The following is a 55,291-nucleotide window of genomic DNA, read 5'->3' as shown; positions in this document are numbered from 1 at the left end:
TAGGTTGCGGACCCATCAGGCCCAACTTGTATTTCACCCGCAAGTTCCGCCGAACCGCGTCGTCAAGACGGGCGGCAGGGATGCGACCATCGCGAACCGCGGCAAGGGTGTTATTGTACAACCCCTTCCAACTATCGGGCGCCATATACAGGTCGAGCCCGGCATTGATCGCAGCGGGGCAATCGGTGGCGGTGCAGCCTTCAACCTGGCCATGGCCATTCCAGTCACCAACGACCAGCCCTTTAAAGCCCATTCGATCTTTCAGAACATCGGTGAGGAGCGATTTGTTGCCGTGATGCTTCACACCGTTCCAGCTTGAAAAACTGGCCATCACCGTCAGCGCACCGGCATTGATCGCGGGCGGATATCCTTGCGCATGAGTGGCGACGAGTTCCGCCTCCGAAATACGCGCATCGCCCTGGTCCCGGCCTTCAAACGTGCCACCATCAGCAAGGTAGTGTTTTGCGGTCGCTGCGACCCGATCGGCGGGCAATGGCGTGCCTTCCACAAGAGCGCCCTGCAGCCCCAGCGTCATCGCGCTCGAATAGCGCGCGATCAGTGCCGGGTCTGATGAATAACCCTCATAGGTGCGCCCCCAGCGAACATCCTGCGGTGCAGCCAATGTTGGGGCAAAAGTCCATTCTATACCGCTGGCGGCAATTTCCGCGGCTGTCGCAGCGCCGATCCGCTGGATCAGATCGGGGTCGCGCGCGGCACCCAGGCCGATATTATGCGGGAATATTGTCGCGCCGGGCAGGTTCGAATGGCCATGCACGGCATCCACGCCGAACAGGATCGGGATGCCAGCCCCGCTTTCGCGCGATGCAGCCCGGAATTCATCGACCAACTGTTTCCATTTTTGCGCGGTTGCACGCTCATCACCATAAGGGCCAGAATTGCCGCCCGCCAGAATCGAACCCAAGGGATATTGCTTCAAATCCTTGGGCGAAATTGCGCTGATATCTGCCTGAATGACTTGCCCGACTTTTTGCTCGAGGGTCATTTCTGCGATGGTTCGGCTGATCGCCTCTTCGGTGGCAGGATCGGTGATGCTTTGCGGGCTGGCAGCCGATGGCCAAACAGAGGGGGTGGCCAGCGCCGCTTCATTCTGGGCAGATGCCGCAACAGATGGTGAGAGGGGAGCAACCGATGCCAGCAAAGTGACAAATAAGGCTCCTGATTTCCTCCGCAACATCCCGATTCTCCGCTTGATTATGTGAACGTTCTCAATTTGGTGCCACATAACAGGCTGACAATCAAGTTCGAACAATGCTCAACAGCATTGCCGAACAGGATTGCGACAGCTGTTCGTCGGATGTCGAAGCGGTAAAATGCGGCTATTTGCTGGTTCTACGCCAATGTGCCGACAATCTGCAGCACACGACTTGCCCATTCAGGACGGCATATCAAAAGGTCGGGCATGTAGACATCGGACTGGTTGTACAAAAGGGGGCTGCCGTCGATGCGGCTGACATGCAACCCGTGCGCCGCAGCCACTGCAGCGGGGGCGCAACTGTCCCATTCATATTGCCCGCCTGTATGGAGGTAAATTTCGGCTTCTCCGCGGACTACCGCCATCGCCTTGGCGCCAGCGCTTCCCATGGGGACGAGTTCGGCGCCGATATGTTCGGCAACCGCAACAGCTTCTTTTGCAGGCCGGGTGCGGCTGACAACCATGCGCGGTTTTGCCGCTGCGGCGGGCAGGGCAGATGGCTGGTCCGAACGCAATACGATGCCGAGGCCCGGCAAGCCGACAGCGCCGATTTCGGGCTTGCCATCGATGGCGAGCGCGACGTGCACCGCCCAGTCGGTGCGCGCTTCGCCATATTCCCGCGTCCCGTCGACCGGATCGACGATCCAAACGCGCGATTTCGAGAGCCTTTCTGCGCTGTCTTTTTCTTCTTCCGAGAGCAAGCCGTCATCAGGCCGCTGCTCGCGAAGGGCATGACAGAGAAACTGGTTGGCGGTTTTGTCGCCTGCATCGCCCAGGGCTTTTCCGCTGATCAGCCCGGAATCGCGTACCTCAAGGAGGATACGACCTGCGACATGGGCAAGATGGGCGGCGAGTTCAGCGTCAGTCATCTTGCTCACTTTAGCGGCAGCAGCTTGCGGATGATATGCTCGGCTGCTTCGGCAGCCGTCATTTCCACGGTGTTGACACGAATTTCCGGATTTTCGGGCGCTTCATAGGGGCTATCAATGCCCGTAAAGTTCTTGAGCTGTCCTGAGCGCGCCTTCTTGTAGAGGCCTTTTACGTCCCGCGCTTCGGCAACCTCCAGCGGGGTATCAACAAATATCTCGATAAACTCGCCTTCGGGAAGCATCTTGCGGACCATATCGCGCTCTGCACGGAAGGGCGAAATGAAGGCGGTGAGGACGATCAGTCCCGCATCGGCCATCAGCTTGGCGACTTCGCCAACGCGGCGAATGTTTTCGATGCGGTCGGCCTCGGTGAAGCCCAGGTCACGGTTCAGGCCATGACGGACATTGTCTCCATCGAGCAGGAAGGTGTGCCGGTTCATCAGATGAAGCTGCTTTTCCACCTCATTGGCGATGGTGGATTTACCCGAACCCGAAAGCCCGGTGAACCAAAGCACGCGGGGTTTCTGGTTCTTGAGTGCGGCATGCTCTTCCCGCCCGATGTCGGTCGGTTGCCAGTGAACATTTTGTGCGCGCCGCAGCGAGAAGTGCAACATCCCCGCACCCACAGTGCGGTTAGTGATCTTGTCGATCAGGATGAAGCCGCCGAGCGTCCGGCTATCCTCATAGGCTTCGAACACCAACGGCTTGTCGGTTGCCAGTTCCGCAACGCCGATCGCATTCAGTTCAAGCGTTTTAGCAGCAAGGTGCTCCATCGTGTTGACATTTATGGTATATTTCGGTTGCTGTACCGTTGCAGATACCATTTGGGTGCCAAGCTTCAGCCAATAAGAGCGACCGACGTGCAAGGCATCGTCATCCATCCATACGATAGTGGCTTCGAATTGGTCCGATACTTCCGGCGGGCTGTCAGCCGCTGCAATCACATTGCCGCGCGAACAGTCCACCTCATCGGCAAAGCAAACCGTTACCGACTGGCCCGCAACGGCTTCGTCCAGTTCGCCATCGAGCGTGACGATTTTGGTGACGACCGAAGTCTTCCCACTTGGGAGCACGCGCACAGCATCGCCGGGTTTGACCGAGCCACCTGAAATCAGGCCTGAAAAGCCGCGAAAGTCCAGATTGGGGCGATTGACCCATTGGACGGGCAGTCGGAACGGCTTGGACTGGTCAGCTGTGTTGTCAATCTCAACCGTTTCCAGATGTTCGATAAGCGGCTTGCCTGTGTACCAGGGCATGTTCGCGCTGTTGGTGGTGATGTTGTCGCCTTTGAAGCCCGAGATCGGCATGGCAGTGAAAGCCTTGATACCGATTTCTTCGGCGAACGCGGCATAGTCCGCGACGATGGCGTCATATTTGGCCTGGTCATAATCGATCAGGTCCATCTTGTTGACGGCGAGGACGATGTTCTTGATGCCAATAAGATTGCACAAATAGCTGTGCCTGCGAGTCTGGACGAGCACCCCTTTGCGTGCATCGATCAGGATGACAGCAAGGTCTGCGGTCGACGCGCCGGTAAACATGTTGCGCGTATATTGCTCATGCCCCGGGCAATCGGCGACGATGAACTTGCGCTTTTCAGTGGTGAAAAAGCGATACGCTACGTCGATGGTGATACCTTGCTCGCGTTCGGCAGCCAGTCCGTCGACCAAAAGCGCGAAGTCGATTTCCTGCCCTTGCGTACCGACCCGTTTGCTGTCGCTCTGCAACGCTTCGAGCTGGTCTTCGAAGATCATCTTGGAATCGTAGAGCAATCGGCCAATCAGCGTTGATTTGCCGTCATCGACCGATCCGCAGGTGATGAAGCGCAGCAGGCTCTTATGCTGGTGCTGCTCGAGATATGCGTCGATATCTTCGGCAATCAACGCGTCAGTTTTATAGATGGGGTCCATCAGAAATACCCCTCCTGCTTCTTTTTCTCCATCGAAGCATCACCGCCATCCTTGTCGATAACGCGTCCTTGCCGTTCGCTGGTGGTGGTCAGCAGCATTTCCTGGATGACTTCGGGAAGGGTCTTCGCGTCGCTTTCGACAGCGCCGGTTAGCGGGAAGCATCCCAGTGTGCGGAAGCGGATATTCCGCGTGGTGATTTCCGGCCGCCTACCCATAACCTTTTCCAGCCGGTCGATATCATCGGCCATGAATAGACCTCCCTGATATTCGAACGTCGGGCGCGGTGCGGAGAAGTATAGCGGCACGATCGGAATATCGTTGAGGTGGATATATTGCCAAATGTCGAGCTCGGTCCAGTTCGAGATCGGGAAGATGCGGATGCTCTCGCCCTTCATTTTCCGGGCATTATAGAGGTTCCACAGCTCCGGCCGCTGGTTCTTCGGATCCCATCCGTGCGAAGCGGTGCGGAAAGAGAAAATGCGTTCCTTCGCACGGCTTTTTTCTTCGTCGCGGCGCGCGCCACCAAAGGCTGCGTCAAAGCCGTAAAGGTCCAACGCCTGTTTCAGACCTTCGGTCTTCCACATGTCGGTGTGCAAAGGCCCATGGTCGAACGGATTGATGCCACGTTCGATAGCTTCGGGATTCTGGTAGACCAGCAACTCCATCCCGCTTTCTTCGGCCATCCGGTTGCGCAAGGCATACATGTCCTGGAATTTCCAGGTCGTATCGACGTGCAGCAGGGGGAAGGGCGGCGGCGAGGGGTAGAATGCCTTGCGGGCGAGGTGCAGCATGACCGCGCTATCCTTGCCGACGGAGTATAGCATCACTGGCTTTTCCGCCTCGGCCACCACCTCGCGCATGATGTGGATGCTCTCAGCCTCAAGTCTTTCGAGATGCGTCAGATTTCGGGTCATAGGGAAGCTATATTCCTGTATTTTGTTTTGCGTTCCCTACACGGAATTTCGGAACGCTCTAGGAAGAATCGGTTGTTGAATTGTTAGTTGTAGTTTCCATCAGGACTAACCTTCTGCTGTTCACTGCAGTCATCCCATAAGCACTATACTTGCTATGCCGATGAACTGGGTGTTAGGGGCCAGAGACGGTTCAGCACCTTATAGGGACGCGGAGTGGCAAATATGAAAATGCGGTCTTGGCTTTTCGCCCCGGGTGACAGCGAACGCAAAATGGCAAAGGCGCTTGAAGGTCCGGCAGATATCGTACTGCTCGATCTTGAAGATGCGGTTGCGACCGAGAACAAGCCATCGGCGCGCAAGCTGGTACATGAATTCCTGGACGTCAATGCTGCATCCCGCGCACGAATTTGGGTTCGGGTAAATCCGCTCGATGGTCCGCATACACTCGACGATCTGGTCGCGATCATGCCAGCCAATCCGGGCGGCATCATGCTTCCCAAAGCCAATGGCCGGCAGGATGTCGATCTGCTTGACCACTACCTGACGGCTTTTGAGGCAGCGCACGGGCTCGAACGGGGCGCGACACCTGTCATCGTTCTAGCAACCGAAACGGCAGAAGCGATGTTTCACACCGGTGATTACAAAGGGGCGCCGCGTCTGGCAGCACTCACTTGGGGAGCCGAAGACCTCGCGGACTCGGTCGGTGCGAATTCAAACCGCAATGCCGATGGCAGTTATAGCTTCACCTATGAAATGGCGCGCAGCCTGACTTTGCTGGGCGCGGCGACGGCAGGTGTTCCCGCCATCGAGACGATTTGTGCGGATTTCAAGGATCTGGATGCGCTGCGCGTGCGCGCCGAAAAGGTGCGACGCGATGGTTATCGCGGCATGCTGGCGATACATCCGGCGCAGGTCGACGTGATCAACGCAGCCTTTACCCCGAGTGCCGAGGAAATTGCCGAAGCACGCGAAATTGTTGCGCTGTTCGCCGCCAATCCAGGTGTCGGCACCATCGGCTGGAAGGGTGGCATGCTCGATCGGCCCTTCCTGTCGCGCGCGCAGCAATTGCTGGCGCAGGTTGATGAATAGACGCGCCCGGTTTTTAGCACTGGCATAAACCGCCACTTTGTGGTTTCGGCGCAGCGAGAAGGGAGCCCGTTCCATGGCAGGACTTTGGTTCGACGAATTGAGCGTCGGTCAGACATTCGATCACCCTATCCGGCGCACGGTGACCGAGGCGGACAATCTGTTGTTCAGCGCGATGACCCACAATCCGGCGCAGCTCCACCTCGACGAAGAATATATGAAAGGCACCGAATATGGGCAGCGGATCGTCAACAGCTGCTTTACATTGGGTCTGATGGTCGGGATTTCGGTTGGCGACACCACATTGGGTACAGCGGTCGCCAATCTGGGCTGGGACGAGGTTCGCTTTCCCAAGCCGGTCTTCATAGGCGACACGCTGAACATCAAGACGACGGTCATCGAGTTGCGGGAATCGCGTTCACGTCCTGATGCGGGGATCGTCACGTTCCTGCACGAAGCGTTTAACCAGCGGGGGGACATCGTCGCCACCTGCAAACGATCCGGACTGCAGCGCAAAAAGCCGGAATAATTCCAGATTTCAAATGAGGGTAAAATGACGGGGCAGGATGCAGGCGTAATCATAGTTGGTGGCGGCCATGGCGGTGCACAAGCGGCCATCGCTTTGCGGCAAAATGGCTATTCCGGGCCCGTGACGATCATCGGGCGTGAGGATGAGCCGCCTTATGAACGCCCGCCGCTTTCCAAGGAATATATGGCGGGCGAGAAGGAGTTTGAGCGCATCTACATCCGCCCGCGCGCCTTTTGGGAAGAAAAGCAGGTTGAACTGTTGCTTGGCCATTCGGTCGAGGCTGTCGATCCTGCGGCGAAGTCGGTCACGCTCGATGACGGTTCAACGCGTTCCTATGCATCCTTGATTTGGGCTGCGGGCGGCGATCCACGGCGATTGCCGCTGCCGGGCGGTGATCTCAAAGGCGTTCATTGCGTGCGCAACCGTGCTGACGCCGACGCCATAATGGCCGAACTGGGCGACGTTGATCAGGTCGCGGTGATTGGTGGCGGATATATCGGACTGGAAGCTGCGGCGGTGCTCACCAAGCTCGGCAAAAAGGTGGTGCTCCTTGAAGCCCTGCCACGTGTGCTCGCGCGCGTAGCTGGCCCCGAACTATCGGCCTTTTACGAAGCCGAGCATCGCGCGCATGGCGTCGATTTGCGCACCAATGTGGCGATTGAGGCCTTGGAAGGCGCAAATGAGAAAGTGAGCGGCGTGCGGCTTGCCGATGGCAGCGTCATTCCTGCGCAGATGGTGATTGTCGGTATCGGCATCATCCCTGCGGTCGAACCATTGCTCGCGGCGGGGGCTAAGGGCGGCAATGGTGTTGAAGTTGACGAATTTTGCCGCACCAGTCTGCCCGATATTTACGCGATCGGTGATTGCGCTGCGCATGCGAACGCCTTTGCGGGTGGCGCGACAATCCGGCTGGAATCGGTGCAAAATGCCAATGACCAGGCAACTGTCGCCGCGAAGACGATTTGCGGCGCAGACGCTCAGCCCTACAAGGCGACGCCATGGTTCTGGTCGAACCAATATGACCTGAAATTGCAGACTGTCGGCCTGTCGAGCGGACATGACGCAACCGTGCTTCGTGGTGATCCGGCAACGCGCAGTTTTTCGGTGATTTACCTGAAGGATGGCAAAGTCATCGCGCTCGATTGCGTGAACATGATCAAAGATTATGTCCAAGGACGCAAGCTGGTCGAAGCCGGTGCCGCCATTCTCGCCCAACAACTGGCCGACGCGACGGTGCCGTTGAAAGACCTTGTGACGGCATAATTGATACTACCGCTTTGGCGCCAAGGGCAATTGCACTAAGGCGGCTGCAACGAGTCTAATGAGAAGAGAGACGATATGCGTCAGATAGATCATTTCCTGGTGGGCGGTGCGCCTGCGGCTTCGCGGTTCAGCGATATCATGGACCCCAATAATGGCGGTGTGCAGGGGCGTGTAGCGCTAGGCGACAAGGCAGTGCTCGACCAGGCGGTTGCGGCTGCGCAGGCGGCACAGCCGGCATGGGCAGCGATGAACCCGCAGCGCCGGTCGCGCGTGATGTTCGATTTCAAGGCGCTGATCGAAAAGCATATGGACGAGCTCGCGCACCTGCTCTCGGCCGAGCATGGCAAGGTGATTGCCGACAGCAAGGGCGATATCCAGCGCGGGCTGGAGGTTGTCGAATTCTGCTGCGGCCTGCCGCATGTGCTGAAGGGCGAATATACGCAGGGCGCGGGTCCGGGCATCGACGTCTATTCAATGCGCCAGCCATTGGGGATTGGTGCGGGCATCACGCCGTTCAACTTCCCGGCGATGATCCCGCTCTGGATGGGCGCGGTCGCCACCAGCGTCGGCAATGCCTTCATCCTCAAGCCATCGGAGCGCGATCCCAGCGTACCCAATCGCATTGCACAGCTGTTCCTCGAAGCCGGAATGCCCGAGGGGATTTTCCAGGTCGTCCATGGCGACAAGGAAATGGTCGACGCGATTTTGGATCATCCCGCGATCAGCGCGGTCAGCTTTGTCGGCTCGTCCGACATCGCCCATTATGTCTACAACCGCGGTGTTGCTGCGGGCAAACGCGTGCAGGCGATGGGCGGGGCGAAGAACCATGGGATCGTGATGCCCGATGCCGATCTCGACCAGGTTGTGAATGATCTGACCGGCGCGGCCTTTGGCTCGGCGGGTGAACGCTGCATGGCGCTTCCGGTCGTCGTTCCGGTGGGTAATGATACCGCCGAGCGGCTGAAGGAAAAGCTGATCCCGGCGATCCACGCGCTGAAGATCGGCATCTCGACCGACAATGAGGCACATTATGGCCCGGTCGTCACCGCGCAGCACAAGGCGAAGGTTGAAGGCTGGATCCAGAAATGCGCCGATGAAGGTGCAGAGCTTGTCATCGACGGGCGCGGCTTCAAGCTGCAAGGGCATGAAGAAGGCTATTTTATCGGCCCAACCCTGTTCGACCATGTCACCACCGACATGGAAAGCTATAAGGAAGAGATCTTCGGACCCGTGCTGCAGATGGTACGCGCCAAGGATTTTGAGGAGGCATTGAGCCTTCCCAGCAAGCACCAATATGGAAATGGCGTCGCGATCTTCACCCGCAACGGCCACGCCGCGCGCGAATTTGCGTCGCGCGTCAATGTCGGCATGGTCGGCATCAACGTGCCAATCCCGGTACCGGTTGCCTATCACAGCTTTGGCGGCTGGAAGCGCTCGGGCTTTGGCGACACCGACCAATATGGCATGGAAGGGATCAAGTTCTGGACCAAGGTGAAGAAAGTCACCGCTCGCTGGCCCGATGGCGGCGGCGATGGGTCGAACGCCTTCATCATTCCAACCATGGGGTAAGCGATGACCACCCAGTTTGACCTTACAGAGGACCAGCTAGCCATCCAGGATATGGCGCGCAAGTTCACCGCCGATCGCATCACGCCCTTTGCGAGCGAATGGGACGAGAAAAGCCATTATCCGGTCGATGTCTGGAAGGCTGCTGGCGAGCTTGGCTTTGGCGCAATCTATATCTCGGAAGAAAATGGCGGGATTGGCCTTGGACGCCTAGAAGCCGCACTGATCATGGAGGCGATGGCCTATGGCTGTCCGGCGACCAGCGCTTTCATTTCGATTCATAATATGTCGGCCTGGATGATCGACAGCTTCGGCTCGGCAGAGCTTAAGGCGCGCTACCTTCCCGATCTGGTCAGCATGGAGAAGATCGCCAGCTATTGTTTGACCGAACCCGGTTCGGGTTCGGATGCAGCCGCGCTCAAGACCAGCGCGCGGCTGGATGGTGACCATTATGTCTTGAACGGCACCAAGCAGTTCATTTCGGGCGCGGGCTATAATGACATTTATGTCGTGATGGTGCGCACCGGCGATGAGAAGGCGAAGGGCATCACTTGCCTTGTCGTTGACAAGGATACGCCGGGCCTCAGCTTTGGCGCGCCGGAGAAGAAGCTCGGCTGGAATGCATCGCCCACCGCGCAGGTGATCTTCGAGGATTGCCGCGTGCCCGTTGCCAACCGTGTTGGCGCAGAGGGTGATGGCTTCCGCTTTGCAATGGCGGGGCTTGATGGCGGGCGTTTGAATATCGGCGCCTGCTCATTGGGCGGCGCGCAGCGTTGCCTCGACGAGGCGGTCAAATATACCAAGGAACGCCAGCAATTTGGCCAGCCGGTGGCCGATTTCCAGAACACCCAGTTCATGCTCGCTGATATGGCGACCGACCTCGAGGCGGCGCGCGCGCTGCTCTATATGGCGGCGTGCAAGGTGAACGCCAATGCGCCCGACAAGAGCCGCTTCTCCGCCATGGCCAAACGCCTTGCGACCGACAATGGCAGCGAGGTGGTGAACAAGGCGCTGCAGCTCTTTGGCGGCTATGGCTATTTGCGCGACTATCCGATCGAGCGTTTCTGGCGCGACCTGCGCGTCCACTCGATCCTCGAAGGTACCAACCAGGTAATGCGGATGATCGTCGGAAGGGATTTGTTACGCCAATGAAAATAGCCTTTATCGGTCTCGGCAATATGGGCGGCGGGATGGCCGCGAACCTTGTGAAAGCAGGACATCAGGTCAACGCGTTCGACCTGTCGGCCGAGGCACTGGCGCGCGCCAAGGACAATGGCTGCGCGACCTTTACCAACGTGCGCGATGCGGTGGCCGATGCCGAGGCCGTTGTCTCGATGCTGCCCAATGGCAAGATCGTCGATACCGTCTATGAAGGCGATGTCATCGGTCATGCACCCAAGGGCGCGATCCTGCTTGATTGTTCGACCATCGATGTTGCCACCGCACGCAAGGTAACCGCAGATGCGACTGCAGCCGGCTATGAAATGGTCGATGCGCCGGTATCGGGCGGCATTGCTGCGGCCAATGGCGGCACACTGACCTTCATGGTCGGCGGCAGCGACAGCGCCTTTGCGCGCGCTGAGCCGATCCTTGCCGCGATGGGCAAGGCGGTGATCCATGCGGGCGCATCAGGCGCAGGGCAGGCGGCGAAGATCTGCAACAATATGCTGCTTGGCGCATCGATGATCGCGACCTGTGAGGCGTTCATGCTTGCCGACAAACTCGGCCTCGACCTCCAGACCTTTTACGACATCTCGTCCAAGGCATCGGGCCAGAACTGGTCGATGACGAGCTATTGCCCCGTCCCGGGCGTCGGCCCGCAATCGCCTGCAGACAATGGCTATCAGGGCGGCTTTGCCACCGCATTGATGCTGAAGGATCTGAAACTGGCGATGGAGGCTGCGGCCTCGGTCGATGCCGATGTACCCATGGGTGCGAAAGCGGCTGCGCTCTACGAAGCCTTTGAAAAGGCCGGACAGGGCGGTCTCGACTTCTCGGCGATCATCAAGACGCTGTAAAAAGGGCGGCCAATGAATGGCCGCCCCCTTTTTAAGACTTAGATCCGTTCGATGATAACCGCCGGGGCCATGCCGCCCGCGGCGCACATGGTGATCAGACCATAACGGCCGCCCGAACGCTCAAGTTCGTCAAGCGCCGTCCCGATCAGGATCGAACCGGTGGCGCCGATCGGGTGACCGAGTGCGCAAGCGCCGCCATTGATGTTCACCTTGTCGCGATCGAGATTGAGGTCGCGGATGAACTTTTCAGCGACGACGGCAAAAGCTTCGTTGATTTCCCAGACGTCGATATCGTCCTTCTTAAGGCCAGCCTTTTCGAGCACCTTCTTTGCAGCCGGAACCGGGGCGTTGAGCATCAGTGTCGGGCAATCGCCGATATTGGCATAGGCGACGATGCGACCGCGCGGTTTCAGACCGTTCTTGTCTGCATATTCCTTCGAAGTGATCAGCAGTGCAGCCGCGCCATCGACCACGCCCGAGCTGTTGCCGGCATGGTGGAAATGCTCGATCTTCAGATCGGGGTAGCGGCGGTTGATCTGCTTGCGGAAAGTGTTGCCGCCACCGAGGTCGAAATCGGCCATGCCTGCAAAGCTCGGCTTCAATGAAGCGAGGCCTTCAGCGGTGGTTTCGGGGCGCGGGAATTCTTCATGGTCGAGCGCGACGGTGCCATCTTCGTTGTAAACGGTGACGACCGAACGGTCGAAACGGCCTTCGCGAATGGCGCGGGCTGCCTTTTCCTGGCTCGAAAGCGCAAGCGCGTCGAGCTCTTCGCGGGTGATGCCTTCCATGCTGGCGATGGCATCGCCGCAGACGCCCTGGTGGCTCTGCGGGTGCATGGCATCGAGCGCGGCATTACCCGAACCCATGCCAAGCGGCTTGATGCCGGCATTGGCAAGTTCGGCACCATAGGCCGCGGTGAAGCTCATCATTTCGGTGCCGCCCGCGATCACGCAATCTTCCATGCCCGACATCACGGTTGCCGCCGCAAGGTTCACCGAAGTGATGCCGCCGCCGCAGAAACGGTCAAGCGTGGTGCCCGATGCCGAAATGTCATAGCCGGCAGCCAGGGCCGCCATGCGGCCCATGTCGCCGCCCTGCTTGCCATTCTGGCTGGATGTCGACCAGATGATGTCATCGACGGTAGAGGTGTCGAGATTGTTGCGATCCTTGATCGCCTTGAGCACGGTTGCAGCGAGATGCTGCGGATGCAGGTGCGACAAGGCACCCTTGCCGGGCTTACCAACCCCGCGCGGGGTGCGGACGGCGTCAATGATATAGGCTTCTGCCATGGGATTATCCTTTCAGTGTAAATTAGCGGGGGGCCATCCGAATTGCCCCGTCGAGGCGTAGGCACTGGCCGTTGAAATAGGTGTTACGATTGAGTTCGAGCACTAGGCTGCCAAATTCCTCCGGCTTGCCGAGGCGCTTGGGGAAGGGCACTGATGCGGCGAGGCTGTCGAGCACATTTTGCGGCGCACCGAGCATCAGTGGCGTTGCGAAAATGCCGGGCATGATCGAGTTGCAACGGATGCCAAGGTCCATCAAGTCACGCGCCAGCGGCAGGACGAGGCCATTCACACCGGCCTTCGCCGAGCCGTAGATGACCTGGCCGATCTGCGCATCCTGCGCCGCGACCGATGCGGTCAAAGTGATGCAGCCGCGCTCGCCATCTTCCATCGGTTCGAGTTCGCTCATGCCGAGTGCCGACAAGGAGGCGAGGCGATAGGAGGCGACAAGGATGCCTTCGACGCCAAAGGCATAATCCTCGGTCGGGGTGCGCTTATATTTTCCGGTAGTCTTGTCGAAGGACAGCGTCTTGCCGCGCTTGGATGTCATCGCGCAGTGGACGAGGATGCGTTCCTGCCCATGTGCAGCGCGCGCCTTTTCAAAGCCTGCGACAACACTCTCTTCGCTGGTGATATCCACCTTGCAGAAAATGCCGCCAATTTTGGCCGCGATCTCTTCGCCTTGTGCCTCGTTGATGTCGAAAATGGCAACCTTTGCGCCCGCCGCGGCAAGTGCCTCTGCGCTGGCTCGACCAAGGCCCGATGCGCCGCCGGTAACGACCGCGGCGATACTGCTATCGATCTTCACGTCCTTCTCCCGTTATCCTGTCTGCTTTCGTGATAGCGCCAGAATAGCCATGAAATTTAATCGCGCAATTAAATTGAGTCTACACGCGTAAGTTTTTCGGCAACGCTTGTTGCCCGCAAGGCGGGTGCACTGAAGGCAAAATCGGGAAGGAAGGTGGTGAGCCCTGCTGGATTCGAACCAGCGACCTACTGATTAAAAGTCAGTTGCTCTACCGACTGAGCTAAGGGCCCATCGCGGCGCGGACAGTCCGGCGCACTCAGGAGCGCTCCCCCTAATGTGCTGCTTGGCGGCGGTCAAGCGGCTTGGGGCGGTTCAGGCGATGAAAAAGTTGGTGCAAAGTCTGGTTGCTGATCGGATCGCGCCAATGCCCGGCGATTTCGACTGCTGGGCCAAGCACGAATGCCCGTTCCCGAAATGAAATATGCGGAATGGCCAAAGGCGGGATTGCCGATTCCCATATCCCGCCAGACCACAGGATGATGTCGAGGTCGAGCGGCCGGGCCCGCCAACGCTGTCCCAATCGGTCACGTCCAAAATGCTGTTCGATCATGAGCAGGCGTTGCAACAGCTCGTCTGGTTCAAGTGCGGTTGCGATTATCGCCGCTGCATTGGCATATTTGCGGTGCGACGGGCCCAATGGCAGAGAATCGATGATCCGTGACTGTGCGAAGACATCGATATCTTCCATTTCCAGCGCTTCAATAGCCTGCTCAAGGATCGATCGCGGTCTTCCCGCCAGCGCGTGCGACTGGTTTGATCCCAGTGCAATCAGGTAGAGATGCTGGCTCAGAGGTCTTCCACCAATCGTCCGTAAAGTTGCGGCCGGCGATCGCGGAAGAAACCCATGCTGGCACGATGCAGGCGTGCCTGATCAAGGTCGAAACTGGCAACCAACGTTCCAGTTTCGCTGTCATCCAGGTCGCAGACGATATCGCCCCATTCATTGGCGATGAAACTGGTGCCATAGAAATTTTGGGCAGGGCCGCCATGGTCATCTTCGCTGCCGACGCGGTTCGCCGCGATAACAGGCATGCAGTTTGACACCGCATGGCCGACCATCGCCCGTCGCCACATATGACGGGTGTCAAGCGTGTCGTCCTGCGGCTCTGCACCTATTGCCGTTGGATAAAACAGCATCTCTGCGCCCATCAGGGCCATGGCCCGCGCGCATTCCGGATACCATTGATCCCAGCAGATGCCGACGCCTACGCGTGTGCCGAAAACATCCCAGACTTTGAAACCGCTATTCCCCGGGCGGAAATAATATTTCTCCTGATAGCCGGGGCCATCTGGAATGTGGCTTTTGCGGTAGGTGCCAAGGATTTCACCTTCGGCATTGATCATCGCCATCGTGTTATAGAAATGCGAGCCCTCGCGTTCGAAAAAGCTGGTCGGTATCGCGACTTTCAGCTTTTTGGCCAGCTTTGCCATCGCCTGTACCGAGGGATGCTCAAGCGTAGGGCGGGCAAGCGCAAAATGCGCTTCTTCCTGCGTCTTGCAGAAATAAGGGCCGGAAAACAGCTCAGGCGGAAGGATGATTTGCGCGCCATCATTCGCCGCCGCTTCAATCAATTCGGAAACAGCTTCGATATTCTCCGTCTCGCTGCCGCGGAGCGGCAATTGAAGTGCGGCGACGGTGATGGCGCGCGTGGTCATGCGTATTATGGCCGTTTCTTGAAGAGCAACGTCATGCGATCACTCTCGCCAATAGCCTCATACTTGGCTTTGTCGACCTCTTTCAGGCGCAACGCAGGCGGCAAAGTCCAGACACCATCGGGATAGTCTGCGGTGTCTTTCGGATTGGCGTTGATCTCGCTCTTGGCGACCAATTCGAAGCCGTTCACTTCCATGAACTTGATGACGTCGGCTTCGCGCAGATAGCCTTTGCTGCCGTCGGCATAGCTATAAGCCGCATCGGCTTTTGCACGGTGCTGTTCGATGCCTAGCAGGCCATCATCCTTCAGTAAGTCACGCAGACGCTTGATTTCCTGATCCGCCATGTTCCAGCGCATCAGATTGTGCATCATGCGCATCACGATAATGCGGTCAAAGGTGCCTTTTGAACCCTCTGGTGCTGCATCGAGGGTGAAGCCGCGATAATCGCTGGCTGGGCGTCCGGTTACTTTCGCCACATCGTCTGCGAATGAGGCTGCACCTGCCTTCACGCGTTCGCGTGTGGCATCGTCGGCGAAAACGGTTGTGCTGAAATAGATGCCGTTGAACTTGCCCGGCTCCATATAACGACCCAGAATGCGCGAAATCCATTCGCCTCCAGGGGCATATTCACCGACGACATTATCGGGATGAATGCGGAAAAACTGGAAGGTTTCGGCAGGATGGCGATACTTGTCGCGCTTGCTGTCTTCGGCGCGCGACGGATCGGCGAGTATCTTGGCCATCTTTTCGTTATGCTGTTTGTGCAGCGCTTCATGCGCTGCATCATGATGGCCATGATGTTGTGCGAAAGCAGGCATCGACGCAGCAGCGACGGCGAGCGAGAGAAAAAGCTTCATTTTCATCGGGGGGCTCTCCTGTTTTTATACTGAACGCCTTATGTGCCAGCTTTGTTTACAAGGGAATACAGTCAATTTGGCACTTGTTGGCTGGAGCAGTGGAAACTGCCGCCACCGGTAAGCACCGCATCGGCCAGAATGCCGACGATTTTGCGGCCCGGGAACAAGGGTTCCAGAGCTGCGAGCGCCTCGTCATCATAGCGAGATCCATAGATTGGAACCACAACGGCAGCGTTGCCGATGTAGAAGTTCATATAGCTCGCGGGGACAGCTTCCCCATCCTGCTCAAAGCGGCCGACCGAGGGTAGGGTGGTTACCCGACAACCAAATTCTTCTGCCCGGGCCCGCGCATCGGCATAAACTCCGGCATTGGGATCGTCTGCATCCCGTGCCTCCGGGATTACCAGATGGCCAGGCCCGACAAAGCGGGCGAGGTTGTCGACATGTCCATCGGTATGGTCGTTGGCAAGCCCATCGCCCAGCCACAACAGCCGTTCCACGCCGAGATCGCGGGCGAGGCGTTGCTCTATCGCGCTGCGGTCAAGGGCAGGGTTGCGATTGGGGTTGAGCAGGCAATCAACCGTCGTCACCGCAAGTCCTTCGCCATCGACATCGATTGAACCGCCTTCCAGCACCCAGTCGCAGTCGGAGACAGCAAAGCCGCTGGCTTCGGCAAGCTCACGCCCGATCGTCTGGTCGCCCTGATAATCAAAGCGGTTGCCCCATCCGTTGAACCCGAAATTGCGGGCGATGCGGGCAAGGCCACTGCCGACGATGATGCATCCGGTATCGCGCAGCCAGACATCCCCGATCAGCCGGTCTTCGACGATGACCGCCGCTTCGCAAAGATCGCGGGCGCGTGCTGCCGCCTCTGCGCCTTTGGCAATCAAGTGGACGGTTTCGCCCTGTCCACCATCATGAACGGCATTGGCGAATGCAGCAATCTGCTCCTGAGCTTTGGCCAAGGGTTCACCCCAAGCCTGCGCATCGGAGGGAAAGCCGATCCAGACGCGTTCGTGCGGTGCCCATTCGGGCAGCATTCGAATTGCCATGACCGGTTTACTTTGCAGCCCGGCTCTTGTCGCGAATGGCGCGGAACTCGTCACCCTCAACCCAGTTCGGCCAAGCCGTGGTCATCGCAAGCATCCGGCCAACGCGGTAATAGAGGCGTAGATCAGCCATGACACCTGACCAGTCCCAGCTTTCGTCAAATTCATCACCGGGCGCGTGATAGCGGTTTTCCTCATAATCTTTAGCTGCCTTTTCAGCTGCTTCCTTGCCGCCATTCACCAGATCGTCCCCACCTTCGAAGTAGACCATCGGTACGCCCAGCTTGGCAAAGCTGAAATGGTCAGAACGATAATAGAAGCCTTTTTCCGGAGTTGGCTCACGATCGGGGGTGCGGCCCTCAATCTTTGCGGCTGCGTTCAAATAGCTGTCGAGGTCAGACTTGCCCATTCCGATCACGGTGAGGTTCTTGGCCGGGCCAGTCATTGAAAAGGCATCCATGTTCACACCGCCAACGGTCTTGGCGAGTGGGTAGATCGGGTTTTCGGCGTAATATTTTGAACCTAGCAGGCCGGATTCCTCTGCGGTTACTGCAAGGAAAACGATGCTGCGGTCGGGCGCGCCGGCTTTCTTGTGCGCCTCTGCAAGTGCTACAAGGGCTGCCGTGCCAGTGGCGTTGTCGACTGCGCCATTGCAGATGTCGTCGCCGTCAACCGGTGTGCAGCGGCCCAGATGGTCCCAATGCGCGGTATAGAGGACATATTCGTCTGGCCGCTTGGCGCCTTTCAAAACGCCTACGATGTTGCGGCTATTCTTCTTCGAGATTGCATTTTCAAAGCTCACACCCGCTTTGAGGTTGAGCGGCAATGCCTTGAAGCCTTTCTTCTTTGCTGCGGCCATCGCCTTTGCAAGGTCTTGTCCGCCAGCAGCCATGATCTGCGCAGCAACGTCTTTCTGCACCCAGCCATTGGCTTTTGTCTGGTCAGCACCGCCATTTTTCGATTGGGCAAGGAATTGTGGGCCGGTCCAGCTTGAGTTTACCACATTCCAGCCATAGGCTGCGGGTGCGGTATCGTGGACGATGAGTGCAGCTGCTGCGCCCTGGCGGGCTGCCTCCTCAAACTTGTAGGTCCAGCGGCCATAATAGGTCATCGCCTTGCCGCCGAAGGGGCCTTCCAGACCCGGGGTGTCGAAATCGGGATCGTTGACGAGGATGAGGACCGTCTTGCCCTTCACATCCACGCCGGCATAATCGTTCCAGCCCTTTTCAGGGGCGTTGATACCGTAGCCGACAAACACGACGTCGCTATCCTTGATGTCTATCTTGGCTTGCTCCTGATAGGTGCCGGCGACAAACTGGTCGCCATAGGCAAAGCTCATGGCTTTGCCATCCTTGCCAGTGATGGTCAGCGGAGTGAAATTCTTCGCAGCGATTTCAACGAGGGGGACGTCCTGTGTCCAGCCGCCGTCTTTTGTGCTGGAGGGGTTGCCCGGTTCAAGGCCAGCCGCCTTGAATTTTTCGATCATCAGCGCGACGGTTTTCTCTTCGCCTGCCGATCCCGGCGCACGTCCTTCATATTCGTCGGAAGACAAAATGCGCGTGACATCTTTCATCGTTGCTTCCGAAAGGTCGGGCACGCTGACTTCGGGCATTTCAGCCACATCGGCTCCGTCGATTTTCTTGCAGCCCGAAAGGGCGAGCGCAGTAACAAGGGCAAGCGTCAACAGGCGCATGATATTCTCCAATATTGATTGACCGCGCTTCTGCCAGACAGCGCGCGGCGGCTCAAACGAAAAAGGGCGGCTCCCTATTCAGGAACCGCCCCCAATTTCATGCGCTATGGCGCTCAGAACTTCAGGCCGATACCGACGCCAGCAACATTGGCATCGGTGCCGTCGTAAAAGTAACGACGATATTCAACCTTGCCATAGACTTTGTCGGTGAAGCTGTGCTGATAGCCAGCACCAGCATTGAATTCATCGCCATCGGCGACGTCATAGGCTGCGGCGACATAGAGCTTGCCCTTTTCGCCAACTTTGGCGCCCAGGCGGCCGCCGACATTGACGAGGTCCGCGCCTTCGAAGTCGGTGTCGTACGAAACTTCAGGGCCGGCAAATACGGTTTCGCCAAGATCAAAGTCATATCCGGCAGCAACACCGCCGATAAAGTCTTCGGCACCGCCACCCCATGCAATACCCGCACGGCCTTCGACGCGGCCTTCACCGGCAGCCATGGCCGGGGTTGCGATAACGGCAGCAGCTGCTGCGGCGAGAACGATAAGCTTTTTCATTTTTTATGTCCTTGATTTAAGGGAGATAAACCACCTGAGTGGCTGCTCCTGATCTAGGAAGGCAAAGCTTGCTCGCAAATGAATGTTATGCGGAATTGTAATTAATAGACCAAAATATGTTGTAATATTACCACAGAATCGACGCTCTATTCGACGAACGACCATCGACGGGAGACAAAAAAAGAGCGGCCGAAGCCGCTCTTTCGAACATTTGCGATGGACCGCTGATTAACGCGAATAGAATTCGACGACCAGATTGGGCTCCATCTTCACCGGATAAGGCACTTCGTCCAGCGTCGGGACGCGGGTGAAGGTCACCTTGTCGTTGCCATCGGTGCTGACATAATCAGGGATGTCGCGCTCGGGCAGGCTCTGAGCTTCGATAACGAGCGCCATTTCCTTGGCCTTGTTGCCGAGGCTAACGACGTCACCGGGCTGGATCAGGCGGCTGGCGATGTTGCACTTCACGCCGTTGACGCGGATGTGGCCGTGGCTGACGATCTGGCGGGCAGCGAAGATGGTCGGTGCAAACTTGGCGCGATAAACGACCATGTCGAGACGACGCTCGAGCAGACCAATCAGGTTCTGCGAGGTATCGCCCTTCATGCGGTCAGCTTCCTGGTAGGCGCGCTTGAACTGCTTCTCGGTGATGTCGCCGTAATAGCCCTTCAGCTTCTGCTTTGCGCGGAGCTGCAGACCATAGTCGGAAAGCTTGCCCTTGCGGCGCTGGCCGTGCTGACCCGGGCCATATTCGCGGCGGTTTACCGGCGATTTCGGACGGCCCCAGATGTTTTCGCCAAGACGACGGTCAATTTTATACTTCGAATTCTGACGCTTCGACATGTGTCAAAGTCCTTTCAATTTGCTGTCATTTTTGGTCCCGGAACCGCACCAAACCGCCAATTTGCGGTTTGCGGCCACTGCTTCACCGGGGTGCAGGGCCAATTGCGAAGGCGCGCCTATGGCGGGGAGTGTGGATAAAGTCAAGTATCGGCTCGACAGAATGGCGCCGTAATCCTAATGGCGCGGGGCATGACACTAAAAAATTCTCCCAATGCTGTAAAAGATCCGGCTGATTGCGCCGATATGGCAGAAGTCCGCGCCGGTGTGGATGATGTTGACGCGCAGATTGTCCAGCTGCTTGCCCGGCGTTTTGGCTACATGGATGCCGCTGCCCGCATCAAACAGGATCGCGACACGGTGCGCGATGAAGTTCGCAAAGCGCAGGTCATTGCAAATGCACGCAAAGCAGCGCTTGAACTTCGGATCCCGCAGGACGTCGTTTCTGATATGTGGGAAACGCTGGTCGAAGGCTCGATTGCTTACGAGTTTGCCCGATGGGACGCTCTGCGCGGTTGATTAGCGTTTGCGTTCCTTGAACGCGCTCAACACGCCGCGAAGCGTACGAATTTCAAGGCTGTTCCAACCCGGCTTGGTCAAAAGGTTGCGCAAAGTGAGCTTCGTGGCCCCGGTGCGTTCCGGCGGGAAGAAATAGTCGCGCTCCTCCAACAGTCCGAAAAGCTGCCCAATCATTCCGTCGAGTTCCTCCTGCGGGGCGGGCGGATCAAGTTCAACTTTGGGCGGGCTTTCAAGACTCTGGTGTTTCGACCATTCATAAGCGCAGAGGATGACCGCCTGCGCAAGGTTGAGTGAACCGAATTCCGGATTGATGGGCACGGTGATGATGGTCCGCGCCACCGCTACTTCGTCGGTTTCCAGCCCGGAACGTTCAGCGCCGAACAAGATGGCGGATCGGCCCTGTGCCGACAGCATTCCGTTGGCTGCTTCTTCGGGGGTCAGCACCGGTTTGGTGACCCCACGCTTGCGGACAGTCGTCGCATAGATGTGGCTGATGTCTGCGGTTGCCTCTGCAAGCGTGTCGAACACTTCCGCCCGTTCAAGAACGATGTCCGCCCCGGATGCAGCAGGGCCAGCAGAAGGATTGGGCCAGCCGTCGCGCGGATTCACGATCCGCATCTCGGTAAGGCCAAAGTTCAGCATGGCGCGGGCCGCCTTGCCAATATTCTCGCCCAGTTGCGGGCGCACAAGGATGATAATGGGTGCGGAGGTCACTTCTTGGCGGCTTCGGCGACGTTGCTCGCGAAATCCTCAAAATCCTTCGCTTCTTCAAATTCCTTATAGACGCTGGCGAAGCGGATATAGGCGACGGTATCGAGGCCTTTGAGGCCATCCATCACATATTGGCCAATACGCGAAGATTCGATCTCGGTTTCGCCCAAGGTTTCCAGTTGGCGCTGGATGCCGGAGACGAGCTTGTCGATCCGGGTTTGGTCAATCGGGCGTTTGCGGCAGGCAACGGCCACCGAACGCTCCAGCTTTTCGCGCTCGAATGGCTCACGCCGTCCTTCGCTTTTCAGAACCGTCAATTCGCGGAGCTGGATACGCTCGAAAGTCGTGAAGCGCGCACCGCACCCTTCGCACTGACGCCGACGGCGAATGGCAGCTCCATCCTCGGTGGGGCGACTGTCTTTGACCTGGCTGTCATCATGTCCGCAAAAAGGGCAGCGCATTATTTCTCTTTTTCTTGGTTCTTTTTCTTGTTCACGTGCCGATAGGCCACGATGCCTGCACCGATAACTGCGCCGGTTGCAAGGCCGATCGGTGCCAGAATGCTGGCCGCAGCACCGATCGCCGCGCCGCCTGCAACTTTTTTCACCGTATCCTGATCGGCAAGATGCTTTCCGGTGTGATAGGCGTCCTTGGTCGCGCCCCACAGTTCGTCAGCGGCTTCGCCAACATAATGCTTCGCCTGGTTGGCGATGCTTTCCTCCGAGAGCTTCTCAGGAGTCTTCGCACCGCATTTCGGGCAAAACTTCATGCCTTCGGAGATTTCAGCCGAACATTCATTGCACATTTGGGACATCACTTGCCTCCCTTCATCTCTGTATTAGATGAGTAAGTCACTTGCCCGTTTCAAGTGCAATTATAGCTCAGGACGGATAAATCGGGAAGCGGGCACACAATGCCTCCGCTTCTTCCTTCACCCGTGCCTCGATCTGGCCGTCGCCAGCCTCTCCATTTTTACGAAGCCCTTCGACGACATCGGCAATCATGCGGCCAATTTCGCGGAACTCTGCCGGGCCAAATCCGCGCGTTGTTCCCGCCGGGGTACCAAGACGCAGGCCCGAGGTAACAAAAGGCTTTTCCGGATCGTAAGGAATGGCGTTCTTGTTGCACGTGATCGACGCACGGTCGAGCGCATGCTCGGCATGCTTGCCCTTGGCCTGCTTGGGTCGCAGGTCGACCAGCATCGAGTGGTTATCGGTGCCGCCGGATACGATATCGAGGCCCTGTTCCTGCAGGCTTGCAGCCAACGCCTTCGCATTCTCGACAACGCTGGCGGCGTAGGTCTTGAATTCGGGACGCATCGCTTCAGCAAAGCAAACGGCCTTGGCAGCAACGACATGCATCAGCGGGCCGCCTTGAAGGCCGGGGAAGATTGCCGAGTTCATCTTCTTCGCAATGGCTTCGTCGTTCGAAAGAATGATGCCCGATCGCGGACCGCGGAGCGACTTGTGCGTGGTCGACGTCACGATATGCGCGTGCGGTATCGGCGACGGATGCGCACCACCTGCGACAAGGCCGGAGATGTGCGACATATCGACCAGCAGGTACGCACCGACTTCATCGGCAATGGCACGGAAAGCAGCCCAGTCCCAGGTGCGCGAATAGGCCGTACCGCCTGCGATGATCAGTTTAGGTTTGTTTTCACGCGCAATGCGCGCAACTTCGTCCAGATCGATGCGGTGGCTTTCGCGATCTACGCCGTAGGAAACCGGGTTGAACCATTTGCCCGACATGTTGACCGGGCTGCCATGCGTCAAGTGTCCGCCTGCGGCAAGATCGAGGCCCATGAAGGTATCGCCCGGCTGCAGCAGCGCAAGGAACACCGCCTGGTTCATCTGGCTTCCGCTATTGGGTTGCACATTGGCGAAATTGCAACCGAACAGCTTCTTGGCGCGTTCGATGGCGATGGTTTCGATCTCATCGACATATTCGCATCCGCCATAATAGCGCTTGCCCGGATAGCCTTCGGCATATTTGTTGGTCAGCACTGAACCCGTTGCTTCGAGCACCGCGCGGGAGGTGATGTTTTCCGAAGCGATCAGTTCGATCTTGTCCTGCTGGCGCTTCAGCTCCTGCGCAATCCAGCCTGCGATTTCGGGATCGCGCTCAGCTAGGCTCTGGGTGAAGAAACCGTCCGGCTGGACGTCGTTGGCGGCAGAGGCGGTCATGCGGGATCCTTTGCGAAGTCGGGATTGGATAATTTGCCTACGCGGCGAACATGGCGGTCACCGGCGAAGGGTGTTGAGAGAAATGCGTCAAGACAGGCCTTGGCCATATCGATGCCCGTCAGGCGTGCGCCCATGGCGATAACGTTGGCGTCGTTATGTTCGCGGGCCAGCTTTGCGGAAAGCGGTTCGGAGACAAGGGCCGCGCGACAACCGGGATTGCGGTTCACTGCGATTGAAATGCCAATACCCGAACCGCAAAGCGCAACTCCAAAGTCCGCTTTGCCTGAGGCGACGCTGTCTGACAGCTTGTAGCCATAATCTGGATAGTCGACCGAGCTCTCATCATATGGACCAAGGTCTTCAACTTCATGACCCGCGGCTTCCATATGCGCAACAAGCGCTGATTTCAGCGCGATGGCGGCATGATCGGAAGCAATTGCAATGCGCATGGGCCTGTCTTTCCGCGCGGGTGAGTCGGGATGCGCGGTCTCTAGTGGAGGGGCGCAAAAAAGGCCATGCCGAATTTGGGCGGTATCGCAGCTTGACCGCGACCTTCCACAGCTTTTATCGAAGCCTGATGACTTCTGCCATTCTTTCGATCGCCATGTTGGGCGGGTTCGCGCTGCTTTGGGGCGCCTGGAAACTATGGAAGCGCGAAGGCAACAGCCAGAAAGTTTGGCTCATGGTTGCGGCAGCGCTTGTCCTTTTCGCTAATGTCGCGATCTGGACGGTGCCCGATGACAAGGGCCAGTCGTTGGTGGAATCCACCGACCAGCCCTGAATGCATCACTTGATCGGGCAGGCCGGATCGAGCCGCATATCTAGATAATTTTCGACCGACGCCAGCAGCAACTCCATTTCATTCTCATAGAAATGGTTTGCGCGCGGAATTTCATCATGGTGGATCGTGATGTGCTTTTGCGTGCGCAGCTTGTCGACCAGCTTCTGGACTGAGTTGGGCGAAACCACCTCGTCCTGCGCCCCATGGATGATGATGCCCGATGAGGGGCAGGGGGCAAGGAAGCTGAAATCATACATGTTCGCGGGCGGCGAGACTGAGATGAAACCGCGCACTTCGGGGCGGCGCATCAGCAACTGCATGCCGATCCACGCACCAAAGCTGAAACCTGCAATCCAGGTTGAGCTGGCTTCGGGATGGAATGCCTGCACCCAATCGAGCGCTGCTGCAGCATCGGAGAGTTCGCCAATGCCGTTATCGAATTCGCCCTCGCTGCGTCCGACGCCGCGGAAGTTGAAACGGAGAACGGCGAAGCCGCGTGCGACGAAAATCTTGTACATCGCCTGCGTGATGCGGTCATTCATCGTGCCGCCTGCTTGCGGGTGAGGGTGCAGGATCATCGCAACAGGCGCGCGTGGGCGCGGCGGCGGCGAAAAGCGGGCTTCGATGCGGCCTTCGGGACCGGGAATTGCAATTGCGGGCATAAGGTGTTTCTAACCTGAGGAATTATAGGGCTGCATCACCCTTCGGGCTAGGCAGCGGTCGACCGGCTATATAGAAGCGAATGCGATTTTCGCAACCTTAACGGACAGTATTGCCCATAATGAAGCCTGATCGTCTCTATCTGGACCATGCTGCGACGACACCGCTGGTGCCGGTCGCGCGTGAGGCGATGGCCGAAGCTCTGTCGCGCTGGGCAAATCCATCGAGCCCGCATGGCGAGGGAAGGGCGGCGCGTGCGGCGCTGGAAGATGCGCGAAAGCGAATTGGCCGTGCATTGGATTGGGACGGCGAAATCCTTTTCACCAGCGGCGCCAGCGAAGCAATTGCACTGGCCCTGAAGGGTTTTGATGCGGTGGCAAGCGCGGTAGAGCATGACGCAGTGTTTGCCGCCGTTGGCGATGAGGCACGCATTTCGGTTGACGGCCAAGGCATCGTAAAGCTGGGCTCGATAGCCAGTGGCAGGCGCTATGCAATCCAGCAGGTGAATAATGAAACCGGCATTATCCAACCGCTGGCCGAACTGGCACCAATCATACACGACGGTGACGGGCTATTGGTGGCCGATTGTTCGCAAGGTGCCGGGAAACTGCCATTGCCCGATGCGGACATCATCATCCTATCGGCGCACAAGCTTGGCGGGCCACCCGGCCTTGGTGCGTTGCTGACTCGCGATCTGGGTCTGCTCAAACCTACAGGCGGGCAGGAAAAGGGGTATCGGCGCGGGACAGAGAATTTGCCGGCGGTGATGGGCCTTGCTGCCGCGCTGGAAACCGGGTTCGACTGGATGGAAAATGCGAGCCGGCTTCGCGCAAAACTCGATGCGGAGATCGAGGCTGCGGGGGGCGAGGTTGTGGGCAAGATGTCTCCACGGCTTGCAACCATTGGCAGTTACCGGATGCCCGGGATTTCGGCTTCGAGCCAGCTAATCTCGTTCGACCTTGCCGGTATCGCTATATCTGCGGGAAGCGCTTGTTCGTCGGGCACATTGAAAGCCAGCCATGTACTGACCGCTATGGGCTGGGATGCAAAAGCGGCAGGTGAGGTGGTCCGCGTAAGCTTTGGCCCGCAAACCTGCGATGCTGACATCGACCGCTTCGTCGCAGCGTGGAAAGCCATTTACGAGCGGGCCCAAGCAGCATGAGCGAAACCATCTATCTGGACTATCAGGCAACAGCGCCGTTGGCAGCTGAGGTGTTTGCCGCGATGGAGCCTTGGCTGAAGGAACAGTTTTGGAACCCGCACAGCGCGCATGCCGGTGGACGTAAGGCTGCCGCGGCAGTCGAATTTGCGCGGGCTCAGCTGGCTAGCTTGCTGCCACCAGATGGGCGCGTGATTTTCACCAGCGGTGCTACCGAAGCGATCAACCTGGCAATAAAAGGCTGCGGATTGCCAGTTTCGGCTTTGGCAAGCGAACATGCAGCGGTGCTCGATTGTGTAGAATATCTTCGTGGAGACATCATCCCGGTCGATCCCGATGGCAGAATTGCAGAAATGCCATCCCAACCGGGGCTGTTCGCCGCAATGCTGGTTAACAATGAAATCGGCATCATTCAGCCCGTTGCTGACATCGCGGCGACTGTCCATTCGCGTGGGGGGCTGTTGTTGTGCGATGCCGTGCAGGGTTTCGGCCGTGTCGCTATCCCCGACGGACCCGATTTAATCGCGATTTCAGGCCACAAAATCCATGGGCCCAAAGGGATCGGCGCGCTGTGGGTGCGCGACGGCATAGAGCTTGAGCCGCTGATCCATGGCGGCGGGCAGGAGCAAGGGGTGCGATCGGGTACATTATCGCCCGCACTATGCGCAGGTTTTGGCGCGGCGGCGATGCTGGCAAGTGAACGGCTGGAGGTAGATGCCGAACATGTGTGCCGCCTCTGGGATCACGCGGTTGAGTTGTTTGCCGATTGGACCATCAATGGTTCAATCGAGCAGCGCTATAAGGGCAATCTCAATATTCGCCGTGAAGGCCTCGATGTCGGGCGCTTGATGTCGGAATGTCGCGATGTGCTGTTTTCAGCCGGAAGCGCCTGTGCCAGCGGTTCGGGCCGCCCCAGCCATGTGCTCCGCGCGATCGGATTGGCCGATGCACAGGCAAAATCCTCTATTCGCTTGGGCTTTGGACGCTATACGACGCTCGAAGAGATCGAACGCGCTGCAAATTCGATCAATGCAGCGGCTGAAAGGCAATTGGCATGAAGGTCCATTTCATCAGCCCCGATGGCGAAACCACACAGACCGTGGAGGCCAAGCCGGGCGACAATTTGCTCGAAATCGCGCAAAATGCCGGACAACCGCTTGAGGGAACCTGCGAAGGACAAATGGCCTGTTCGACCTGCCATGTCATCATCGCAAAAGAATGGTTTGAAAAGCTTAGCCCTGCGAGCGAGGATGAGGAGGACATGCTTGATCTGGCCAGCGGCGCACGGCGCACTAGCCGATTGTCATGCCAGATAGACCTGACTGAGGAATTGGACGGGCTGGTGGTTCACATCCCCGCCGAGAGCCGCAATATGCAGGGAATTTGATCCCCTTCACTTCCCATTCACCCAAAATCGCTTATATAGGGAGGGTCCGGTTCGCCGGACTATGGCGATAAATTGCGATGTGCAATAGATGCAGCGGACCCGGGGGCGGTACCCGGCAGCTCCACCATTTACCCCGTTTTGCGGGGCAATTGACGGGGCTGAACTAGGATCGACGTGCGTTGAAAAGCATTGTTTTTGCCCGGCATGAATAAGCCGTGAAATGGTTCACAACTCATAAGTGCCAACGATAACGAAGCACTTGCTCTCGCAGCATAATTCCGGGCCTCACGGTCTAGAATTATTCTAAAAGAACGCGGCCGGACCGGCCGGGCAACAGAAAGGTTACAGCGGCCCCCCGGAGCCGGGCAACAGAATCCGGGGACCTATTCGTTCCCGAACATACGCTGCAGCTCAACCGCCTCTAGCATTTTCGCGGCGGCTACAAAAACTGCGCCAAGGCAGCAGAGGAATAGCAATTTTCCGCCAAATCCCGGATACTGCGTCAGATAGGCTTCGCCGCGCTTTACGGCACCAAGGCCCAAGGCATAGGTAATGAGGAAGACCTCAGTCTTGGTCTTGATCTGGAAAAGGCGCGCGATTTTCTTCATAGGTTAACGAACGAACACGCAAATGCCGTGCCAGTCCAGCATATTTACCAAAAAAGATGGTTAACGCTGGATCGGTTTGTCAACTATTCCGACATTATCGCAGTTCGCCCAATCCACAGGCATCAAGCAACGCCAATCGGGCTTTTTGAACCTGCTCAACCAAGGCTGGGTCAGCAAGCTGATCGGGTGCAATGCTTTCGGGCCAATGTTCGGCAATGACATCCGCCATCCGGTCCAGCTTTGTTTCATCGGCAATGAAGCGCGGGTCGACCGTTGTGGGATCCGCCACGACGCGCAGGCGCAGACAGGCAGGGCCACCACCATTGGCCATTGATTGGCGCACATCCACCGGAACGAGTCTGCGGATCGGGCCGTCGCCCGCAACATGTTCTTCCAGCCATCCCCAGACATTCAGGTTGGCTTGCGCTTCGGTGGGAAGGATCAGGGCCATTCCACCGCCATCGGGAAGCGTGACCAACTGGGCGTTGAACAAATAGCTTTGGATGGCGTCGGCAAGGCTGACGCGTTCGGCCGGAACAATCACAATCTCCGCCTCTGGCATCCGCGCCTTGACCGCTTCATAGGCGACTTCTGGTGCTTCAAAGGCCTGTTCGTGGGTGAACAACACACGTTCATTGGCGACAGCAACTACATCGTTGTGGAATGCACCCGCAGCAATTGCGACTTCAGATTGCTGGATGAACAATGTCCGTTCGGGATTAAGCCGATGCGCGCGCGCCACCGCTTTCGACGCCTCAATATGCTGCCGGGCGGGGAAGGGGCCGCCCGATTTGCCATAGACGAAGATTTCAAGCCCGGCCTCGCCGTGCGAAGGGCAAAGCCGCATGAAATTTGCTGCGCCTTCGTCGCCAAATGGCGGAGGGACGGGTCCATGCACCGTAAAATGGCGTTCATCAGCAAAGGCCAATTTCAACTGTACCAGCGTTCCCGTCCATTCATGGCTGCGATGCGCCATTGTCAGCAGGTTGGCGGCTGAAAGATGGCATCTGCCATCCGTCGTGTCGGGCGCAGGCGAAACGGTTGCGGCATTTGCGGCCCACATTGCCGATGCCGAAAAGGCCGCAGCGCGAATGTGCGGGTCGGCAGTGGTCATATCGGTCGCAAGCCCGGCCAGCCAAGCCTTGTTGGGCCGGTCAAGCGGCATGAAAAATCCTTGGGCAAGCCCAAGGCGCAAATTGGCGCGCATCTTTTCGATGCCTTGCAAGGCCGCAGCACGCGGCTGCGAAACTGCACCGGCATTGTTGGCGGACGCGATATTCCCCGGGCTCAATCCCGCATAGTTGTGGCTCGGCCCGATGATGCCGTCAAAGTTGATTTCAACCAATGCCATGGTCACCACCGGGGAACGAAAGTGACGGTATCGCCGGTGCCGACACCCAGATTGGCCGCACATTGGGTGTCGAGAATGACGCCATTGTCGTGCTGCTCAATCCAGCCGTACGAGGCCCTGAAATCCTGCAACAGGCCGTGTGTGACCAGCATCTTGGTTCCGCCTGACTTGCCCTCGTGCGGATCGCCGAGCGTGCCGCTCAATGTCAAGATTTGGGCGTCCTTTGCCTCGCGTACGCTGCGGATCTGGTCGGTCCGCACAGTCATGGTGGGGCCGCCATCAAATATGTCGATATAATTTTCCCAGGCAAAACCCTCTTCCTCCAGCATGCGCATTGCCGCGCGTCCTGTGGGATGGGGGACGCCGATCACATGGCGTGCCGCCTCGGATAGCATCGCGATGTAAACCGGGTGTTTGGGCATCAGGTCGGCGATAAACTGATTGCCATGCTTGGCATTGAATTCGTCGGCATCCTGGAAATTCATCCCGAAGAACCGGCCCGCAACGCCATCCCAAAAAGGCGATCCGCCGGCCTCATCAATCACCCCGCGTAGTTCGGCAAGCGTGCGGTCGGCAAAGCGTTCGCGATGGTTGCGGATGAACAGATATCGGCTTCTCGCGATGAGCATGCCCAGACCACCGGCCCGCTCACCCGGGTGGAGGAATAGGCCGCCGACTTCGGTTGCACCTTCCAAGTCGGTCGAAAGGTTCAGGATATCGGCACGGAAGGTGCGATCGAGTTCGACGCTGTGCTGTGTCAATGCGCCGATGCGATAGCTGTAAAAGGGCCATTTCTGCCCAACTGCGGAGAAAATCTGGCAGGTGCCGCGAACTTCGCCGGTCTCGAGATTTTCGAGAACAAATACAAAAAGGTCATCACCCACACCTTCGCCAATCCTGGCAAAGCCCTCGGCAGAGCGCTCCAACTTGGCCGTCAGCGCCTTGCGATCAGGCGGGAGGTTCGTAAATCCGCCCCCCGTTCGCTTTGCCATTTCATACATGGGTTGCAGGTCCGACGGGTTCGCCGGACGGATAATGAACTTCATATGGCCCCTTTTTGCGCGATCCGAAGCATGGTCAGCGTGGAAAGTTTCGCCCTTTCGACCAGACTTTCGGTAATCAGAAATTCGTCGCTGCTGTGAATGCTGCCCCCGCGCACGCCCATTGTATCGACCACCGGTACGCCGCAGGCAGCGATATTGTTGCCATCGCAAACGCCGCCGGTTGACTTCCACCCGATCGATAGCCCCAGATCTTCGCCGCATTTCTTGACCAAGCCAAATAGGCGTTCGGCATCGGGCGTCAGCGGCTTGGGTGGTCGGTTAAAATGCCCATGCAGATGGATGGAAACCTCATGCTCTGCCTGAATTAGATCAATCAAGCGTTTGATTTCATTTTGTGCATATGTTTCCATCGCAGGATCGTGCGGCCGGAAGTTGACACGTAATACTGCATGATCGGGCACAACATTGTTGGGGCTGCCTCCGTCGATCTTTGCCGGATTTACCGATAGCCCATCGCGGGTCAGCGCTTTCAAACGAAGTGCAAGATCGGCCGCGGCCAACAAGGCATTGCGCCCCTCTTGTGGATTGCGGCCCGCATGCGCGCTGCGCCCGGTTACAATCATCGAGAAATTGCCACTCCCTGCACGAGCGCCCGCCAATGTGCCATCAGGTAGTGCTGATGGTTCATATGTCAGTGCCGCAACTTTCCCTTGGGCAAGGTGCTTGATCAATTCCGCCGACGAGGCCGAACCGGTTTCCTCATCGCTGTTGATCATCACCTGATAACCGACGCTTCTGAATTCAGGTGCCGTTTCCGCAGCGGACAGCGCCGCGAGCATCACCGCAATGCCACCCTTCATGTCGGCAACACCGGGGCCATTGAGCACGCCTTCATCCAGCCACTGCAATTGCTGGAAGGGGTGATCGACCGCAAATACGGTATCCATATGGCCGGTCAGCAAGAGCTGGATAGGCGCTTCGGGTCGGACGGTTGCGACCAGATGACGCCCATGCGCTACCTCTACGATTGAACCGTCAGCCAGCACTTTCTCAACCGGCGCTGGCTCAACCAGTTCAACTTCGCCGTGAAGCGACGAAAAGGCATCGGCCAGCAGGCTGGCCGTTGTGGCAAGGCCCTTCAGATTGCCGGTGCCGCTATTGATTTCTGACCAGATTTGCACCTGCGCAAGCATCCGATCATGGTCGGGCCTTTCGAGCGCGGCGAGTTCCGATTTGGAAAGCGGTTGCATTTGATACCTCTAGCGAGGCAAAGCCGAAAGCGCCACCCCTAGCGGAGCGTGTCTATCTTTCGTGCAAGCTCGATCCACTCTTCGATTGTCACCGTTTCCGGACGACGATCAGCGGCAATTCCGACGAGTTCCAGCGCATCGAGCGCCTTTGGCACTGGCTTCAGGCTCTGACGCAGCATCTTGCGGCGCTGACCAAAGGCGGCAGCTGTCAAAGTTTCGAGCATCGCCATGCGTACGCCAACAGGTTGCTCTTTCGGGACGAGATGCACGACCGCTGACATGACTTTGGGCGGCGGCGTGAAAGCGCTTCGATGCACCGGCATCGCAATCCGCGCTTCGCAACGCCATTGAGCCAGAATTGCCAAACGCCCATAAGCATCGGTTCCCGGCCTGGCGACAATGCGATCCGCGACCTCACGCTGGAACATCAGGGTCAGCGATTTCCATTCTGGCGGCCAGTTCTCGCCGCCCAACCAACCCACAGCCAGCGCCGTGCCGACATTATAGGGCAGGTTGGATGCGATATGGAATGGATCGCCAATTTCGGCAGCCGGATCAACCTTCATGGCATCGCCTTCGATCACGCGAAGCTGACCTGGAAATGCCGTAGAAAGTTCCTCCAACGCCGGCAGGCAGCGACGGTCTCTCTCGACCGCGGTTACCTTTGCACCCGCCCGCAATAAAGCCCGCGTCAGTCCGCCGGGCCCGGGACCGACTTCATAGACATTTTGATCTTTCAACGATCCCGGAATGGCGGCGATGCGGTCAAGCAGTTGCTCGTCGAAAAGGAAATTTTGGCCCAGTGCTTTGCTCGCCGACAGGCCATGTTTGGCGATAACCTCGCGAAGTGGGGGCAATGCCGGGTTGTTCATGCAGCGCAAGCTGCCGCATAGGCCTTGCGATTGGCGACGGCTTCCCCAGCCATCCTTATCGCAGCGATCATCGAATCGGCGCGCGCTTCACCTTTGCCGGCGATGCCAAAGGCAGTGCCATGGTCGGGCGAAGTGCGCACGACCGGCAGACCGAGCGTAATGTTCACGGCTTCGTGGAAATACAGCGTTTTCAATGGAATCAACGCTTGGTCATGATAGGCGCAGAGTGCGGCGTCGAAATTCTGCCGTGCCTCCGCATGGAACATCGTGTCCGCGGGCAGGGGGCCGATCACATCATAACCCTCTTCGGTGATGGTTTTAAGCGCGGGTGCAAAGATGTCGATCTCTTCACGACCCAGATTTCCGCTTTCCCCAGCATGTGGATTGAAACCAGCAACAGCCAAACGCGGATTGGAAATTCCGAAATCGCGCATCAGGCCCTTTGCCGTTGCCCGAATGCGGCGCCGGATAAGGCGGACATCGAGTTGCGCGGCGACGCTAGCAAGCGGGATGTGTGTGGTCATCGGGACGACGCGCAGGTCCGGCCCGGCCAGCATCATCACCGCATTACGCCGTTCGACACCGCAACGTTCGGCGACAAATTCGGTCTGCCCCGGATAGTTGAAACCGATCGCATAGAGTTGCGCTTTAGAGACCGGCCCCGTTACCAATCCGGCTACCGTTCCAGAACGGGCAAAACCTGTTGCCAGCTCCAACGCTTGCAGGGCGCAATGTGCGCCGTCCAAATCGGGTGATCCAGGAACAATTGAGCTGCACGAATGGACGTGGAACACCGGCAACGCGTCGTTAAAACGCTCCGCAGCCTGATCGGGATTGTCGATCCTGACAACCGGCCCATCCCAGTGATGCGCAAAGCTTGCCATGTCACCAATGGCAAAAAATGGCTGCAATTTGCGCTTTTTACGCGCTTCCCATGCCTTGCCGATAATTTCGGGCCCAACTCCCGCAGGATCTCCGCTGGAAATCGCCAGCGGCAATCGTATTTCAGGCGCTGCCATCAATTATATTCGACAATCGCATCACGACGAAGGTCGCGCAGATAGAGGCGCGCCCGCTTATTGATGCGCTCGTCCTCAAGGCGCGACATCACGTCATCGAAGGATTCCTGCGTCGTAGCTTCGGGTGCATCGCGTCCGCAAAGCACGAATACGCGAATGCCATCCTGCATAGACCCATAAGGCGGGGTGGACTGGCCAACGGGCAGGTCGAGCATGATTTGCTGGAGCGGCCCGGGCAGGTCGCGCACCTTGATGCCGTCACGGTTTACGACATCGGCCGATAGCGTGCGCGCGATTTCGTCAGCGGTGCCGCAGCCGCGTATTTTCTGCGTCTCTTCGCTAAAGCGCTTCACAACCGGTCCGGCCTGAGCTTCGGTCATCCCTGCAGGAAAGGAGATCGCAAGCTGTTTGAGGCTGAGCATCGAATCGCGCGGATCGGTGGTTGCCACTTGTCGGCGATCAATCAGCAGGAGAAGCGAAATGCCGCCCGGAGCGGGCACGGCAACAATTTCGTTGTTGCTCATTTCAGCGGCAGCGGTTGCCAGCGACTGTGGAAGCTGTTCAAGCCTGACCCATCCCAGATCGCCACCGACAGCTGCAGTCGATGCCTCGGAAAACTGGCGGGCATAGGCCGTGAAGGAACCGCCCTGCTGGATCTGTTCCAAAATCTTGCGGGCGTTGGCGAATACCTGTTCCTGATTTTCGGGCGTTGCCGAGAGATAGATTTCTCCCAAGCGGTATTCGGTCGTGCCTTTGGTCGTGTTGATGCGCTCGATGATCGCGTTCACTTCATCATCGCTGACGTTGATGAAAGGGCGCACATTGCGGCTGAGCAAGCGGTTCCACGAAAGCTCTGCCTTGATCTGGCGCTTGAGCGTCGCGATCGAACTGCCACGCGATGTCAGATATTTATCGGTGTCGGCCACCGAACGCTTGAAGTTCTGCTCTGCGACACGCTCGAAATACTGGTTGACCTCGGCATCGGTGACTTCGATTTCATTCGCCGCCGCTTCCTGGATCTGCAGGCTCTCATCGATCAAGTTCTGCAGAATCTGTGTACGGAAACGCGCCATTTCCTCAGGAGGAAGCTGGTTTTCGTTGGCGATCACAATCAATGCCAGACGTTGGTCAACGTCGGTACCAGTAATGATTTCACCGTTTACTATGGCCGTTGCCTTGCGGACATTGGGATCGCTCGGCTTGGCCAATAGCTGGCCACCTTCAGGTATATCCAATGCCTGTTGAGGAGCAGCATCATCCGCAACGGTCTGGCTGCTTGCTGGCGTCAAAGCCATTACGGCCGTCACAGAACTTACCAGAGCAATGCGGAAAAAGGTTTTCATTTCAAACTTCCAAGAATGGCCGATACAGGCCGCGCGCAATAAGGGGCGATGGCTGAACGATAGCTGAAAAGCCGATAACCCCCTTTGATGCCTTCCTTAGACGCCCAGATTTTTAAATTCCAGTCGGAAGAGGAAAGTGTTGCCACGCCGCGCATCACCCGTTGGCTGGTAGTCGCGCCGCCAGGTTACCGCGATCGACAGGCAATCATCGTCATAGGCAAGGCCGAGGCGATGGCGAATGGCCTCAAAACCATCAGAGATGGCGAGCGGGTCTTCATTCTTATCGGTAAGGTCGATAATTGTCGAGCCGAACAACGACCAGTAGCGGGCCAAGCGCAACCTTCCCGCCAAGCGGACTTCTTCACGGTCTGCCAAATCTTCAAGTGTAGGGCCAATGTCGCGGTTCAGCCGCAGATAGCCGACCTGCACATAGGTGCTGCGCGACCCAACCGTCGCGTCGACTTCATTACGGCGTATCGCAAAATTATCCTTGTCCAGCCGGAAGCGGTGGGTCAGTTTAACAAAATCGCGAAAGCGAAATTCGCTCCGCCCCACAATATCGGACAGTTTGTCCGTTATTCCGGTGCCGTCGGGGAATAGCGACGTCTGGTTGGAGAGGCGATAACTCTGGCCGATATTGAAATCGAAACTGGTCTGCTTGCCTTTGACCGACCAATCGAGGCCGTAGGTAACCCGCAAATTATCTTCGATCCGGTCATATCCGGGGAAGCGGTTGAGTGCGAATAGGTTGCTATCTTCCAGATCGACCGCACGCGCGTCTTCATTGGGCATGCGCAGGTTCGATGAAGTGTAAGCGCCGACCAGTTGAACGCGTGGTGTAAGGATTTGCGTGCCGCCAAAGGCTTCACCGACAAATGGCCAGCGCATGTCGACTGCCGCAGCGGCTATTGCGCGCCCCTGCCACCCGCTTTCTCCGCGATAGATGGGCGTTATGGTGGTCAGATTCTCGTCGCTGTGGTATACATCGCCGCGGCCCAGCACGGTAAAGTTCACCTCTTGCCCGAGCCCGGTTAATGTGCGCAAATCCCAACGGCCGAGCGCAAAGGCGCGCCGTGTATCCTGCCCCGCCGTGCGCCCGATCAGCAGGCTGTTCGCTTGCAACTGCACTTTACCGCCCAATAGCGGTTCAGTCAGCCGCAGGCGGTAATCAATTTCTGGCAGCGCAATCGGCTGCAACGCCTGATTATCGCCGGTGCGCAGCGTCTGCACGCCCCAGCCGTTGAACGAAAAATAGCTGTTCGCGTCGATCCGTTCGACATTGATGTTGTTGCGCAGCCGGTCGTCGCGGCTGATGTCGTAACGGCGAAGGAAAGTGCGGTCTGTTGCAAGCCGCATCGATGCCGAGGCAGACCAGTTTTCGTTGAACTGGAATTTGCCTGCGCCATCCAGATAACCGCGGAACACATTCTGTCCGACCGCCCCGGTTGTCGATGTGGATACTTTCTGGCTGTAGGTTGCATATCCAGTAATCTGGAACGCGCCTTTATCCTCCAGCGCGCGGAAACGTGCTTGTGCCATCGGCGCGACGTCGCTGAAGACATGCGCAGATAATAAAAGGTCGCGGTTTTCGGAAAGGCGCCAATAATAGCCTTGCTCGATTTCCACCCCGTTGTTGCGCGAAAAGCGCAAATTGGGGACGAGGAAGCCACTGCCCGCAGCTGTTTCAGCCGGATGGGAAAGTCCAGGCAAGGGTATCACGGGCAAGCCGAACAGTTCGATCCGCGCACCTTCATATTTCACGCGTTTCTTGACTGGATCGTATACGACTTTCACCGCCTTGACCTGCCAGCTTGGGTCTTTCGGGCAACCATCGGGCCCTTCGACTGCGCAGGGCGTGTAAGCCGCGCCTTCAAGCGTTACCTTGCCATCGGCTCTGGTACCTTTGTTGGCTGCAAGGCGGCTGCCATCGTTGAGAACAAGCAGCATGTTTTCAATGATGCCATCGCGCAGGGATTCAGTCACCTCGATGGAGTCGCCATAGGCGACATCGCCCTCTGGACCGACCGATCGGATATTGCCCGACGCAACGACCTTGCCAGTGCGGCGATCCCAAACAATGCTGTCGGCGCGCAGCGTATAACCTTCGCGTCGCGCTATCACATTCCCGATTGCCTTCACGCTGTCGGTAGCAAATTCATATTCCAAGGAGTCGGCAGAGAAGCTGATTTCCTCGTCTGCCTTGGTTTGTGTGCTTTCCGGCTGCTGCGCAGAAGCTGCCCCCACACAGCCAAACGCCATCAACAGCGTCGCACACAGCGCGCTGGCAGGGCTTGGAAGTCTGGAGGAGAGGATTGCCATGGATCTGGTCGGTTCCTTTATCGTCGCATTGAAGCGCGGTCCAGTGCCGCTTTTGGCCCTAACCCATAGGCCCATGGACGCTAATCACCGGTTACCGCAACCATCTTTTGCTTTAATCCGGGCTGAATGTTTGCTTATAGCGGTCGCCAGATCACACGCGGAACAGATTCCGCGAAAATCACACCTTAATCGCTGAAAGGCAGTTTCCACATGCAGGTAAGTTTTGCCGCCGAACGTCCAGCCGATACCGATGTTATCGGATTTATCATTTCCAAGAGCGCTTGGGAGGGTTTTGAACTTCCGCTCGATAATCCTCAGGCGGCGCGCGAAACCGCGAAGCTTGCCCGCTTTGAAGGAAATGCCGGACAAAGCTTCCTGTATTTCGCACAAGAAGGCGGTCGTTCGGTCCGCATAGTGCTGATCGCGGTGGGTGATGGCGATGCCGCAGATTATATCAAGGCAGGTGGAGATCTGCTTGCAAAGGTCCAGACTTGCGGCGCCAAGACGATCGCGGTGCATGCCGAAAATCTTGACGCCAAGGCAGCAGCCGAAGTCGCTTACGGCGCAACGCTACGCAACTGGCGCATGGACAAATATCGCACCAAACTGCCCGAAACATCGAAACCAACGGTCACCGAACTCATGGTCGTAGGTGCTCCTGTCGAAGCACTTACGCTTTGGCCTTCTTATGCAGCGATTGCCGATGGCGTTGCCCTGACCAAGGAGCTGGTGAGCGAGCCTGCGAACATCATCTATCCCGAAAGCTTTGTTGAACGCTGCCAGCATCTGCAATCGCTGGGAGTCGAAATCGATGTTCTCGACGATAAGGAAATGGCCAAGCTCGGAATGGGTGCGCTTCTCGGCGTTGCACAGGGTTCGGTTCGCCCGGCACGGATGCTGGTCATGAAATGGGATGGCACCGGCGGCAAGCAGGAGAAACCGGTCGTATTTGTTGGTAAAGGCGTGACTTTCGATACCGGCGGCATCTCGATCAAGCCGGCCGCGGGCATGGAAGACATGAAGTGGGATATGGGCGGTGCAGGTGCGGTCGCGGGCGCGATGAAGGCGCTCGCTGGTCGCAAGGCAAAGGCGCATGTCGTCGGCATTTGCGGTCTTGTCGAGAACATGCCCGATGGCAATGCACAGCGCCCCGGCGATGTCGTAACCAGCATGTCGGGCCAGACGATTGAAGTCATAAACACCGACGCCGAAGGTCGCCTCGTGCTGTGCGATGCGCTGCATTATGCGCAGGAAAAGTTCAAACCCGATACCATCGTCGATCTGGCAACGCTGACGGGCGCGATCATCATCTCGCTCGGCAAGGAACATGCAGGCCTGTTCTCGAACAGCGATGAGTTGTCAGACAAGCTGATTGCCGCTGGCAAGGCGACTGGTGACAAATTGTGGCGTTTCCCGCTGTCGCCAGCTTATGACAAGCTGATTGATAGCCCGATTGCGGACATCAAGAATGTCGGTCCGCGCGACGCCGGTTCGATTACCGCGGCACAGTTTCTGCAACGCTTCATCCAGGATGGCGTTAAATGGGCGCATCTCGACATTGCAGGCATGGCATGGGGCGACAAGGATGGCCCGACGTGGGCAAAGGGCGCGACAGGCTATGGCGTGAAGCTGCTTGACCGCTTTATCGCCGATAATTTCGAAGGTTGATGCCAGGCCGCGATGCAGGTCGATTTCTACCAATTGACCCGCGATCCGGCGGAGCAAGTCATCCCCGCCATTGCCCAGAAAATACTGGATGATGGCGGACGACTGCTGGTCGTGAGTGCCGAAGACGTGCAGCTGGATCGGCTGTCGTCGGCTTTGTGGGCTGCAAAAGCGGAAAGCTTCATCGCCCATGAAAAGGCAGGGAGTGGTAGTGAAGCGCTGCAACCCGTTCTGCTCTCGACAGATGCGATAGCAACGAATGGCGCGCGGATGATCGCACTCGCCGACGGACAGTGGCGCGAACAAGCCCTGCAATTTGACCGGGCTTTCTATCTGTTCCCCCCTGATAAGACCGACAACGCCCGCGCCGCTTGGCGAGCATTGGCCGACAAGCAGGGGGTAGAGCGCCGTTATTGGAAACAGGATGGCGGCAAATGGCGGCAGGGGCCCTGAGCGCCCCCTTGCTTTAGCATGAAAGCCTCGCTAGAGGCGCGCGCAACCAGATTTCCCAACAAATGGAGTTCTCCCATGGCGGTTACCCGCACCTTTTCGATCATCAAGCCCGACGCCACCCGTCGCAACCTGACCGGCGCCGTCACCAAAATGCTGGAAGAAGCCGGCCTGCGCGTCGTTGCTTCAAAGCGCATCCATATGACCCGCGAGCAGGCCGAAGGCTTTTACGCGGTCCACAAGGAACGCCCTTTCTTTGGCGAACTGTGCGATTTCATGATGAGCGAACCTGTTGTTGTCCAGGTGCTTGAAGGCGAAGACGCCGTCACCCGCAACCGCGACATCATGGGCGCCACCAACCCCGCCGATGCAGCTGAAGGCACCATCCGCAAGACCTATGCCTTGTCGATTGGTGAAAACACCGTCCATGGTTCTGACAGCGACGAAAATGCGGCGATCGAAATCGCATTCTTCTTCAAGCCGGAAGAAATCGTCGGCTGATCCGACAACTAGCAAATTCAAAAGGGGCCGTTCGAGCAATCGGGCGGCCCTTTTTGTTGCGCCCGCCGATACGCACGCTATTTCCGATGGCAAAGAGGAGACGGACATGCTCGGAATGGGTGAGGGCGAAGACTGCCCTTTTCAGTTCAATTTTGATCCAGCGACCTTCAAGGTCGGCGATACCGTAAGCTATCGCGTAACGGGAAGCCTTGCTGATTTCCCTTTTGTCGGGACCTTGCTTGAAGTGCACGACGATTATGTCGTGATCTCGCCGGGCGAAAATGAGCCAGATGCGCGCTACAAGGCCACGCGGGAGAGCCGACCGTTGGTCGATGAAAGTGAACTCTGAGTCCGATTGACTATCCGCCCTATCGCGCCGATAATCCCGACGAGTTGGCCAGCCAGTAAAGGGGCAGCCAAAGACCTGACGACTCTTGCCCCTCCACGTCTCTTCGACAGGAGGAACGACTATGCGGTCATTCTATATATTGGTGGCATTGGGCTGTTATGCAGCCTTTTTCGTGGCTTTCGTCTATCTGGTCGGGTTTCTGGCGGGGATTCCAGATCTGCCAACACATATCGACAAGGGCATGGTTGCCGATCCGACTATAGCAGCAATCTGGAATATCGGCTTGATCACGCTATTCGGAATTCAACACAGTGTGATGGCCCGCAAAGGCTTCAAAACCGCACTAACCCGGATAGTGCCCCAACCGCTTGAGCGGAGCATCTATTGCCTCGCTTCGGCGATCATGCTCGCTCTGCTTTACCTGGTCTGGCATCCGATCCCGACTGTGGTCTGGGATATCACCAACCCCCTCGGCCGGAACCTGGTCTGGGCGTTTTTCCTGGCAGGCTTTGGTATTGTGTTTATCAGCACCTGGCTGATCAACCACTTCGAATTGTTCGGATTGGCGCAGGTCTGGCGCAATTGGCGCGGTACGCCAGCCCATACACCAGTGATGCGGATGCCGTTCTTCTACAAGCTGGTACGCCATCCCATTTACACGGGATTCCTGATCGCCTTCTGGTCTGCACCAACCATGACCGTTGGGCATCTGCTTTTTGCCGTGGGGATGACAGTCTACATCTTCATTGGCATCCATTATGAAGAGCGCGATTTGGTCGGCCTGTTCGGCAAGGATTACGAAGCCTATCGTAAAACGGTGGGTAAGGTGATCCCGGGCTTAGGAAGAGCCTAAAAGGCCTCAGCTGCGTCGATGAGCGCGGTCAATTTTTTGGGTGCCACGCTGCGCCAGCTGCGTGCCAGCCACTCGCCAATCTCGTCCCAGTCATTGCGGCCAAGATCGAGGCGCATGGCAACCCAGCCATCTCCGAAATAGGCCGGACGGTAATATCGATCGGGATCGTTCTCGATCAACTGGGCCTGCTCGTCAGCGCCGCTGATCTTCACCAGCAGAGCAATTTTGCCATCGCCGTGGTGATCAAGACTGACATAGGCAAATTTTTTGCCCTTCACGATGCCGAAGCAGGGCATACCGTGGCTCACCACTTCGTCTGCCTCGGGTAGGGAGAGCGCGCGTTCGCGGACTTGCGCTACCAAATGATCGGGCGAGGTCTCGCGTCCGACAAAGACGGCGAGGCAGCGCGAATAGAGCTGGTGCTCTGCAATCAGTACCCGAGCGGCAAGGCTGTCGGCCGTATCGCCCGGCAGGATTGCAACCGGCGTTTGCCCAAGGATAGGGCCGTCATCGAGTTCGGCTGTGACGAGGTGCACGCTGCATCCGCCATGGCTGTCCCCCGCTTCAATTGCGCGCTCATGCGTGTGGAGGCCCTTATATTTGGGAAGCAGGCTGGGATGGATGTTGAGCATCCGGCCTTCCCATTTTTCCACAAATCCACTGCTGAGGATGCGCATATAGCCGGCCAGCGCCACAAATTCGGTTTTAGCTGCAATCAACGCTTCATGCATGATCCCGTCATGCTCCTCGCGGCTCAGGCCTTTGTGGGGGTGTGCAAAGGTTGCGATGCCTTCAGCTTCAGCCAGCTTCAGTCCTCCAGCATCGGGGTTGTTGCTGGCGACGAGTACGATCTCATAAGGGCAATCGGTTGCCTTGGCCGCATAGAGCAAGGCCGCCATGTTGGTTCCGGTCCCCGAAATCAGCACGGCGACGCGGGCCTTAGCCATGATGCGTCGCGCTCCAATCGGCCTTTGCGCTCCATGTTTCGATCGAACCTGAAACCGTGCAGCCCTTTTCGCCCTTCGCGATATGGCCGATGCGGTAAATGGTTTCGCCAGCGGCTTCGAGTGCAGCGCTGGCTGCCTCCACATCGCCTTCGGCAACCACGACAGCCATTCCGATGCCGCAGTTGAAGGTGCGCGCCATTTCCTCGGGCTCAATATTGCCTTGGGCTTGCAGGAACGCCATCAGGCGCGGCTGCGCCCATGCATCGGCATCGACATGCGCGTGCAGGCCGGCGGGCAACACACGCGGAATATTTTCCAGAAGGCCACCCCCGGTAATATGGGCCATCGCATGCACCTTGCCCGAACGAACGAGGGGCAGGAGGCTTTTCACATATATGCGTGTTGGCGCCATCAGTGCGTCGATCAGCAGCGTGTCGATGTCGAACAGGGCAGGGCGATCTAGCTTCCAGCCCTTGTCTGCCGCGAGGCGACGCACCAGCGAAAAGCCGTTCGAATGGACGCCCGAAGAAGCGAGCCCAAGAATGACGTCACCTTCGGCAACCTTATCGGCGGTCAACACCTGGTCGCGTTCAACCGCGCCAACGCAGAAACCGGCAAGGTCATAGTCACCGTCGCTGTACATACCCGGCATCTCGGCGGTTTCCCCACCGATCAACGCACAGCCGGCCTGCTTGCAACCTTCGGCGATGCTCGCCACCACGGCAGTGGCGACATCATTTTCGAGTTTTCCCGTCGCGTAATAATCCAGGAAGAAAAGCGGCTCAGCACCCTGCACGATAAGATCATTGGCGCACATCGCGACAAGATCGATGCCTACGCCTTCGTGGCGGCCGCTCTCGATTGCGAGTTTGAGCTTGGTTCCGACGCCGTCGTTTGCGGCAACAAGAAGCGGATCGTTGAAACCTGCAGCCTTCAGGTCGAAGAAACCGCCAAAGCCACCCAAATCGGCATCGGCACCCGGGCGCCGTGTCGCCTTTGCCAGAGGTGCGATAGCGCGCACCAAAGCGTTGCCGGTTTCGATCGAGACGCCCGCCTTGGCGTAAGTGTAAGACTCATTGTCGCTCATTTTATCGCCGCTAGCGACTTCCCCCTTGGATTTCCAATCATAAGTCGCCAAAAGGGCCCCCAATGAGGGTCCGGGTGCCAAAGTCTCTGTGGAAATATGCGTTGGCCTTGCCACTTCTGGCAGGCAGTGCGGTGCTGGTGCACGCCCAGATCGAAGGACCAAAGCGCGGGATTCCGCCAATCGCCAGCAGTGGCGACTTTGAAGTCACTGGCGTTATTGTGAATGTGACGGGCAAAAATGCCGATGATGCCCGCCGTGCCGGTTGGCAAGAGGCGCAGCGCAAGGCGTGGAGCATGCTATGGGCCAAAACCCATGGCGGTGCAGGTGCATCGCTGTCGGATTCGACGCTCGATGGCATCGTATCTGCGATCATCGTCGAAGAAGAGCAAATCGGGCCGCGCCGCTACATTGCCAAGCTGGGCGTTTCGTTCGATCGTGCGCGGGCAGGGCAGTTATTGGGTGTCAAGGGCGTCAGCCGCAAATCGGCGCCTTTGCTCGTCATTCCGGTTATGTACAGCAATGGCGCGCCTTATGTGTTTGAACAGCAAACGCCATGGCAGGCGGCATGGGCCAAGTTCCGCACCGCGGATAGTACGATCGATTATGTGCGCCCTTATGGCGGGGGTGGGGAGTCGCTGCTCATCAATGCCGGCCAGATGGAAAGGCGCAGCCGCAGTTGGTGGCGCGTCATTCTCGACCAGTTCGGTGCCGCGGATGTTATCTATCCGATTGTCAGGCTTGAACGGCAGTATCCGGGTGGACCAGTAATTGGGAAATTCGCGGCGCGTTATGGCCCCGAAAACCGTTTCCTCGGCAGTTTCACCCTTCGTGCGCAAAATCCGGAAGGCATTCCGGTGATGATGGCTGAAGGCGTACGCAAGATGGACGAGTTGCTGCAACAAGCGTTTATCAGCGGTCGCTTGCGAGCGGAGGCTTCGCTCCTCCTCGAAGAGATTGACGAGGAAGATCTGGAAGAGCTCGAAGAAGAGGCAGCGACTGAAACCGAAGATCCGCTCGCGGATGCGGTCGATGCGCTTTCTGGTCGCGCAGCGAACGAACAGGGTGGGCAGTCGCCGGTAGCGGCGCAGCAAGTCATCGTTACCGTGCAGGTCAGCACACCGACACCCGAAGCCGTGGACCGGGCAGAGGCATCGCTTCGCTCAATCCCCGGTGTGCGTTCGGTTTCGACGACGAGCCTTGCGCTTGGCGGAACCTCGGTCATGCGTGTGACGTTCCAGGGCGATCCGGCGGCGTTGAACGCCGCGTTGCAGTCTCGCGGTTTCAGGTAAGGGAGCAGGGCGCAGTCGACGCGTCCGCGGCCAGATGAAACAGATTGCGTTACCTTTTGACGAACTCAATCCCGGACGGATGGACGATTGCCTGATCGTCACTCCGGCTAACGCAATTGCCTTCGCGGCGCTTGGCAACAGCAGCCAGTGGCCGGGCCACTGCGCCTTGCTTGTGGGCCCCGCGCGTTCGGGCAAGACGCTAATGGCGCGCTATTTCGCGGCACAGGGTGGCAAGGTGCTCGACGATGCCGACCAGATTTCGGCGGAGGAACTGTTCCACCAATGGAATGCCGCAAAAAATGCCGGTGAAGTGCTATTGCTGGTGTCAGGGCATGCGCCCGGCGAATGGAACATCGAGCTTCCCGATCTTCGCTCGCGCATCGGTGCGGCGCAATTGCTTGAAATCGGCGAACCTGATGATGAACTGGTCGAACAATTGCTGCTTAAATTCCTGCGAGATCGAGGAACCTCGATTGGGCCTGAAGCATTGGCCTTTGTCGTCCGCCGAATAGAGCGCAGCTATCAGGCGGTTGAAGAACTTGCCAAACAGGCAAATGCATTGGCTCTTGCTGAAGGGTCTGCAATCACCCTGCCGCTGGTCAGGCGATTGATCGCTGCTTAACCGCAGTTGATGCGGATGATTTTCTTGGCTTCGTCGATGAAGATGTTGAGCCGAGCTGGGCTGTAATCCATCGTGATCACGCCATCGTGCGGCGCGACGCGCACCACGGAAGCCTTGGCTTCACTTTTCAGTTTCGCTTCGAATTCCGCGGTCAGGGTTTTGCCGACGGCATAATCAAGCTTGCTGGCATCGCATGATCCCGTTGGCTCTGGCGAGGTCTGGCTTGCGTCTGCATTTTCAGCCGAAGGGATGCATCCCGTCAGCGCGAGCGTAAGAAGCGAACCAGCAAGAGCCTTTTTCATCCGTCAACATCCTCCGTCCGCGTCATCTTCAGCTTGCCATTTACGACAGCGAAAGCGAGCCGACCTTCGACAAGATCGAGCGCGTCATGCCCGAACTGTTCGTACCGCCAGCCCTTGAGCAGTTCGAGGCCTTCGCGGTCGCCCGCCGCCAGCCTTTCCAACTCTTCGCTGCGGGTAATTAGACGCGATGCGACATTGATCTCGCGTGAACGGATTTTGAGGAGGAGTTTGAGCAAATCGGCTACCAGCGCACCATCCTTGCCCGGGCCGGGGCCGTTGTGGTTACGATCGGGCATTTCATCCTTTGATAGCGGTTGCGCATCGGCAAGGATCGCCATCAGGCGCGCGCCGATTTCGTTTTCCTTCCACGCCGGGGAAAGACCGCGCACCTTTGGCAGGTCAGACTGCGCCTTGGGGGGGTGGGACGCGATGTCGGCAATGGTCTCATCTTTCATGATGCGACCACGCGGGATGTTTTTACGCTGCGCCTCGCGCTCGCGCCATGCACCGAGTGCCTTGAGCCTGCCCAGAACATCGGCTTTGCGTGACTGCATCTTGATGCGCCGCCAGATCGTTTCCGGATCGTTGCGGTAATTGTCGGGGTCGGCCAGCCGCTCCATCTCGTCATTCAGCCATTCACCGCGCCCGGTCTGCACCAGTTTGTCGAGCATCTTGGGGAAAATGTCTGCCAAATGGGTGACATCGCCGATAGCGTAATCAATCTGGCGTTTATCGAGCGGACGGCGCGACCAATCTGTAAAGCGCGCACCCTTATCAAGGTGAATGCCGAGCCACAGGTCAACAAGGTTCGAATAGCCGATCTGCTCGCCTTGCCCAAGCGCCATTGCCGCAATTTGCGTGTCGAATAGCGGGTGTGGCGTGCGACCGGTCAAATTGAAGAAAATCTCGATATCCTGACCGCCAGCGTGAAAGACTTTCAGCACATCCTCATTATTGGTGATGAGTTCGAGCATCGGCGCTAAATCAAGGCCATCGGCTTTGGGATCGATAGCTGCGGCTTCATTTTCATCCGCCAACTGCACCAGGCAAAGTTCAGGATAATAGGTGTTTTCGCGCATGAATTCGGTGTCGACGGCAACGAAGCGCGATTTCGAAAGGCGCGCGCAAAAATCGGCGAGCTGTTTACTATCGGTGATGAGCGGATGAATCTGCATTGGCGAAGGCCCATAACAGCCAATCGCAACTTGACAAAGGGGCGTTGCAAGGGTCTAGCGCCGCGTTCATATTTTCTTGTCGAAAACACAAAGATAAAAGACCAATCATGCACGCTTATCGTTCACATAAATGCGCGGAATTGCGCGCTTCTCACGTCGGTGAAACCGTACGCTTGTCGGGCTGGGTACACCGCAAGCGCGACCATGGCGGCGTATTGTTCGTCGACCTGCGCGATCATTACGGCATGACGCAGATCGTTGCGGACAGCGACAGCCCCGCGCTCCCGATACTCGAAGGACTGCGCCTTGAGAGCGTTGTAACCATCGATGGCGAGGTGAAGGCGCGCAGCGCGGCGACCGTCAACGCCAACCTACCGACAGGCGAAATCGAGGTTTTCGCGCGCAATGTGACGGTGTTGAGCCGTGCTGACGAATTGCCGCTTCCGGTTGCGGGCGAGCAGGAATATCCTGAGGAAATCCGCCTGAAATACCGCTTCCTTGACCTGCGCCGTGAAACGCTTCACGCCAACATCGTCAAGCGCACGCAGATCATCAAGGAAACGCGCCGCCGGATGGAGGATATAGGCTTCACCGAATACTCGACGCCGATCCTCACCGCTTCTTCGCCCGAAGGTGCGCGCGACTTCCTGGTTCCCAGCCGCATCCATGCCGGCAAGTTCTTCGCGCTGCCGCAGGCGCCGCAACAGTACAAGCAATTGCTGATGGTCGCCGGTTTCGACCGCTATTTCCAGATCGCGCCCTGCTTCCGTGATGAAGACCCGCGCGCTGATCGCCTTCCGGGCGAATTCTATCAGCTCGACCTTGAGATGAGCTTCGTCACGCAGGAAGAGGTTTGGGAAACGATGGAACCCGTCATGGCGGGTATCTTCGAGACCTTTGCCGAGGGCCGCAAGGTTACCCCGGCGGGTGAATTCCCGCGTATTCCTTACGCCAAGGCGATGCTCGATTACGGCACCGACAAGCCGGACCTGCGCAACCCGCTGATCATCCGTGATGTGACCAGCGAATTCCAGCAGTCAGGCTTTGGCCTGTTTGAAAAGATTGTCGGCACTGGCGGTGTCGTTCGCCTTATCCCTGCGCCAGATACTGCAGGCTTCAGCCGCAAATTCTTCGACGACATGAACGAATGGGCGCGCAGCGAAGGGCATGCGGGTCTTGGCTATGCCACCCGTAAAGACGGCGTTTTCGGCGGCCCGATTGCCAAGAACCATGGCGAAGACAAAATGGCCGCGCTTTGGGATTCGCTGGGTCTTGGGCCCAATGACGGCGCATTCTTTGCCGCCGGCAAGGAAGAACAGGCCGCCAAGCTGGCGGGTGCCGCGCGCACCCGCATCGGCGAGCAACTGGATATCGTCGAAAAGGATGCCTTCCGCTTCTGCTGGATCATCGACTTCCCCTTCTACGAATGGGACGAAGAAGAGAAAAAGGTCGATTTCGCCCACAATCCCTTCTCGATGCCGCAAGGCGGGCTGGAAGCACTGCAGACGCAGGATCCGCTGACCATCAAGGCCTATCAGTATGATATGGTCTGCAATGGCTATGAGCTTGCCTCGGGTTCAATCCGCAACCAGCATCCTGACCTGATGGTCAAGGCATTCGAACTGACTGGCCTGACGCAGGCTGATGTCGAGGAACGTTTTGGCGGCATGTACCGTGCCTTCCAATATGGCGCGCCGCCGCATGGCGGGATGGCTGCTGGTGTCGACCGCATGGTGATGCTGCTGTGCGGGGTGCAGAACCTGCGTGAGATCACGCTGTTCCCGATGAACCAGCGCGCGGAAGACTTGCTGATGGGGGCACCGTCGCCTGCGACAATGAAGCAGCTTCGCGAGCTCAACATCCGCGTGGTGGAGCAACCCAAGGGTTGATGCAGCCAGTCGAACATCGTTTCGCGGCTCCGGGTGGAGAGCTGTGCTGGTTTGAATGGGGCAAGGCGGGGGCTCGCCCCACATTGCTGCTGCTCCACGCCACGGGTTTCCATGCGCGCTGCTGGGATGCGACGATCAAGGCACTGCCGCAGGACTGGCATTTTATAGCGCTCGACCTGCGCGGCCATGGCCGCAGCTATCGTCCGGATTCATTGTCCGATTGGCTCGCGACAGCCGACGATGTCGCAGCATTTGCGCAAGCGGAACTGTCGAAACCGGTATTTGCAATCGGGCACAGCATGGGTGGCTATGTTGCGGCACGAACCGCGGTTCTGGCTCCAGACAAGATTTCAGATATGCTGCTGGTCGATCCGGTGATGATGACGCTGGAAACCTATACTGCCGAACCCGGGAACTTAGGCGGCAATCCTAGCGACCACCCTGTCGCCCGGCGCCGCAACGCCTGGGAGAGCGCGGAGCAGATGACGGGGCACTTCGCCAATCGGGAGCCTTACTCAAAATGGCGCCCGGACGTTCTGGCCGATTATTGCCAATATGGGCTTGTTCCAGCGCAAGGCGGCGAGGGTTTGGAGCTTGGCTGCCCACCGGTGCTCGAGGCGTCGGCCTATATGGGTTCCTGGCGGAACAATCCTTATGGATGGCTGGGCGATATCGCCTGCCCGACGACCGTACTGCGGGCGCGCAATGCAGAGCGGCAGGGGGCGATGGATTTCTCAATCAGCCCCACTGCGCCAGACCTCGCGACGCACATCGCCGGTGCAACTGATATACATTGGAACGAGGTTTCTCACTTCATTCCGATGGAGGAGCCTGACCGTTTGGCGGCCCTTATCCAGACCTTAGTCAATCCGGGTAACTGATCGCCACGATTTCCCATTCCTTGGGACCTGCGGGTAACTGGACTGTCCGCAAATCGCCGATCCCTGCACCCCGCAACGCTCGGGCAAGCGGTGAATTCCAACCAATCAGCGATGCACTGGCGTCAGCTTCGTCATCACCCACAATCGTGACGCGTCGCTCGTTGTCATTTTCGTCGGCTATCTTCACGGTAGCACCGAAGAAGACGCGGCTGCGGTCATCTTGTTTGGCTGGATCGAGCACCTTGGCCAATTTCATCTGGCGAGAGAGTTTGCCCAGCTTGCGGTCGATTTCGCGCAGCCTCTGGCGGCCATAGATATAATCGCCATTCTCGCTGCGGTCGCCATTGCCCGCCGCCCAACTGACAATCTCGACCACTTTGGGTCGTTCGACCGCAAACAATTGCTCATATTCGGCGCGTAAAGCCGCAAACCCCGCCGGGGTGATGGGATTTGTGCGCTCGCTCATGTTTGGAATTTAGCCGACAACCCTGCGACCGAGATAGTTGCTTAGCGGCGTATTCGTCCGATAGCGTGCCTTTTCCGGATAAAGATGGTCGTACATCACGGCATTTTCGAGGACGCGCTGCACATAATTGCGCGTTTCGAAAATGGGGATCTGTTCGATCCAGTCCAATATGTCGATGCCGCCTGAGCGTGGGTCGCCATTGCGGGCGAGCCATTTATTCACATTACCCGGGCCGGCGTTGTATGCCGCCACAGCCAACGGATAGCTGCCATTATAGTAGTTCAACATCCGCTGGAAATAGGTCGAACCCAGTTGGACATTATAGGTGATGTCGCTGTTCAGGGCTTCGGGGCGATAGGCCAGTGCGATTTTGCCCGAGGTTTCCCGAGCAGTGCCCGGCATCAGCTGCATCAGGCCGCGCGCGCCAGCGTGGCTTACTGCATTGCGATCAAACTGGCTTTCCTGCCGGGCGATGGCGTGGATGAAAGTCCAGTTGCCCGCATGTTCCGGCGGAACGCTAATGATCGGATAGCCGAGCCGGATCAGCGCATCATGGCCTTCGATCCGCGCGCTGCGCGCCGCAATCACCGAAAGGTCAGGGCGCCCAATGAGGTTCGACCAGGCGAACAGATTTTTGAAATCGCTCTCGGTTTTGGCCGAATTGGAGAGGGCGCGCATGAAGCTGTTGGAATCGCGCCAACCTGGGAAGGATGAGGACATTCTTGCGGCATTATAGGATGCCGGAACCATGTTGGCGGCCAGTTGCGGCAGTTGCGGTGCCGCTGGCACAGCAGGCAGCGGGCGGCCCAATGACTCCAATGCCAATTGGCCATGGAAGAAATCATAATAGCGCGCAGCTTCGGTTAGATAGCGCTGCGCCGCTTGCGCATCGCCCGATTTCTTTGCCGCGCGACCCGCCCAATAAAGGCCTTTGGCGCGGGTTTGCGGTGTTCGTGCACCAGCGGTGTAGAAGTTGAACATCTCAATCGCTTCGCGTGGACGATTGAGTTTGTAATAAGCCGCTTCGCCCGCCAGCCATGCAAGGCTGGTGTAAGTATCGCGGGTGCCGAGGTCGAGCTTTGTAATGTCAGTGCCCGTAGGGAAGGCATCGGAAAGTTTTGATGCAATGCGATACGCAAGGTCAAACTGGCCGTCTGCTTCAGCTGCTTCTGCATTGGTGAGCAACACTTTCAGCCAGTCACGCGCGACATGTGGCGGCGATACGAGCGTTGGGCGATTGGCGAGCAGTTCGCGCGCGGCCCAGCTATTGCCGGATGCGCGCAATGCCGAAACGCGCTCCATCAACAATCCGGCATCGCTCGAACCGGTTTGGCCCAGTGCAGCAAATTTGGCTGCTGCGTCAGGAGCTTTCAGTTCATGCGCCAATTGCGCTTCGAGCACGGGTTTGCGCTGTTCAGATGCATAGGGCAGCCAGCGTTGCGCCCCGCGTGTCGAGTTCGACCATAGCAGGCGACTGATCCGGATATCGTAATCTGCTGGCGTCAGGTTCCCCGACATCAACTGGAAGATGCGGTTCTCGTCATCGTCAGAAAGCGTGCCTTCACGCCACGCCCTGCGCCCCCATTGTATGGCGCGCGCCTTGTCGCCCGTTGCTGCCAGCGCGAGCGCGAATTTCGCACGGCCGCCGTTGGTGACGGGCTCGAGCTTGTCAAAATAGGCGACTACCTGGTTGGGCGACCAACTGAGGACATTGATCGCCTGCTCGGCATTTTTGCGCATTTCATCGGTATTCGGCCAATCCGGGTATGACATCAGAAACGAAGCATATTCGGAAAAGCTATATTGTCCCGACTGGCTCAACATCCGCCAACGTTGCAGCGCCGCCGGAACAGCGCCGCCGGTTGGATCGGCCGCCGGCATGGTGGCAGATGAAGGATCGCCAATCCCGCTGCGCCAGACGATCTCGGGGTTCTCCGGCGTATTGGCGGCGAATGCAGAAGCTGGAATTGCCAGCAGCGAAGCGGAAATCAGGTGCTTTACCATGCGCGACATATTATGGGCTCACTCCTTGTCGGAAGATGAACCATGCACCCCTGCAGTTCATCGGACGCTTCATTTGGCTAATTTCTGGGATAAAATCCATGTTTTCCGGCTCAATTCCGGCTCTGGTGACTCCTTTTTGCGACGGAACGTTTTCCGAGTCGCATTTTCGTGCGCTGGTCGATTGGCAAATCGCCGAAGGTTCGAGTGCATTGGTGCCGTGCGGCACAACCGGGGAGGCGCCGACGCTTTCCTATGATGAACATTACCGGGTAATATCCATCTGCATCGAGCACGCGGCGGGGCGTGTGCCTGTGATTGCCGGATGTGGATCGAACGATACCGCCACCGCGGTGCGCCACATGCAATTTGCCAAGGCCGAAGGTGCAGCCGCAGCTTTGGTAGTCGCACCCTACTACAACCGCCCGAACCAGGACGGCATCTACGCCCATTATGCGCATCTCGCCGAAAAAAGCGACTTGCCGATTATTGTCTATAATGTGCCTGCTCGCACGGTGACCGATATTCAGCCGGCAACCCTCGCGCGCCTTGCAGAGATTCCGACCATTGTCGGCGTGAAGGATGCCAGCGGGCAAATTGCCCGGGTCGGTGAACATCGTCTCGGTTGCGGCACTGATTTCTGCCAGCTTTCGGGCAATGACGACATGGCGCTTGCATTTAACGCCGCTGGCGGGGTTGGCTGCATTTCCGTGACCGCCAATGTTGCGCCGCGCCTGTGCGCCGAATTCCAGGCAGCATGCGCAAATGGCGATTACAAGTTGGCACGCGAACTGAACGATCGCCTGCATTCCCTTCATTCTGCATTGTTTACCGATGCTTCGCCGGGCCCGGTGAAATATGCGATGGCGCGGGTGATCGCAGGCTTCCCGGATGAGTTGCGCTTGCCGCTCGTTCCCGCATCAGCGGCCAGCCGTAAGGCAGTTGACGAAGCTCTGGAGATAGCAGGTCTGGTCTGATGGCACGCCCCAAGCCCGAAACATTCCAGAAAGCAAAGGTCGTCGCCGAGAACCGGCGGGCGCGATATGATTATCATATTGAGGACAAATATGAGGCCGGGATCGCACTGACCGGGACGGAAGTGAAATCGCTTCGTTTTGGCGAGGGATCGATCGCAGAAAGCTATGCCGAGGTCAAAGAAGGTGGCGAAGTCTGGCTGGTCAACGCCAATATTCCCGAATTCAGCCACGGCAATCGTTACAATCATGAGCCCAAGCGGCCTCGTAAATTGCTCCTTAATGTCCGTGAGATAAGCAAACTGCATGGAGCGGTGGCGCGCCAGGGGATGACATTGGTTCCACTGTCCATATATTTTAACAATCGTGGCCGAGCTAAGGTTGAACTCGCGCTCGCCAAGGGCAAGAAGGCGCCGGACAAACGGGCAACCGAAAAAGAACGGGATTGGAAGCGTGAACAGGGAAGGTTGATGCGGGAACGCGGATGAACGGTTTGACGAAATGGATTCATGAACAGGCGCCGTCTCGGGAAAGTTTCGAGCGGAACAGGTTCCTGCGTCCATTCGCGCAGCGCGTTTTCCATCCGGCATTGTGGCGTTTCACACGCAGGTCGGTCCCGCGCGGAGTCGCGCTTGGCTTGCTGGTCGGCATTTTCCTTTTGATTCCAGGCGTGCAGATAGCGGGGGTTGCGTTGTTGGCTCTGCCAGTCCGTGCGAATATCCCCATCGGCGCTGCGATGACATTCCTCAGCATGCCGGCGACAACGCCGCTGATCCTTGCGGCTTCGGTCTACGTCGGTAACGGGCTGCTGCATCTGAAAGCTGACATCTTCCAGTTCCAGCGCCTGATCGAAGCAGGTGCTCCGCTGTCGGAATGGATGACCTGGCTGTTATCAGATGCCGCGCCCGCGATGGTGGTCGGCCTTGCCGTGATTTCGGTGATCAGCGCTGCAATCGGCTATTTGGTCGCGGCATGGTTCTGGCGCTGGCGGATTGGTAGCAAATGGCGTCGCCGGTCGAAGGCTCATGCCGCTGGTGGAACGGCCATTTAGGGCTGTCACCTTTTTTAGCTATTTTTTCCCCGTACGAGTCGGCTTGGACTCGATCTTTAACTGGGGAGTGTTTGTAAATGAATTCGTTGAGCAAGCTGGCGATCATAGCCGGCGTATCGCTGTCGGCCGTTATTGTCGCATCGCCGGCATTGGCAAACACCGCTGGTGAAACCGCGGCCAAGGATGGCCCTGAACTTGGCACTTTCGGTTTTGACGAAAGCGGCATGGATCGCAGCACAGCACCAGGCGAAAATTTCTATCTCTTTGCCAATGGCGAATGGCTGAAAAATAACGAAATTCCAGCGGACAAGTCCAACTATGGCATGTTCACCAAGCTCGACGATTTGTCGAAAGAGCGCGTGAAGGGGCTTGTCGATGAATCGGCGAAGGATCCCAAAAGCAAGATGGGTATCGCCTATTCCACCTATCTGGATGAAGCGGCGATCGAGAAGAAGGGCCTTGCACCGATACAGCCCATTTTGAAACAGGTGCGCGCAGTCAAAACCCACAAACAGTTCGCAGCGCTATTGCCCAAGCTTGCTCCCAAGGGCGTGGGTGCCCTGTTCGGTGGCTATGTTGGCCAGGATGACAAGAATCCGGAGGCTTACATCTTCCAGATCTTCCAGGGTGGTACGGGCCTCCCGGATCGTGACATGTATCTGGTGGATAACCCCAAATTTGAAGAAATCCGCACGGCTTACAAAACCTATCTGGCGGCGATGCTGGCCCATGCTGGCGAAAAGAATGCCGAAGCACGCGCGAACGCGATTTTTGAAACCGAGAAGAAAATAGCGCAGGTGCAATGGACCCGCGAAGACAGTTCGGATGCAACCAAGACCTACAACAAGCTGACTTTGGCGGAGCTCGATCAGCTTGCGCCGCAACTTTCAATGTCCGCCATGCTGAAGAAGATCAGCCCTAAAGTCGGCGATGTTCTGGTCGCCCAACCGAGCGCGATCACCGCAACGGCGAAGATTTTCGGAGAAACCGACATCGGTGTGTTCAAGGACCAGATGATGGTTGCCGCGCTTGCCAATTATGCCGGCGTTTTACCCGCAGCCGTCGATAAGACAGTGTTTGCATTCTATGGAACGACATTGGCCGGCACGCCGCAGCAGCAGGTTCGTTGGAAGCGTGGCATCGGATTTGTCGAAGGTGCGCTGGCGGATGAGATCGGCAAGCAATATGCTGCAAAATATTTCCCGCCTGAAACCAAGGCAGCGGCCAATGAGCTGGTTCGCAATGTCGTTGCTGCCATGGGCCGCCGGGTTGAAGGCCTTGACTGGATGCAGCCCGAAACCAAGGCGAAGGCAAAGCAGAAGCTGGCCAATTTCACGACCAAGATTGGCTATCCCGATCAGTGGCACGACTATGCAAAGCTGAAGATCGTCAAAGGTGATGCATTCGGAAACGCCATGCGCGCCAACGAATTTGGCTTTGCGGACAATATCAGCAAGCTGGGCCAGCCGATCCGCCGTTGGGAATGGGGCATGCTGCCACAGACGA

Annotated in this window: 57 protein-coding genes, 1 tRNA gene and 1 other RNA gene (2 of these 59 cut by a window edge); 25 read left to right on the top strand and 34 right to left on the bottom strand. The window is 57.8% G+C overall.

The window, feature by feature from the left end:
- The 4 genes from ACFSAG_RS06500 to cysD all read right to left on the bottom strand — a co-directional run.
- Window positions 1–1,195: the start of a glycoside hydrolase family 3 protein gene (locus ACFSAG_RS06500; protein ID WP_374611556.1), read on the bottom strand. Its footprint begins 1,226 nt before the window's first position; only the first 1,195 of its 2,421 coding nucleotides appear in the window; it begins with the start codon at window positions 1,193–1,195; its stop codon lies beyond the left edge, outside the window.
- Between the two features lie 155 nt (window positions 1,196–1,350).
- Window positions 1,351–2,082 carry a 3'(2'),5'-bisphosphate nucleotidase CysQ gene (locus ACFSAG_RS06495; protein ID WP_381512643.1) on the bottom strand — a complete coding sequence of 244 codons (732 nt, stop codon included), beginning with the start codon at window positions 2,080–2,082 and terminating at the stop codon, window positions 1,351–1,353.
- A 5-nt stretch (window positions 2,083–2,087) separates the two neighbouring features.
- Window positions 2,088–3,992: a sulfate adenylyltransferase subunit CysN gene (cysN, locus tag ACFSAG_RS06490; RefSeq protein WP_381512641.1), complete on the bottom strand. Its 1,905-nt coding sequence runs from the start codon at window positions 3,990–3,992 to the stop codon at window positions 2,088–2,090.
- Window positions 3,992–4,906 carry a sulfate adenylyltransferase subunit CysD gene (gene cysD, locus ACFSAG_RS06485; RefSeq protein ID WP_381512638.1) on the bottom strand — a complete coding sequence of 305 codons (915 nt, stop codon included), beginning with the start codon at window positions 4,904–4,906 and terminating at the stop codon, window positions 3,992–3,994. The genes cysN and cysD overlap by 1 nt, the downstream gene beginning before the upstream one ends.
- 222 nt (window positions 4,907–5,128) lie before the next feature.
- Between cysD and ACFSAG_RS06480 the strand changes: the two genes are divergently transcribed.
- The 6 genes from ACFSAG_RS06480 (at window position 5,129) to mmsB (ending at window position 11,368) form a co-directional block, all read left to right on the top strand.
- Complete coding sequence (locus ACFSAG_RS06480) at window positions 5,129–5,995, top strand: HpcH/HpaI aldolase/citrate lyase family protein (RefSeq protein WP_381512634.1); 867 nt, start codon at window positions 5,129–5,131, stop codon at window positions 5,993–5,995.
- 73 nt (window positions 5,996–6,068) lie between these two features.
- Window positions 6,069–6,521, top strand: coding sequence for a MaoC family dehydratase (locus tag ACFSAG_RS06475; RefSeq protein ID WP_381512632.1), 453 nt, complete (start codon window positions 6,069–6,071; stop codon window positions 6,519–6,521).
- Between the two features lie 24 nt (window positions 6,522–6,545).
- Window positions 6,546–7,784: an NAD(P)/FAD-dependent oxidoreductase gene (locus ACFSAG_RS06470; RefSeq protein ID WP_381512629.1), complete on the top strand. Its 1,239-nt coding sequence runs from the start codon at window positions 6,546–6,548 to the stop codon at window positions 7,782–7,784.
- Window positions 7,785–7,859: 75 nt separating this feature from the next.
- Entirely contained in the window at window positions 7,860–9,353 is a 1,494-nt protein-coding gene (locus ACFSAG_RS06465) for a CoA-acylating methylmalonate-semialdehyde dehydrogenase (protein ID WP_381512627.1), read from the top strand.
- A gap of 3 nt (window positions 9,354–9,356) precedes the next feature.
- Window positions 9,357–10,502 (top strand): acyl-CoA dehydrogenase family protein, encoded by a 1,146-nt coding sequence (locus ACFSAG_RS06460; RefSeq protein ID WP_381512625.1) that lies wholly within the window; start codon window positions 9,357–9,359, stop codon window positions 10,500–10,502.
- Window positions 10,499–11,368, top strand: coding sequence for a 3-hydroxyisobutyrate dehydrogenase (gene mmsB / locus ACFSAG_RS06455; protein ID WP_381512622.1), 870 nt, complete (start codon window positions 10,499–10,501; stop codon window positions 11,366–11,368). Before ACFSAG_RS06460 ends, mmsB begins: the two co-directional genes overlap by 4 nt.
- 38 nt (window positions 11,369–11,406) lie before the next feature.
- Here mmsB and ACFSAG_RS06450 read toward each other — a convergent pair whose 3' ends face one another.
- From ACFSAG_RS06450 to rpsD, 10 genes are all read right to left on the bottom strand, one after another.
- Window positions 11,407–12,657 carry an acetyl-CoA C-acetyltransferase gene (locus ACFSAG_RS06450; RefSeq protein ID WP_381512619.1) on the bottom strand — a complete coding sequence of 417 codons (1,251 nt, stop codon included), beginning with the start codon at window positions 12,655–12,657 and terminating at the stop codon, window positions 11,407–11,409.
- A 22-nt stretch (window positions 12,658–12,679) separates the two neighbouring features.
- Window positions 12,680–13,462 (bottom strand): SDR family oxidoreductase, encoded by a 783-nt coding sequence (locus ACFSAG_RS06445; protein ID WP_374611537.1) that lies wholly within the window; start codon window positions 13,460–13,462, stop codon window positions 12,680–12,682.
- A gap of 154 nt (window positions 13,463–13,616) precedes the next feature.
- Window positions 13,617–13,692 (bottom strand) — tRNA-Lys (locus tag ACFSAG_RS06440).
- Between the two features lie 41 nt (window positions 13,693–13,733).
- Window positions 13,734–14,201, bottom strand: a complete 468-nt coding sequence (gene folK, locus ACFSAG_RS06435) for a 2-amino-4-hydroxy-6-hydroxymethyldihydropteridine diphosphokinase (RefSeq protein WP_381512834.1) — start codon at window positions 14,199–14,201, stop codon at window positions 13,734–13,736.
- A gap of 47 nt (window positions 14,202–14,248) precedes the next feature.
- The gene (gene aguB, locus ACFSAG_RS06430; RefSeq protein ID WP_381512616.1) at window positions 14,249–15,118 is read right to left on the bottom strand and encodes an N-carbamoylputrescine amidase; all 870 of its coding nucleotides are present in this window, start codon (window positions 15,116–15,118) and stop codon (window positions 14,249–14,251) included.
- A gap of 5 nt (window positions 15,119–15,123) precedes the next feature.
- On the bottom strand, window positions 15,124–15,981 hold the full coding sequence (locus tag ACFSAG_RS06425; protein ID WP_381512615.1) for a class I SAM-dependent methyltransferase: 858 nt from the start codon (window positions 15,979–15,981) through the stop codon (window positions 15,124–15,126).
- Window positions 15,982–16,046: 65 nt separating this feature from the next.
- Complete coding sequence (locus ACFSAG_RS06420) at window positions 16,047–17,027, bottom strand: agmatine deiminase family protein (protein WP_381512612.1); 981 nt, start codon at window positions 17,025–17,027, stop codon at window positions 16,047–16,049.
- A gap of 7 nt (window positions 17,028–17,034) precedes the next feature.
- Window positions 17,035–18,717 (bottom strand): M28 family metallopeptidase, encoded by a 1,683-nt coding sequence (locus tag ACFSAG_RS06415; RefSeq protein WP_381512610.1) that lies wholly within the window; start codon window positions 18,715–18,717, stop codon window positions 17,035–17,037.
- A gap of 113 nt (window positions 18,718–18,830) precedes the next feature.
- Window positions 18,831–19,274 carry a hypothetical protein gene (locus ACFSAG_RS06410; RefSeq protein WP_381512608.1) on the bottom strand — a complete coding sequence of 148 codons (444 nt, stop codon included), beginning with the start codon at window positions 19,272–19,274 and terminating at the stop codon, window positions 18,831–18,833.
- Between the two features lie 228 nt (window positions 19,275–19,502).
- The gene (gene rpsD / locus ACFSAG_RS06405) at window positions 19,503–20,117 is read right to left on the bottom strand and encodes a 30S ribosomal protein S4 (protein ID WP_374611526.1); all 615 of its coding nucleotides are present in this window, start codon (window positions 20,115–20,117) and stop codon (window positions 19,503–19,505) included.
- A gap of 243 nt (window positions 20,118–20,360) precedes the next feature.
- Here rpsD and ACFSAG_RS06400 point away from each other — a divergent pair, with 243 nt between their 5' ends.
- Complete coding sequence (locus ACFSAG_RS06400; RefSeq protein WP_381512605.1) at window positions 20,361–20,633, top strand: chorismate mutase; 273 nt, start codon at window positions 20,361–20,363, stop codon at window positions 20,631–20,633.
- Here the strand turns inward: ACFSAG_RS06400 and ACFSAG_RS06395 are convergent, their stop codons facing one another.
- The 5 genes from ACFSAG_RS06395 to rpiB all read right to left on the bottom strand — a co-directional run bounded on the left by ACFSAG_RS06395 (window position 20,634) and on the right by rpiB (window position 23,979).
- Window positions 20,634–21,347: an RNA methyltransferase gene (locus tag ACFSAG_RS06395; protein ID WP_381512602.1), complete on the bottom strand. Its 714-nt coding sequence runs from the start codon at window positions 21,345–21,347 to the stop codon at window positions 20,634–20,636. It lies immediately after the preceding gene.
- Entirely contained in the window at window positions 21,344–21,805 is a 462-nt protein-coding gene (gene nrdR / locus ACFSAG_RS06390; protein ID WP_381512599.1) for a transcriptional regulator NrdR, read from the bottom strand. Before nrdR ends, ACFSAG_RS06395 begins: the two co-directional genes overlap by 4 nt.
- Entirely contained in the window at window positions 21,805–22,158 is a 354-nt protein-coding gene (locus tag ACFSAG_RS06385) for a zinc ribbon domain-containing protein (protein WP_374611518.1), read from the bottom strand. The genes nrdR and ACFSAG_RS06385 overlap by 1 nt, the downstream gene beginning before the upstream one ends.
- A 67-nt stretch (window positions 22,159–22,225) precedes the next feature.
- The gene (gene glyA / locus ACFSAG_RS06380) at window positions 22,226–23,530 is read right to left on the bottom strand and encodes a serine hydroxymethyltransferase (protein WP_381512596.1); all 1,305 of its coding nucleotides are present in this window, start codon (window positions 23,528–23,530) and stop codon (window positions 22,226–22,228) included.
- Window positions 23,527–23,979 (bottom strand): ribose 5-phosphate isomerase B, encoded by a 453-nt coding sequence (gene rpiB, locus ACFSAG_RS06375; RefSeq protein WP_374611514.1) that lies wholly within the window; start codon window positions 23,977–23,979, stop codon window positions 23,527–23,529. Before rpiB ends, glyA begins: the two co-directional genes overlap by 4 nt.
- A gap of 128 nt (window positions 23,980–24,107) precedes the next feature.
- Between rpiB and ACFSAG_RS06370 the strand changes: the two genes are divergently transcribed.
- Entirely contained in the window at window positions 24,108–24,311 is a 204-nt protein-coding gene (locus ACFSAG_RS06370) for a hypothetical protein (protein WP_381512592.1), read from the top strand.
- A 5-nt stretch (window positions 24,312–24,316) separates the two neighbouring features.
- Here the strand turns inward: ACFSAG_RS06370 and ACFSAG_RS06365 are convergent, their stop codons facing one another.
- Window positions 24,317–24,973 carry an alpha/beta hydrolase gene (locus ACFSAG_RS06365; RefSeq protein WP_298599127.1) on the bottom strand — a complete coding sequence of 219 codons (657 nt, stop codon included), beginning with the start codon at window positions 24,971–24,973 and terminating at the stop codon, window positions 24,317–24,319.
- 119 nt (window positions 24,974–25,092) lie between these two features.
- Between ACFSAG_RS06365 and ACFSAG_RS06360 the strand changes: the two genes are divergently transcribed.
- From ACFSAG_RS06360 to ssrA, 4 genes are all read left to right on the top strand, one after another.
- Window positions 25,093–26,133, top strand: a complete 1,041-nt coding sequence (locus ACFSAG_RS06360; protein WP_381512589.1) for a cysteine desulfurase family protein — start codon at window positions 25,093–25,095, stop codon at window positions 26,131–26,133.
- Window positions 26,130–27,188 carry a cysteine desulfurase family protein gene (locus ACFSAG_RS06355; protein WP_381512587.1) on the top strand — a complete coding sequence of 353 codons (1,059 nt, stop codon included), beginning with the start codon at window positions 26,130–26,132 and terminating at the stop codon, window positions 27,186–27,188. Before ACFSAG_RS06360 ends, ACFSAG_RS06355 begins: the two co-directional genes overlap by 4 nt.
- A complete protein-coding gene (locus ACFSAG_RS06350; RefSeq protein WP_381512584.1) occupies window positions 27,185–27,517 on the top strand; it encodes a 2Fe-2S iron-sulfur cluster-binding protein in 333 nt (110 codons plus the stop codon). The genes ACFSAG_RS06355 and ACFSAG_RS06350 overlap by 4 nt, the downstream gene beginning before the upstream one ends.
- A 6-nt stretch (window positions 27,518–27,523) precedes the next feature.
- Window positions 27,524–27,866, top strand: a transfer-messenger RNA (tmRNA) gene (gene ssrA, locus ACFSAG_RS06345).
- 34 nt (window positions 27,867–27,900) lie between these two features.
- On the opposite strand, the gene ACFSAG_RS06340 is transcribed toward ssrA, so the two are convergent.
- The 8 genes from ACFSAG_RS06340 to ACFSAG_RS06305 form a co-directional block, all read right to left on the bottom strand.
- Window positions 27,901–28,125 carry a hypothetical protein gene (locus tag ACFSAG_RS06340; RefSeq protein WP_374611505.1) on the bottom strand — a complete coding sequence of 75 codons (225 nt, stop codon included), beginning with the start codon at window positions 28,123–28,125 and terminating at the stop codon, window positions 27,901–27,903.
- 94 nt (window positions 28,126–28,219) lie between these two features.
- Window positions 28,220–29,476 carry an N-succinylarginine dihydrolase gene (locus ACFSAG_RS06335; protein ID WP_381512581.1) on the bottom strand — a complete coding sequence of 419 codons (1,257 nt, stop codon included), beginning with the start codon at window positions 29,474–29,476 and terminating at the stop codon, window positions 28,220–28,222.
- Between the two features lie 2 nt (window positions 29,477–29,478).
- The gene (locus tag ACFSAG_RS06330) at window positions 29,479–30,522 is read right to left on the bottom strand and encodes an arginine N-succinyltransferase (RefSeq protein ID WP_381512578.1); all 1,044 of its coding nucleotides are present in this window, start codon (window positions 30,520–30,522) and stop codon (window positions 29,479–29,481) included.
- Entirely contained in the window at window positions 30,519–31,730 is a 1,212-nt protein-coding gene (locus ACFSAG_RS06325) for a hydrolase (protein ID WP_381512575.1), read from the bottom strand. The genes ACFSAG_RS06330 and ACFSAG_RS06325 overlap by 4 nt, the downstream gene beginning before the upstream one ends.
- Window positions 31,731–31,768: 38 nt before the next feature.
- Window positions 31,769–32,602 (bottom strand): 16S rRNA (adenine(1518)-N(6)/adenine(1519)-N(6))-dimethyltransferase RsmA, encoded by an 834-nt coding sequence (gene rsmA / locus ACFSAG_RS06320; RefSeq protein ID WP_381512573.1) that lies wholly within the window; start codon window positions 32,600–32,602, stop codon window positions 31,769–31,771.
- Window positions 32,599–33,621, bottom strand: coding sequence for a 4-hydroxythreonine-4-phosphate dehydrogenase PdxA (gene pdxA, locus ACFSAG_RS06315; RefSeq protein WP_381512570.1), 1,023 nt, complete (start codon window positions 33,619–33,621; stop codon window positions 32,599–32,601). The genes rsmA and pdxA overlap by 4 nt, the downstream gene beginning before the upstream one ends.
- Complete coding sequence (locus tag ACFSAG_RS06310; protein WP_381512567.1) at window positions 33,621–34,916, bottom strand: peptidylprolyl isomerase; 1,296 nt, start codon at window positions 34,914–34,916, stop codon at window positions 33,621–33,623. The genes pdxA and ACFSAG_RS06310 overlap by 1 nt, the downstream gene beginning before the upstream one ends.
- Window positions 34,917–35,060: 144 nt before the next feature.
- Window positions 35,061–37,283 carry an LPS-assembly protein LptD gene (locus ACFSAG_RS06305; RefSeq protein ID WP_381512564.1) on the bottom strand — a complete coding sequence of 741 codons (2,223 nt, stop codon included), beginning with the start codon at window positions 37,281–37,283 and terminating at the stop codon, window positions 35,061–35,063.
- 210 nt (window positions 37,284–37,493) lie between these two features.
- On the opposite strand from ACFSAG_RS06305, the gene ACFSAG_RS06300 reads away from it, so the two are divergent.
- The 5 genes from ACFSAG_RS06300 (at window position 37,494) to mddA (ending at window position 41,101) form a co-directional block, all read left to right on the top strand.
- Complete coding sequence (locus ACFSAG_RS06300) at window positions 37,494–38,951, top strand: leucyl aminopeptidase (protein ID WP_381512563.1); 1,458 nt, start codon at window positions 37,494–37,496, stop codon at window positions 38,949–38,951.
- 12 nt (window positions 38,952–38,963) lie between these two features.
- Window positions 38,964–39,401 (top strand): DNA polymerase III subunit chi, encoded by a 438-nt coding sequence (locus tag ACFSAG_RS06295; protein WP_381512561.1) that lies wholly within the window; start codon window positions 38,964–38,966, stop codon window positions 39,399–39,401.
- Between the two features lie 75 nt (window positions 39,402–39,476).
- Window positions 39,477–39,899: a nucleoside-diphosphate kinase gene (gene ndk / locus ACFSAG_RS06290; RefSeq protein ID WP_374611487.1), complete on the top strand. Its 423-nt coding sequence runs from the start codon at window positions 39,477–39,479 to the stop codon at window positions 39,897–39,899.
- Window positions 39,900–40,005: 106 nt separating this feature from the next.
- Window positions 40,006–40,248, top strand: a complete 243-nt coding sequence (locus tag ACFSAG_RS06285) for a hypothetical protein (protein ID WP_381512558.1) — start codon at window positions 40,006–40,008, stop codon at window positions 40,246–40,248.
- Window positions 40,249–40,369: 121 nt separating this feature from the next.
- On the top strand, window positions 40,370–41,101 hold the full coding sequence (gene mddA, locus ACFSAG_RS06280; RefSeq protein WP_381512555.1) for a methanethiol S-methyltransferase: 732 nt from the start codon (window positions 40,370–40,372) through the stop codon (window positions 41,099–41,101).
- On the opposite strand, the gene purN is transcribed toward mddA, so the two are convergent.
- Window positions 41,098–42,048, bottom strand: a complete 951-nt coding sequence (purN, locus tag ACFSAG_RS06275) for a phosphoribosylglycinamide formyltransferase (protein WP_381512553.1) — start codon at window positions 42,046–42,048, stop codon at window positions 41,098–41,100. The genes mddA and purN overlap by 4 nt on opposite strands.
- Window positions 42,041–43,135 (bottom strand): phosphoribosylformylglycinamidine cyclo-ligase, encoded by a 1,095-nt coding sequence (purM, locus tag ACFSAG_RS06270; protein WP_381512549.1) that lies wholly within the window; start codon window positions 43,133–43,135, stop codon window positions 42,041–42,043. The genes purN and purM overlap by 8 nt, the downstream gene beginning before the upstream one ends.
- A gap of 74 nt (window positions 43,136–43,209) precedes the next feature.
- Here purM and ACFSAG_RS06265 point away from each other — a divergent pair, with 74 nt between their 5' ends.
- Both ACFSAG_RS06265 and ACFSAG_RS06260 read left to right on the top strand, forming a co-directional pair.
- The gene (locus ACFSAG_RS06265; protein ID WP_381512547.1) at window positions 43,210–44,424 is read left to right on the top strand and encodes a heavy-metal-associated domain-containing protein; all 1,215 of its coding nucleotides are present in this window, start codon (window positions 43,210–43,212) and stop codon (window positions 44,422–44,424) included.
- Window positions 44,425–44,458: 34 nt separating this feature from the next.
- Window positions 44,459–45,046, top strand: coding sequence for a P-loop NTPase family protein (locus ACFSAG_RS06260; RefSeq protein WP_381512545.1), 588 nt, complete (start codon window positions 44,459–44,461; stop codon window positions 45,044–45,046).
- Here ACFSAG_RS06260 and ACFSAG_RS06255 read toward each other — a convergent pair.
- Both ACFSAG_RS06255 and rnd read right to left on the bottom strand, forming a co-directional pair.
- Entirely contained in the window at window positions 45,043–45,348 is a 306-nt protein-coding gene (locus ACFSAG_RS06255; protein ID WP_381512544.1) for an I78 family peptidase inhibitor, read from the bottom strand. The genes ACFSAG_RS06260 and ACFSAG_RS06255 overlap by 4 nt on opposite strands.
- Window positions 45,345–46,523 carry a ribonuclease D gene (rnd, locus tag ACFSAG_RS06250; RefSeq protein WP_381512540.1) on the bottom strand — a complete coding sequence of 393 codons (1,179 nt, stop codon included), beginning with the start codon at window positions 46,521–46,523 and terminating at the stop codon, window positions 45,345–45,347. The genes ACFSAG_RS06255 and rnd overlap by 4 nt, the downstream gene beginning before the upstream one ends.
- A gap of 107 nt (window positions 46,524–46,630) precedes the next feature.
- On the opposite strand from rnd, the gene aspS reads away from it, so the two are divergent.
- Together aspS and ACFSAG_RS06240 are read left to right on the top strand one after the other, a co-directional pair.
- Window positions 46,631–48,412: an aspartate--tRNA ligase gene (gene aspS / locus ACFSAG_RS06245; protein WP_374611470.1), complete on the top strand. Its 1,782-nt coding sequence runs from the start codon at window positions 46,631–46,633 to the stop codon at window positions 48,410–48,412.
- Window positions 48,412–49,293, top strand: coding sequence for an alpha/beta fold hydrolase (locus tag ACFSAG_RS06240; RefSeq protein ID WP_381512536.1), 882 nt, complete (start codon window positions 48,412–48,414; stop codon window positions 49,291–49,293). Before aspS ends, ACFSAG_RS06240 begins: the two co-directional genes overlap by 1 nt.
- Here ACFSAG_RS06240 and greB read toward each other — a convergent pair.
- Entirely contained in the window at window positions 49,277–49,759 is a 483-nt protein-coding gene (gene greB, locus ACFSAG_RS06235) for a transcription elongation factor GreB (RefSeq protein WP_381512533.1), read from the bottom strand. The two genes, ACFSAG_RS06240 and greB, sit on opposite strands and share 17 nt — an antisense overlap.
- 9 nt (window positions 49,760–49,768) lie before the next feature.
- On the bottom strand, window positions 49,769–51,772 hold the full coding sequence (locus tag ACFSAG_RS06230; protein WP_381512531.1) for a lytic transglycosylase domain-containing protein: 2,004 nt from the start codon (window positions 51,770–51,772) through the stop codon (window positions 49,769–49,771).
- An 89-nt stretch (window positions 51,773–51,861) separates the two neighbouring features.
- Here ACFSAG_RS06230 and dapA point away from each other — a divergent pair, with 89 nt between their 5' ends.
- The 4 genes from dapA to ACFSAG_RS06210 form a co-directional block, all read left to right on the top strand.
- Window positions 51,862–52,737: a 4-hydroxy-tetrahydrodipicolinate synthase gene (gene dapA / locus ACFSAG_RS06225; protein ID WP_381512528.1), complete on the top strand. Its 876-nt coding sequence runs from the start codon at window positions 51,862–51,864 to the stop codon at window positions 52,735–52,737.
- On the top strand, window positions 52,737–53,222 hold the full coding sequence (gene smpB, locus ACFSAG_RS06220; RefSeq protein ID WP_374611459.1) for an SsrA-binding protein SmpB: 486 nt from the start codon (window positions 52,737–52,739) through the stop codon (window positions 53,220–53,222). The genes dapA and smpB overlap by 1 nt, the downstream gene beginning before the upstream one ends.
- Entirely contained in the window at window positions 53,219–53,785 is a 567-nt protein-coding gene (locus ACFSAG_RS06215) for a DUF2062 domain-containing protein (protein WP_381512524.1), read from the top strand. The genes smpB and ACFSAG_RS06215 overlap by 4 nt, the downstream gene beginning before the upstream one ends.
- 77 nt (window positions 53,786–53,862) lie before the next feature.
- Window positions 53,863–55,291, top strand: the 5' portion of a protein-coding gene (locus ACFSAG_RS06210) for a M13 family metallopeptidase (protein ID WP_381512521.1). 617 nt of this gene lie beyond the right edge of the window; 1,429 of the gene's 2,046 nt are visible here — the first part of the coding sequence; its start codon is at window positions 53,863–53,865; its stop codon lies off the right edge, out of view.

The organism is Sphingorhabdus buctiana, assembly GCF_042680825.1.
Classification (GTDB): domain Bacteria; phylum Pseudomonadota; class Alphaproteobacteria; order Sphingomonadales; family Sphingomonadaceae; genus Sphingorhabdus_B; species Sphingorhabdus_B buctiana.
The sequence above is the reverse complement of the archived record's forward strand: the minus strand, read 5'-3'. Positions and strand labels throughout refer to the sequence as shown.

Bases quoted from the DNA above. Each gene is read 5' to 3' on its own strand.
- ACFSAG_RS06495 (WP_381512643.1), bottom strand. From the start codon at position 2,082: ATGACTGACGCTGAACTCGCCGCCCATCTTGCCCATGTCGCAGGTCGT.
- cysN (WP_381512641.1), bottom strand. From the start codon at position 3,992: ATGGACCCCATCTATAAAACTGACGCGTTGATTGCCGAAGATATCGAC.
- cysD (WP_381512638.1), bottom strand. From the start codon at position 4,906: ATGACCCGAAATCTGACGCATCTCGAAAGACTTGAGGCTGAGAGCATC.
- ACFSAG_RS06480 (WP_381512634.1), top strand. From the start codon at position 5,129: ATGAAAATGCGGTCTTGGCTTTTCGCCCCGGGTGACAGCGAACGCAAA.
- ACFSAG_RS06475 (WP_381512632.1), top strand. From the start codon at position 6,069: ATGGCAGGACTTTGGTTCGACGAATTGAGCGTCGGTCAGACATTCGAT.
- ACFSAG_RS06470 (WP_381512629.1), top strand. From the start codon at position 6,546: ATGACGGGGCAGGATGCAGGCGTAATCATAGTTGGTGGCGGCCATGGC.
- ACFSAG_RS06465 (WP_381512627.1), top strand. From the start codon at position 7,860: ATGCGTCAGATAGATCATTTCCTGGTGGGCGGTGCGCCTGCGGCTTCG.
- ACFSAG_RS06460 (WP_381512625.1), top strand. From the start codon at position 9,357: ATGACCACCCAGTTTGACCTTACAGAGGACCAGCTAGCCATCCAGGAT.
- mmsB (WP_381512622.1), top strand. From the start codon at position 10,499: ATGAAAATAGCCTTTATCGGTCTCGGCAATATGGGCGGCGGGATGGCC.
- ACFSAG_RS06450 (WP_381512619.1), bottom strand. From the start codon at position 12,657: ATGGCAGAAGCCTATATCATTGACGCCGTCCGCACCCCGCGCGGGGTT.
- aguB (WP_381512616.1), bottom strand. From the start codon at position 15,118: ATGACCACGCGCGCCATCACCGTCGCCGCACTTCAATTGCCGCTCCGC.
- ACFSAG_RS06425 (WP_381512615.1), bottom strand. From the start codon at position 15,981: ATGAAAATGAAGCTTTTTCTCTCGCTCGCCGTCGCTGCTGCGTCGATG.
- ACFSAG_RS06420 (WP_381512612.1), bottom strand. From the start codon at position 17,027: ATGGCAATTCGAATGCTGCCCGAATGGGCACCGCACGAACGCGTCTGG.
- ACFSAG_RS06415 (WP_381512610.1), bottom strand. From the start codon at position 18,717: ATGCGCCTGTTGACGCTTGCCCTTGTTACTGCGCTCGCCCTTTCGGGC.
- ACFSAG_RS06410 (WP_381512608.1), bottom strand. From the start codon at position 19,274: ATGAAAAAGCTTATCGTTCTCGCCGCAGCAGCTGCTGCCGTTATCGCA.
- rpsD (WP_374611526.1), bottom strand. From the start codon at position 20,117: ATGTCGAAGCGTCAGAATTCGAAGTATAAAATTGACCGTCGTCTTGGC.
- ACFSAG_RS06400 (WP_381512605.1), top strand. From the start codon at position 20,361: ATGGCAGAAGTCCGCGCCGGTGTGGATGATGTTGACGCGCAGATTGTC.
- nrdR (WP_381512599.1), bottom strand. From the start codon at position 21,805: ATGCGCTGCCCTTTTTGCGGACATGATGACAGCCAGGTCAAAGACAGT.
- ACFSAG_RS06385 (WP_374611518.1), bottom strand. From the start codon at position 22,158: ATGTCCCAAATGTGCAATGAATGTTCGGCTGAAATCTCCGAAGGCATG.
- glyA (WP_381512596.1), bottom strand. From the start codon at position 23,530: ATGACCGCCTCTGCCGCCAACGACGTCCAGCCGGACGGTTTCTTCACC.
- rpiB (WP_374611514.1), bottom strand. From the start codon at position 23,979: ATGCGCATTGCAATTGCTTCCGATCATGCCGCCATCGCGCTGAAATCA.
- ACFSAG_RS06370 (WP_381512592.1), top strand. From the start codon at position 24,108: ATGACTTCTGCCATTCTTTCGATCGCCATGTTGGGCGGGTTCGCGCTG.
- ACFSAG_RS06365 (WP_298599127.1), bottom strand. From the start codon at position 24,973: ATGCCCGCAATTGCAATTCCCGGTCCCGAAGGCCGCATCGAAGCCCGC.
- ACFSAG_RS06360 (WP_381512589.1), top strand. From the start codon at position 25,093: ATGAAGCCTGATCGTCTCTATCTGGACCATGCTGCGACGACACCGCTG.
- ACFSAG_RS06355 (WP_381512587.1), top strand. From the start codon at position 26,130: ATGAGCGAAACCATCTATCTGGACTATCAGGCAACAGCGCCGTTGGCA.
- ACFSAG_RS06350 (WP_381512584.1), top strand. From the start codon at position 27,185: ATGAAGGTCCATTTCATCAGCCCCGATGGCGAAACCACACAGACCGTG.
- ACFSAG_RS06340 (WP_374611505.1), bottom strand. From the start codon at position 28,125: ATGAAGAAAATCGCGCGCCTTTTCCAGATCAAGACCAAGACTGAGGTC.
- ACFSAG_RS06335 (WP_381512581.1), bottom strand. From the start codon at position 29,476: ATGGCATTGGTTGAAATCAACTTTGACGGCATCATCGGGCCGAGCCAC.
- ACFSAG_RS06330 (WP_381512578.1), bottom strand. From the start codon at position 30,522: ATGAAGTTCATTATCCGTCCGGCGAACCCGTCGGACCTGCAACCCATG.
- ACFSAG_RS06325 (WP_381512575.1), bottom strand. From the start codon at position 31,730: ATGCAACCGCTTTCCAAATCGGAACTCGCCGCGCTCGAAAGGCCCGAC.
- rsmA (WP_381512573.1), bottom strand. From the start codon at position 32,602: ATGAACAACCCGGCATTGCCCCCACTTCGCGAGGTTATCGCCAAACAT.
- pdxA (WP_381512570.1), bottom strand. From the start codon at position 33,621: ATGGCAGCGCCTGAAATACGATTGCCGCTGGCGATTTCCAGCGGAGAT.
- ACFSAG_RS06310 (WP_381512567.1), bottom strand. From the start codon at position 34,916: ATGGCTTTGACGCCAGCAAGCAGCCAGACCGTTGCGGATGATGCTGCT.
- ACFSAG_RS06305 (WP_381512564.1), bottom strand. From the start codon at position 37,283: ATGGCAATCCTCTCCTCCAGACTTCCAAGCCCTGCCAGCGCGCTGTGT.
- ACFSAG_RS06300 (WP_381512563.1), top strand. From the start codon at position 37,494: ATGCAGGTAAGTTTTGCCGCCGAACGTCCAGCCGATACCGATGTTATC.
- ACFSAG_RS06295 (WP_381512561.1), top strand. From the start codon at position 38,964: ATGCAGGTCGATTTCTACCAATTGACCCGCGATCCGGCGGAGCAAGTC.
- ndk (WP_374611487.1), top strand. From the start codon at position 39,477: ATGGCGGTTACCCGCACCTTTTCGATCATCAAGCCCGACGCCACCCGT.
- ACFSAG_RS06285 (WP_381512558.1), top strand. From the start codon at position 40,006: ATGCTCGGAATGGGTGAGGGCGAAGACTGCCCTTTTCAGTTCAATTTT.
- mddA (WP_381512555.1), top strand. From the start codon at position 40,370: ATGCGGTCATTCTATATATTGGTGGCATTGGGCTGTTATGCAGCCTTT.
- purN (WP_381512553.1), bottom strand. From the start codon at position 42,048: ATGGCTAAGGCCCGCGTCGCCGTGCTGATTTCGGGGACCGGAACCAAC.
- purM (WP_381512549.1), bottom strand. From the start codon at position 43,135: ATGAGCGACAATGAGTCTTACACTTACGCCAAGGCGGGCGTCTCGATC.
- ACFSAG_RS06260 (WP_381512545.1), top strand. From the start codon at position 44,459: ATGAAACAGATTGCGTTACCTTTTGACGAACTCAATCCCGGACGGATG.
- ACFSAG_RS06255 (WP_381512544.1), bottom strand. From the start codon at position 45,348: ATGAAAAAGGCTCTTGCTGGTTCGCTTCTTACGCTCGCGCTGACGGGA.
- rnd (WP_381512540.1), bottom strand. From the start codon at position 46,523: ATGCAGATTCATCCGCTCATCACCGATAGTAAACAGCTCGCCGATTTT.
- aspS (WP_374611470.1), top strand. From the start codon at position 46,631: ATGCACGCTTATCGTTCACATAAATGCGCGGAATTGCGCGCTTCTCAC.
- ACFSAG_RS06240 (WP_381512536.1), top strand. From the start codon at position 48,412: ATGCAGCCAGTCGAACATCGTTTCGCGGCTCCGGGTGGAGAGCTGTGC.
- greB (WP_381512533.1), bottom strand. From the start codon at position 49,759: ATGAGCGAGCGCACAAATCCCATCACCCCGGCGGGGTTTGCGGCTTTA.
- ACFSAG_RS06230 (WP_381512531.1), bottom strand. From the start codon at position 51,772: ATGTCGCGCATGGTAAAGCACCTGATTTCCGCTTCGCTGCTGGCAATT.
- dapA (WP_381512528.1), top strand. From the start codon at position 51,862: ATGTTTTCCGGCTCAATTCCGGCTCTGGTGACTCCTTTTTGCGACGGA.
- smpB (WP_374611459.1), top strand. From the start codon at position 52,737: ATGGCACGCCCCAAGCCCGAAACATTCCAGAAAGCAAAGGTCGTCGCC.
- ACFSAG_RS06215 (WP_381512524.1), top strand. From the start codon at position 53,219: ATGAACGGTTTGACGAAATGGATTCATGAACAGGCGCCGTCTCGGGAA.